We start from the raw sequence: 56,269 nt of genomic DNA, 5'->3' as shown, positions 1-56,269 counted from the left end.
GAAGGCGCCGGAAGGTTTCACCGTTGAGCCTTTCGCCCAGGGTCTCGGAAACAGCCGCATCATCGCCGTGTCGGATAAGGGCTATATCTATGTCAGCCGCCGCGAGGAAGGCGACGTGCTGCTGCTGAAGGACGAGAACGGCGACGGCAAGGCCGACGGCGCTCCGGTGAAAGTGGCAGCGCGTGCGCAGGCCCACGGTCTGGCAATCAAGGATAACAGGCTGTATCTCGTCACGGTCAAAGAGGTGTTCGTCGCGGACATCAAGGACGACGGCACGCTCGGGCCACTTGAAATGATCATTGGCGATCTGCCGGATTCCGGACAGCATCCCAACCGCGTCATGGAGTTCGGTCCTGATGGCATGCTCTACATAAGCGTCGGTTCCACCTGTAACGCCTGCAACGAAAGCAATGCCGAAAACGCAACGGTGCTCCGGGCGACCCCTGATGGCAAGAGCCGCACCATCTTCGCGTCCGGCCTTCGCAACACGATCGGCTACGACTGGAACCGCGAGACCGGTGAACTTTGGGGGCTCGACCATGGCATCGATCTCCTCGGTGATGAGGTGCAGGCAGAAGAGCTCAACCTCATCGAACAGGGAAAGCAATATGGCTGGCCGCATGTTTACGGAGCAGGCGACATCTATCCGCAGTCGACACCGGTCGGCGGCGTGACCAAGGAGGAGTGGAAGGCGCAGAGCGATCCGATGAAACTCGGCTACACGGCACACGCAGCCCCCATGCAGATGAAGTTCTACAGCGGAACGTCGTTTCCGGCCGAGTTCTCGGGCGATGCGTTTGCGACCATGCGCGGATCCTGGAACCGTAACCCGGCATCCGGATACGAGATTGTTCGCATTCACTTCGAAAATGGCAAGCCGAAATCCTTCGAACCTTTCGTCACCGGCTTCCTCAGCGATGGTGGCAAGACGCATTTCGCACGACCGGTCGGACTGGCCGTCGCCAAGGATGGCGCCTTGCTGATGGCCGACGATGCAAACGGTGTCATCTACAGGGTGGCTTACACCGGCGACGCGCAAAAGGCACAAGCGCAGCCCGCTGCGCCCGCTGAACCTATGAAGGCGCAGGCCGCCAAAGGTATCGATGTGCCACTTGCCATGGATCGCCCGGAGACCAAGACGGAAGGCAGCGTATCCGTCTCGTCCTCGTCTTTTGACAACGACGACCTCATGCCGCAGCGTCATAGCGAATATGCCGAGAGTGTCTCACCGGCGATCAGCTGGAAGACCGTCCCGAAGGCTGCCTCCTACGCGATCATCGTGGAGGATCCAGGCTCCTCACCGACCAAGCCGTTTGTTCACTGGCTGGCGTGGAATATCCCGGCAACGGTGACGTCGCTGCCGGAAGGGTTGCAGGAACAGCTCCGACTCGTTGAACCGGAAGGCGTCCTTCAGGGCCGCAACACATCCGGCAGTCACGGCTATTTCGGACCGAAGCCGCCGGCCGGCGACCCGGCGCATCACTATCACTTCCAGGTGCTTGCGCTCGACAAGATGCTGGATCTTCCCCCGACATCCGACCGGGATGCTCTTCTCGCCGCAGTGGCCGGTCATGTGATCGGCAAGGGTGAGATCGTGGGTCGCTACCAGCAGAAGGTCGATCCTCCGAAGAAGTAAGGCTTCGTCCGATCACGCCCCACTGCAACGCTCAGCAGGAAGCGATTGTCTTGGAAGAGGAGGCCGTACTGGTATCAGGCCGCCTCTTCTTCGATTGCGAGGTCTCGCAACAGGGTGTGGATCTGCTCGCCGCTCAGCCGCGACGGATCGAAACCGCTTGACGAGCCGACGTCGGCGAAGCGCTTTGCGTGGGCTTCGGATGTCCCGATAAAACCCATTGCCCAGTTCGGGAAATACCGATGGCTGATCGGGTCCACGGCCAGCAGCGAAACTTCGCCGTGGCGTTCGTCCTGCTGGATGCGCTCGAATGCGGCTTCCACCCGCTCGAGCGGACCTTCCAGAACCTGGGCGAAGCAGCCCGCGTTGAACAGAAGCGCCCCGGTGATCTCGTCACGGAGATTGTTCACCCGACTTTTCGCCAGGATCTCGTCGACGTTTGAGCTAAACGCCGCACCATCGTCGCCGATCTGGTTGCGGCTGTAGTAGACCAGGCGATACAAGCTGTTATCCATTATCAGTTCCCCTCTATAAAACGTGTTGTGCCAGGAACGCCGGAATCTGATCCGTGCCCATGGGCCGTCCCGTCAGATAGCCCTGCACATGGGTGCAGCGTTCGCCACGAATGCGCGCCAACTGTTCCGCCGTCTCAACGCCTTCAGCCGTGATCGACATCCCGAGGCTCGTCCCGAGATTTGCGATTGATCGCAGGATCGCCTCGCTGTCTGCGTCTTCACAGGCGACAAACGAGCGATCGATCTTCAGTTTGTTGAATGGAAACTTCTGCAGGTAGCTCAAGGACGAATAGCCAGTGCCGAAATCGTCCATGGAGATTCTGACGCCAAGCGCGCGCATGGCATTCAGCGTCTGGATGACGTTATCCGTGTCATCGAGCAGGGCGCCCTCGGTAATTTCGATTTCCAGGCGATGGGCTGGCAATCCCGAGTGCCTTAGCGCCGATGCGACCGTTTCCAGCAGTGTGTCCGCCTTGAACTGAAGCGGCGAGACGTTGACGGCGACAATCATATCATTCGGCCAGGACATTGCCTCCAGGCAGGCTGTACGCAAAACCCATTCGCCGATCTTGACGATCAGGCCGTTTTCCTCCGCAAGCGAGATAAAGGAAAGAGGCGGGATGTTGCCTTTGACAGGATGTTCCCACCGGAGCAGGGCCTCGAAGCCATCCACGCGTTTGGTCGAGACATCGAGGAACGGCTGATAGTTCAGCTTGAACTGCTTCAGGGCCAGCGCGCGGCGGAGATCTATCTCCATTTCCCGACGTCCGAGGAGTAGAGCGTCCATCCCGCTTTCGAACATGCGGTAACGTCCGCGCCCGGCCTTCTTTGCCTCGTAGAGAGCAAGATCACCGTTGCGGAGCAGGTCGTCCGGCTGGAGCGCATCAGCGCCAAAGGCGACGCCGACGCTTGCGCCGATATTGATTGTATGACCGTTCAGAACATAGGTGCGGCCGACAAGGTCCACGATCCGCGAACCGAGTTTCTCGGCCGCAGCAAGATCGTCGACATCATGTTGGAGGATCACGAACTCGTCCCCGCCAAGACGCGCAACGACATCGCTTTTCCGGCACGCGGCCTTGAGGCGGTCGGCCACCTTTTTCAAAAGAAGGTCGCCTGTTGCATGTCCCAGCGTGTCGTTGACCATCTTGAAGCGGTCAAGATCGAGGCAGTGGACGGCGATCGATGAAGAGTTAGAACCGTTGCTCAAAGCGGACGACAGGTGCGACAGCAAGGCGTTCCGCTTGGCAAGGCCCGTCAGTTCGTCGACATCGGTCTTGATGGCGATGCCCTGGTTCTGCGATGCAGGTCGCAAGTCAACGAGATACTGCCCGTCGTCGAAGGATACGAACGCGGCATCGAAGCTCTCACCGCTATGGATGGACGTGACTAAAAGCGGGGCGGAGCTGGTGTCGGGCAGGTCTGTGCCCAAGCCCGTAAAAAGCGCGTGGACGGCGCCCCCGGGAAATGCGCCGAATGAGACTTCGCTCGCCTTGTTGGCGTAGACGACGAGACCATCGGATCCGACGACCAAGACCGGGCGCGGCAGCAACTCAAGTATTTTCTCGGTGTTGAGAAGCTGAAACGGATGAGGTTCCAATGCGTGGAGGATAGACGTCACAGCGTTCATGGTCGGTTACCGTTCGGAGTTGACCGAGAGGTAATCCGCAAACGTTTCCAGGCAATGGATGCCAAGCCCCGGAACGTGACTGTTTGTCGAGAGAGGGTTATCGATTGCTAAAGATGGACTGATGGCGGCAGGAACGGCACGCCGCGCAGGATGCTCGCCTCCACTTCCGGCAACCTGAACGCGAGACTACCCAACCTAGATTAGGTAATAGGAATATATTATTGAGCAACGCTTGAATGTATTATTACAAAGGCTTATTCTTGTTTTTTGCCAAGTCTTAATTACTAATTTAACAATTGTTTGCGATGAAGGTTGACCAATCACCTGTATCGCAAGGCTTCGTGATGTTCGATTTTTTCGGCGCAAACTCTAATCAAATCCTTTCAGCTTTAGACCTGTCCTTCGCGATCATCGAGTTCGATACCGAAGGACGCATATTGCGAGCCAATACAAACTTCTGCGATCTGATGGGATATAGCGAGCAGGAGATTATCGGTCAGCATCACCGGATTTTTGTCGACGGAGATTACGCTGCAACGCCTGAATACAAAGCCTTCTGGAGCAAGCTTCAGGGCGGCACGTTCGAGTGCAGCGAATTCAAGCGCATTGCGAAAAACGGCCAGGAAATCTGGATCCGCGGCAATTACAATCCGGTGAAGAATGGCAGCGGCAAGGTCTTGAAGATCATCAAGTTTGCCAACGACATCAGCGAAACAAAGATGAATGGGCTCGACAGCGCAGCCAAACTTTCAGCTGTTTCCCGCGCGCAGGCAACCATCGAATTCACGCCCCAGGGTGAAATCCTTACCGCCAACGACAACTTCCTGTCGGCGCTCGGATATTCCTTGAACGAGATCGTGGGTAAGCATCACCGGATCTTTATGGACCCGACCGAAGCGGCATCCCCGCAATACACGCAGTTGTGGGAGCGCCTTCGCGGCGGCGAATATGTTGCCGACGAGTTCCGCCGCATCAGCAAGGACGGCCGTAGCGTTTACATCCAGGCTTCCTACAACCCCGTTTTCGATCCCAGTGGCAAGGTCATCAAGGTCGCCAAGTTTGCCACCGATGTTACCGGCCGGGTCGAGAACGTCGAGCGCCTCGCGGAAGGCCTGACGCGTTTCGCCGATGGTGACCTTTCGCAGCAAATTGCAAAGCCGTTTATTCCATCACTGGAGCGCCTGCGGACCGACTTCAATGCGGCGTCGCAGAAGCTGAAGCAGGCCATGGTGATGGTTGCCGAAAACGCGAAGGCTATTTCGGCCGGTTCCAATGAGGTTCGCACATCGGCGGACGATCTGGCGAAGCGGACCGAACAGCAAGCCGCATCGGTCGAGCAGACCGCAGCTGCTCTGGAAGAGATCACCACGACCGTGAAGGATTCCAGCCGACGTGCCGAGGAAGCCGGCCAACTGGTTGCCCGCACGAAGGAGCATGCCAATCATTCCGGTGACGTGGTGCGTGAAGCGATTGGTGCCATGGACCAGATCGAAGCGTCGTCGAAGGCAATCTCGAACATCATCGGTGTGATCGACGAAATCGCCTTCCAGACAAACCTATTGGCGCTGAACGCCGGTGTTGAAGCGGCGCGCGCAGGGGAGGCCGGAAAAGGCTTTGCCGTCGTTGCGCAGGAGGTGCGGGAACTCGCGCAGCGCTCTGCGACAGCGGCCAAGGAAATCAAGACACTCATCACGGCCTCCAGCACGCATGTCGGAAACGGCGTCTCGCTTGTCACGAAGGCAGGCGCCGCCCTTCGCGAGATCGCAACCCATGTCGAAGGTATCAACGGCGACATCACCGCGATCGTCGAAACCTCACGCGAACAGTCCACCGCGCTGACCGAAATCAACCGTGCGATCAACACGGTCGATCAGGGCACACAGCAAAACGCCGCCATGGTCGAGCAGCAGACAGCTGCGAGCCATGAAATGGCAAGGGAAGCGGCCGCGCTGTTCCAGTTGCTCGAACAGTTCAATTTCGACAACGATCGGGCCCCGGGCCAGACACTGCAGAAGCGCAATCCGATCGCCCATCGCCCCGTCCCTTCAAGACCGGTCGCACAGCCCATTTCGGATCGCCCGGTAGCCGTCGCAATGCCGCGCAAGATCGCTAACGCCTCGTCTTCCGCTGCCCTGGCGGTTGCGGACTGGGAAGAATTCTGAGTTAACAATAGGCTCCAAGCCGTTGAAAATAGGCTGTTACCGCCGCGAGCCTGTATCACGCTCGCGGCGGTTTCGCCATCTCGTTTTGGTTTGCTAGACGTTGCGCTAATGTAGCAAAGCTCATCGCGTCAGATGCTTCAGCGTTGAAGCTTGATCGCGCGCTTACTGTATCTCGTTGACGTAGCGGTGGTCCGCAGTCGTCGCCCGGTGCGCAGAGATGAGCACCGGCACGGCCATCTGGTCGTAGGCCACTTCGTCGATCGTCATGACTGCGGCTGGAAGCGTCAGGTTCAGCCAGCGTGCATCATCCTCCGATGCCAGGTCCGCGCCGATCTGTTCACGGATCGCCGAAATCCGGATCCCGTAGTTTTCCAGGAGATGCAGATAGAAGAGCGGCGGGATGTCCTCCTGCTTCTGCGGAAAGCCGGGGACGCGCTCGCGCGGCAGCGTCAACGTTTCGTGCATGATTGGCCGGGCGTCAATATAGCGGACGCGGTGGAAATGCACGATCGGCCGGCCCGTTTCAATCTGCAGCTTCGCCGCTGTTTCGTCCGAAGCCTCGCCGAATTCCAGCGACGTGACCTTCGTAACGGATTTGCTCAGCGAGCCGTCCAGCCCGTGAAGACGAAAATACTGGAAGAACAGGCGCAATCCGTGCTGCGGTTTGCGTCCGGTCACGACGGTCCCGGTCTTGCGGCGTCGGCTCAAAAGTCCGTCGTTGGTGAGATCCATCAGCGCGCGTCGAATCGTTCCGACAGCAACGCCATAGGTTTGCGCCAGGGCAATCTCGCTCGGCAGCACGGAGCCGGGCTCCAGGGCGCCGATCATGATCGCCTCGGTGATCTGTCGTTTCACGACCTCATAGAGAGGCAGAGACAGGTCGCTCAGTCGGGCGGCATTTGCTGAATTATCAGGCAATGAATTGCCTCTTCTTTGGAGTTGACACGTGATGCCGATCTACGCTGTATTACTATATAGTTTATATTAATGAGCCGAGTTGTGAAGGCTGCCGGAATGCGGAGGACGACCGAGATGAGCCTACAGCAACCAGGCACCACTTCTGAGCCCCTGACGTCTGCCATGGCAGCGATTGACCGCGATGTCGAGATGGCCGTGCAGGATCTTGCACGGATGGTTGCGGTCGACACCACCTTTCCGCCGGGCGAAGGCTATGGCGCGTTTGCCGATTTGATGACCGAGTTGCTGATGCCGTTCGGCTTCGAATTCGAGCGTGTGACGGTGCCTCACGACCTCTGGTATGTCGAGGGCGGACCGGCGTCGGGCGAACGCATCAATCTCGTTGCGAGGCGCGAAACGGACCTGCCTGTCTGCGGTCTCTACTATCATGTCGATACGGTGCCTGTCGCTCCCGGCTGGAGCCGCGATCCGCTGAAGCTGACGGTCGAAGGCGATGACCTTTTCGGGCTTGGTGCTGCCGACATGAAGGGCACAATCGCTGCGACGCTTCTGGCGCTTCGGGCGGCACGCGAATGCGGCGTTTCTCTCGCTTACGATCCGATGCTGCTCCTGTGCACGGATGAAGAAGGCGGTCTGTATCCCGGCATTCGCTATCTCGCGGAACAGGGCATGCTCAAGGGGCATATCCTCAATTTCAACGGAACGGCCGCACCACGCATCTGGGCGGGCTGCTTCGGGATCTTCAACCTGCAGGTCACGATTACCGGCCATGCGGTCCATGCCGGCGAGGGCAATCGCACCGGCGCGGGTGTGAATGCCATCGAGGGCGCCTTGCCGGTTCTGAATGCGCTCGCAGCGCTGAAGCCTGACGTGGCCAAACGCGCATCCAAGCTCGCGCCGCCGCCGCATGCAACCGGGCCGCTGCGGCCACAGCTGACCATATCCGCGGTGAACGGTGGCACGGCGGGCGGGCAGGTTCCGGCCGAGGTGAAGATCCTCGTCAGCCGTCGATATGCCCCGGAGGAAAGCTATGAGGACGCGCGCGCCGAGATCGAAGCGACGATCCGAAATTGCATCGAAGGGACAGAGCTCGGGCTCAAAGTCGATCTTGTCGGTCATCTGATCCCGACCGACGATCCCGATGGCCCGCACTGGCCGCGCTGGCAACAGGCGCTTTCGCTCGGCTTCGGATACAAGCCGAACGATTTTCAGAAATGGGGCGCCGCCAGCTGTTCGGACTTCGGCTATGTCCAGAAGGCCGGCTTTGGCCCTGAAGTATTGCTCGGTGGCCTCGGCCGCCCGGAAAGCTGCATCCACAGCCCGGAAGAGCACACGACCCGACAGGACATCATCGCACTCGCAAAAAGCATTCTCGCCTATCTCGCGGCGGATTTCGCTGCCGAGGCCATGCCCGAAAGTCGCATATAACCATACCAAGCAGCATCGAAGCATAAAGGGAACGATAAACATGCTGGAAATGAAACGCCGCTTCTTCCTGGCCGGCACCGCCGCCATTCTCGCAACGCCATCGCTGGGCTTTGCCCAGGCCGCAGCACCGGCCAAGGGCGGTACGCTGAAGATCTCCGTCGACCAGGCCGTCAGCGTCATCCACCCGCTTCTGACCCGCGTCAACCCGGAATACCTGGTGACCGAGCTGCTCTACAGCAACCTCACCCGTCTCAAGGTCGACATGTCGGTCGAGCCGGATCTGGCCGAAAGCTGGACACCGAACGAGGCGCTCACCGAGTGGACGTTCAAGCTGCGCACCGGCGTTACCTTCCATGATGGCTCGCCGTTCACGGCCAAGGACGTCGTCGCAACCTTCAAGGCAATCCTTGATCCGGCGACAGCATCCCCCGGCCGCAACAATGTTGGCCCGATCGCCGATATCGTCGCCGTCGACGACGCGACCGTCATGTTCAAGCTGACCGGCGCCTATGCCGACCTTCCCGTCTCCATGGCCTATACAAGCGCCCGCATCATTCCGGCTTCTATCGCCACCGGCGACCTGAAGAGCCTGTCGACCAAGGCCGTCGGTACGGGTCCGTTCAAGCTGGTCTCCTATGAGCCCGATCGCCTGATCGTCGTCGAGCGCAACGAGAAATACTACGATCCGGCTCGCCCCTATCTCGACCGTGTCGAGGTGCAGGTCTTCCCGGACATTTCCGCTGAAGGTTCCGCGATGATGTCGGGCGATATCGACATCGTCTCGACCATCCAGCCGACCGAATATCTGCGCCTTGACGGCAGCGATGGCGTCGACGTGCTGCGCACGCCGTCCGGTCAGTTCTGCAACATCAACTTCGGTTGCGATACGGCGCCCTTCAACGATCCTCGCGTTCGCCGCGCCATCGCACTGACTGTCGACCGGGAAGCAATGGTCGGTTTCGTCACCGAAGGTTTCGGAACAGAGGGTAACGATACCCCGCTCAACGGCTCCTACCAGTTCTTCAAGGGCGTCAAGCAGCGCGAGCAGAACATCGAGGAAGCCAAGAAGCTGCTTGCAGAAGCCGGGTTCCCGAACGGTTTCGAAGCCACCCTTGTCGCCTCCGACCGCCCCGCGGTCCGCACCCAGCTTGCCGTCGCGCTGAAGGAAATGGCCAAGGAAGTCGGCATCACCATCAACGTGCAGACGATGCCGCATGCGACCTACCTCGAGCAGGTCTGGAAGAAGGGCTCGTTCTACGTCGGCTTCTACAACATGCAGCCGACACCTGATGGCATCTTCAAGCTGCTCTACACGTCGGACGCATCCTGGAACGAGACGCGCTGGAACAACAAGGCGTTCGATGCCTTGGTGAACGAAGCGCGCGGAACGATCGACACCGACAAGCGGACCGAGCTCTACACCAAGGCGCAAGAGATCATGAACGAGGAGGTTCCCTCGATCATCCCGTCCTTCTTCGACGTCCTCTCGGCCAAGCGCAGCTGGGTTTCCGGTTACGAGGCGCATCCGCGCGCATCCGTGTTTCGTCTCGACTATGTCTCGCTGACAGCAGACGCACCGAAGCGCGGCTGATCTCAAAACCTGCCGGACGCCACCGGGCGTCCGGCTCTCTTGTACGAGGAACACAACCCTGTCCCCGAATTACATAGCCAAGCGGCTGGTGATGATCGTCTACACGCTGTTCGTCGTGTCGCTGATCGTCTTTGCCATAACCCAGGTCCTGCCGGCCGATGCGGCCGTCATGATGTTGGGCGAAAACGCGACCCAGGAAGCGCTCGACGCACTGCGCGCAACCATGGGCTTGAATGCGCCGATCTGGCAGCAGTATCTGACCTGGCTGTGGCATGTGGTTCAGGGTGATCTCGGAACATCTCTGCGCACCGGCCAACCGGTCGGCCCTGTCATGTTCGAGGCGCTCGGTCGTTCGCTGCTTCTGGCCTTCCTGTCGATCGGCCTGATGCTGGTTCTCGCCATTCCGCTCGGCATCATCGCCGCCATCCGTCGCGGCAAGGTCGCCGACATGGTGGTGAGCCTGATCTCCTATGCGGGCGTCGCACTTCCGGAATTCGTGACGGCGACGGTGGCCGTGCTGTTCTTCGCCGACTGGCTGAAGTGGCTGCCGCCAACCGGTTACGTGCCGCTGACCGAAGACTTTTCCCGCGGGATCACCCATCTCGTCCTGCCCGTCTGCGTCATCTCGATCATCCTGATTGCCCATGTCTCGCGCATGGTGCGATCCGAACTGGTGGACGTGCTGCATACCGATTACATTCGCGCTGCACGGCTCAAGGGGATTTCTCGCGGACAGGTTCTGCGCCGCCATGCGCTGCGCAACGCGCTTCTTCCCACCATCACCATTGTCGCGCTCGATGTGGGTTATCTTCTGGGTGGCGTCATCGTCGTCGAAGAGATCTTTGCTATTCCCGGTATCGGACGCCAGTTGATCGTCGCCATCCAGGCCCGCGACCTGCCGGCGATCCAGGCCGGCGTGCTGATCATGGCTGCTACCTATTCAGTCGTCAATTTCATCGCCGACATCCTCTATGCCTGGCTCGACAAGAGGATCCAGTATGATTGATTTCACGAAACGTCTGTTGAAGACGCCGCAGGGCGCGATCGGAATTTTCCTCGTCGTGTTCGTGCTTCTAGTCGTCGTCTTCGGTCCTCTGGTCGCGCCGCACGATCCGGAAAAGCTGTCACCTCTTGCACGCTATAAAGGTCCGAGCCTCACCTACTGGCTCGGCACCGACCAGTATGGTCGCGATATTTTCAGCCGGCTTCTGATCGGAGCGCGGGCCACCGTCGTCATGGCGGTTCTCGCCACCATCGTCGGCACCCTGATCGGGGCTCTGATCGGAACCGCCTCCGCCTTTCTCGGCGGTCGTGCGGACGAGTTGATCATGCGCACCATCGATGCCGTCATGTCGATACCGAGCCTGCTGTTTGCACTTCTGGTGGTCAACCTTCTCGGCTCCAGCACCGTCAATGCGCTGGTCGCCGTCGCCATCGCTTTTGCGCCGGGCATGGCCCGCATCACCCGCAGCGTTGCGCTGTCGGTGCGAAAGCAGGACTACGTCAACGCGGCCGTCGCACGGGGCGAAAGTGCCGGCTACATCATCCGTCGCGAAATGCTGCCGAACGTGATTGCACCGATCATCGTCGAGATGACCATTCGCGTGTCCTTCGCGGTGATGCTGTTTGCGACCTTGAGCTTTCTCGGTCTCGGCGCCCAGCCACCGGCTGCCGAATGGGGACTGATGGTATCGGAAGCGCGCCGCTACATGCATCTTTCCGCCGGCATCCTGATCTGGCCGAGCGTGGCGATCGCCATCGTCGCCGTCGGTTTCAACCTCCTGGGCGACGGTCTCCGCGATGCCCTAAATCCGCGGGCCTGAGGTGAAAATAATGACCAATACTGAACACCCTTCGCCCGATACGCCAGTTCTCACAATCGAGAACTATTCGCTCGATTACGAGACCGCGAACGGCCCGTTTCACGCGCTGAAGAACATCGATCTTGCCATCAACCGCGGCGAGATCCTGGGCCTCGTCGGCGAGTCCGGATCCGGCAAGACGTCGCTTGCATGGTCGATCATGCGCTACCTGCCCAAGAACGCCCGCGAGCCCGGGGGACGTATCTTGCTGGGCTCCGACAATCTGATGGAAAAGGCGGAGCGTGAAATGGAAACGTTTCGCGGACGCCGTATCAGCATGGTGTTCCAGGATCCGAGCACGTCGCTCAATCCGACCCTCTCGCTCGGCAAACAGTTGGCCGAGGTTCTCGTTCGCCACCGCGGCCTGTCATGGCAGCAGGCGTGGACGGAAGGAGAGGCGCGGCTTGCCCATGTCGGCCTCAAGACGCCGGCACAGATGATGCACCGCATGCCGCATGAGGCATCGGGTGGCGAAAAGCAGCGTGTCGTCATCGCGTCGGCGTTTGCCTGCAATCCCGAATGCATCATCTTCGACGAGCCGACCACGGCACTCGACGTGATCACCTCGCGTCAGATCCTCGACCTCTTCGTCGAGCTGCAGGCTGAAACAGGCGTCGCCTCGCTCTACATCTCCCACGACCTTGCACTGGTCGCCCGCACCGCCGGCCGCGTCGCCGTCATCAAACGCGGCGAGATCGTCGAGCAGGGCACGGTGCGTGACATCTTCACCAATCCGCAGCAGGACTATACCCGCGAGCTGATCAACGCGGTTCCCGATCCGGCCCGCCGGCTGGTAAACGATGATGTCGCTCCGACGGAGAAGCCGCTGGTCGAGGTCGAGAATGTCAGCGTCCATTTCGGTCGCAAGCCGTTTCTCTCGGCACTGACCGGCCGGAAGACCGAGCGCGTGACCGGCAACAATGCGATCAGCCTCAGCATCAGTCCGGGAGAAATCCTCGGCATTGTCGGAGAATCCGGCTCGGGCAAATCGACGCTCGCCAAGGCGATGACCGGTCTCAACCGGTTCGAGGGCAAGATCCGGTTCGAAGGACGCGAGATCCGCAATCTCGGCGATATGGACAACGCCTATCGCAAGGACGTGCAGATCATCTTCCAGCACCCGGATGCCTCGCTCAATCCGCGTCAGAAGATATTCGAGATCCTCTCGCGCCCGCTAAAACTGTTCGGCGATGCCAGCGATCTCGAGCGGCAGGTCGGTGACATGCTGGAGCAAGTGCGCTTGCCGCGCACCCACGCAAACCGCTATCCGCATCAGCTCTCGGGCGGCGAGAAACAGCGCGTGGCGATTGCCCGTGCCTTCGCCTCCAAACCGAAGCTGGTCATCTGCGACGAGATCACCTCTGCGCTCGACGTCTCGGTGCAGGCCTCGGTCGTGGAGCTGCTGCTCGAACTGCAGAAGGCCAGCGGCACGGCATACCTGTTCATCACCCACGACCTCAACCTGATCCGCCAGATCGCCCACCGGATCGCCGTCATGTATCGCGGCGATCTGATCGAGGTGGTGAAGGCGTCCGAGATCGATAGTCCCGACCGGGCGGAATACACCCGCCGCCTGATCGAGGCGGTGCCACGCGCCGCCGCTCAATACCAGTAATACCGCATCAAGGAGCATGACAATGGACCCGAAGTCCCTCGTGGATCGGATCGACGACAAGGCCTGCCTCGATTTTCTGTCGAAGATGGTTCAGCACAAGAGCCATTCGGAGACGGAGGGCGAGAAGGTTCTGGCACGCTGGATGGCGGCTGAGCTTACAAAAATCGGCGTCGAAGCCGAGTTGAAGCCCTTCGACGATGGGCGGCGGTTCAATACGATCGGTCGCCTGAAAGGCCAAGGCGGCGGCAAGAGCCTGCTGTTCAACGGCCATCTCGATACCAATCCGGTCACCGAAGGCTGGACGGTCGATCCCTATGCCGGTCTCATCGACGACAAATTCATCTACGGTATCGGCGTTTCCAACATGAAGGCCGGCGATGCCGCCTATTTCTGCGCGGTGAAGACGCTGCTTGAAGCGGGCGTCAAGCTCAAGGGCGACGTGATCCTGACCTTCGTCGTCGGCGAATTGCAGGGCGGCGTTGGCACACTTGCGGCCATCAAAAGCGGCGTGAAGGCCGACTATTTCATCAACAGCGAACCGAGCGATCTCGTTGCCGTCACCATGCATGCGGCAGCACTGAGCTATGTCATCGAGCTGACCGGCGACACCCGCCACCTGTCGAAGCGCGAGGAATCCGTCGATGCGATTGCCGCGGCCTGCGATATCATCCCGCGCATCAACGCGATGACCTTCAGCGGTGCCAGAAGCGATGTCCACCGCTCGATCAACCGTGGCCATGTCGGCGTCGTCCACGGCGCGCTCGGCCGCGACCTCGAGGAATGGCGTCCGCCGCAAGTGGCCGACTTCGTTCGCCTCAAAGGATCGTGCCGCTATGCGCCCGGCCAGACGCAGGAAGGCGTTCTCGCCGATCTCGACAAGGAGTTGCGGGCACTTGAGGGCCGGTTCCCGGGCCTGAAGGCAAAGCTGGTTCCCGAGATGATCGAAGGCCGTCCGTTGATGCCGCCCTTCGAAGTATCGCCGGATAGCCGCATCGTGACCTCGATCAATGCGGCCTATGAGGCCGTCCGCGGTGAAAAGCAGCCGACCGGCGCGATCACGCCGACGCGCTTCTATGGCACCGATGCCGGGCATCTCTACCATGAGCTCGGTATGGAAGGCATCGTCTGCGGTCCGGGTGGTCGTTACAACACCATGCCGGACGAGCGTGTCGACATCGTCGATTTCCTCGACATGATCCGCGTCTACATGCTGACCATCCTCGATATCTGCGAAGTGGCCTGAAACCTGGTCTCCCGGGTGAAACGATCGCAATATCGCCTTCTCCCGGGAGGCCATCTTCCCATCTGATACGGACTTTCGATGCATGGCTTCATCGCGCACGGGGCAGCAACGATTTTGCCGGCAATCGACCCCGAGCGACGCAGGGGCCGGGCGAGCCCGTCGAGACTTACTTTAGCTCAACGACGCCGTCAGCGATATCGGGCACCGCCGGAATGATACCGCTTGTTACGTACCACTCAGCCACGGCATTGATCTGCTTCACGTCCGTTTCGGAAACGCCGGTCGTCGGCACCGCGTTGTTCTCGCCGATCTTTGCCCCGAGATCGGCGGGTACGTTCATTTCCTTCGCCCAGATCGCCCCGGCCTCCGGCTTGTTGGCGACTGCCCAGGCGTTTTCCGCTTTGATGACATCGAAGACGAGCTGCAGCTGATCGGCCTTGTCCATGGCGAATTCGCGGCTCGCGACAAGAACGACAGCGTTGTCGGACCTGATGGCGGCGCCATCGGCGATGACCGTGCCGTCATAGGCCTTTTCCGCGATGGTCAGGAACGGATCCCAGGTCGCCCAGGCGTCGACATGGCCCTGGCTGAAGCTTGGGCCACTGTCGCTGGGGCTGAGATAGACGCGTTCCACGCTTGCAGGATCGATGCCGTTCGTCTCCAGACCGCGCATCAGCAGATACTCTCCCGTCCCCCCGCGGTTCACGGCCACCTTCTTGCCCGCGAGGTCCCTGATCGTGGCGATGCCGGAACCCTTCGTCGCCACGATACCCTCAGACCCTGACGCCATCTTCTGATAGGCAAAGATCACCAGCGGGATCCTGGCCGAGAGGGCTGCGATCGCCGAGGTCGAACTGCCGGCGGTGATATCGATGCTGCCGGCGTTGAGTGCTTCGAACGCAGGTGCGGCCGCCGGGAAGGGACCCGCCCACTCGACCTTGATGCCTTTTTCGGACAGCGCCTTTTCCAGCGTTCCGCCGGATTTGACGAGCGTGATGTCGTTGGGTCCCCTCAACCAGCCGATCCGCACCACCTGATCGGCTGCCTGGACAGGAGGGGCAAACACGGCGGCGGCACTGAAGAGGGTGACGGCGGCAAGGAATGTACGCTTGGAAATCATAGCTCAGTCCAATCTGCGGTTTTCACATGGAAGTCAGTCTTGCGTGGGGAGGACGCCGAGCTCTTCCAGCAGCGCCGCTTCGATGCGGCCCGTTCTGGGGTCGTCGCGGCGACGGGGGCGGTCGATATCGACATTGATTTCGCGGATGAAATGTCCCTGATCGAGCACCAGGATTCGGTCTGCAAGCGCCACGGCCTCCCAGACATAATGGGTGACGAGTAGCACCGCCGGGCTATGTTTGCGCCACAGCGCGAGGACGAGCTCATGCATCCGCAACCGCGTCAGCGCGTCGAGCGAGGCAAAGGGTTCGTCCAGCAGCAGCAATTCGGGTTCACGCACGAGAGCCCGCGCAAGCGCCGATCGCTGCGCCTCGCCGCCCGAGAGCGTCAGTGGCCAGGCGTCGATCCTGTGCGACAGGCCGACTTCCTCCAGTGCATGTGTGGCGAGCGTCCGGGCATCCGGGTGTCGCAGACCGAGCGCGACGTTGTCGATGACGCTTTTCCATGGAAGCAGGCGCGGTTCCTGGAAAACCACCGAACGCCGGGTGGTCAGCTGCAGCCTTTCGGCCGCGGCGGTATCGAGACCGGCGAGAATGCGCAACAGCGTGGTTTTTCCGGAACCACTGCGGCCGAGCAGGGCGACGAATTCGCCGGGCGCCATGGCGAGGTCGATGCCGTCGAGAACGGCCGCGCCGCCAAACGAGCGGGTGAGTTGCCTGATGTCGACGAGGGGAATCAACCGAACACCTCCGGACGCCAGCGCAGCGCATAAGCCTCGATCATGCGTACGAGACCATCGGTCAGCAGGCCTAAGATGGCGTAGACTAGAAGGCAGACGACGATGACATCTGTCTGCATAAAGTCGCGGGCATAGGAAATCGTGTATCCGATACCACTGGAGGCATTGATCTGTTCGCCGACGACGAGGCTGAGCCAGGCGACGCTGAGGCCGTATCGGACGCCCACGAGCAGCGAGGGCAGGGCGCCAGGAATGACGATATGGCGAATGATGCTTGTCGTGCCGAGGTCCATCGTCTGCCCCGCCTCGATCAGCTTCCTGTCAATGCCGCGAATGCCGCCATAATGGGTGAGGTAGATCGGAAAGATGGCGCCGAAGGCGACGAGCCCGATCTTCGGCATCTCGCCGATCCCGAACCAGAGGATGAACAGTGGCAGAAGACCCAGGAACGGCATGGCCTTCAGCATCTGGATCGGCGGGTCTATCACCGCTTCTCCGAACCGAGACAGGCCGGAGATCAGAGCCAGAACAATCCCGGCGACGAGCGCAATCGAAAAGCCTGCAAGCACCCGCAGGAACGATACGATCAGCCCGTTGATCAGTTCACCGGACGCGATGAGGCGGCTGGCTGTCGCGACGATGTCGCCCGGTCCGGCCAGAATGCGCGGCGACAGCAGTCCCGTCATGCTGGCGATCTGCCAAATGACAAGGAGGGCAACCGGCGAGGCAAGCCGCGACGCGAACTGCGCCAGGCGTCCGGCCCTTGCAGGACCCTCGATAGCTCGGCTCATGCTGGCCACCATTTGTGGAAGTGGTGGACCGGGCCATGCCCGCCGCCGATCGAGAGGTTTCTTCCGGCAATGAGAGCGTCCTGAAGATAGGTCTTCGCAGCTCCAACGGACTCGTGCAGCGACAGGCCGCGGGCGAGGCCGGCGGTGATGGCCGCCGCAAGCGTGCAACCGGTGCCATGGTCGTTTTTCGTATCGACACGGGGAGAAGAAAACTCCGTCACGCTCGACTGATCGAACAGGAGATCGATGCTGTCGCGGCCGCACCCGTGACCGCCCTTCATCAGCACGGCACGGGCTCCGGCGTTGAGGATGATCTCCGCCTGACGGGTCATGTCGGACCGGGTTTCGGCGACCGGCATGCCGGTCAGCAGTGCAGCTTCCGGCAGGTTCGGCGTCACGATCGTCGCTTTCGGCACGAGGCTGGCGATGAGGGCGGAGATCGCATCTTCGCGCAGCAGCCGATCGCCCGAGGTCGCGACCATGACGGGATCGAGGACGACGGGACCGCTAAAGTGTGTCAGCCCCCCGGCAACCGCGTGGATTGTTTCGCAGCGGGACACCATGCCGATCTTGATCGCATGGACCTCAATATCGGCGAGCACGGCGCGCATCTGCTCTCGGATCATCGTCGCCGAGATGTCTTCGACGGCGCTCACGCCCCGCGTGTTCTGGGCGGTCACGGCGGTGATGACGCTGGTCGCGAACACACCGTGTGCGGAAAATGTCTTGATATCGGCCTGAATGCCGGCGCCTCCGCCACTGTCGGAACCGGCGATTGTCATGGCAACGGATGTCATCGTTTCACCTCGCTCAGAGCATCATCCACCCGGCGCCGAAAACTGCGGCAGGCGTCTGCAGGGTCCGGTGCGCGGAAGATTGCCGAAATGACCGTGACACCGTCGGCCCTCGCGTCGATGACGCTCCGCACCTGCTCCAGCCCGATGCCCGCGATCGCGCCGACCGGGAGGGTCGGATCCAATTGTCGCAATCGTTCGCGCAGATCCCGAAAACCGTCGAGGCCGACCGGTGGATCGGGGTTCTGTTTCGACAAGGTCTCGAATACCCCGCCGATACAGGCGTAGCTCGCCTGCGCCCGGCCGGCGCGTTCCGCATCGGCACGTGTCTTGACGGTGAGGCCGATGATGGCGTCGGGGCCGAGCAGCCGGCGTGCGGTCCCGGCATCCATGTCGTCAGCACCCAGATGCACGCCGTCGGCGCCTGAAGCGAGCGCCACATCGACACGATCGTTGATCACAAGCGGCACGCCGGTGCCATCAAGGGCCGCCTTGATGCTTTTGGCCATGGCGATCATCTGCCGGGTGGAGCCGTTCTTGTCGCGGTACTGGATCAGCGTCGCGCCATTTCGGGCGGCGATCGCGGCGAGGTCCACGAGATCGCCGATATCGGAAAGACCCGCATCGACGATCGGGTTCAGTCGGAAATCAAATCTCATGGTCGATCCTTCCGTGCAGACTGAGCTCTTCGGCCGTGAGCGATGACAGCGCATCCAGGAAGGCAACGGCGAAACTACCGGGGCCGCGCGCGTGCCCGGCGGCCTGTTCGGCGGCGACGCCGGTCGTCGCTAGTGCCGCAGCCGCCGCAGCCATGGCTTCCGGTTCGACGGCCAGATACGCTGCGATGATGCCACCTGACAGGCAACCGGTCCCGGTAACATCCGCCATCCATCGGTGGCCGTTACGAACAGTGCCGGTTCGCGCGCCATCCGTCAGGCGATCGTGAGCGCCGGTCTCGATTTTCAGTGTTTCGCCAATGCCTCCGAACAGCGCCATCTCCGCGCTGTTGCCACGCAGCACTGTTGGGCGGCGGGCGATCAATGTCTTTGCAAACTCCAGCCGCACGGGGGAATAGTCGCTATGCACGGGATCGAGGACCCAGGGTTTTCCGGCCTCTGTGGCGACTTCGACTGCCAGTTCGATGACCTTGCGGCGGTCTGTATCCAGCGTGCCGAGATTGACGACGAGGACATCAGCCTTCGAGACGAAGCCGACGATTTCGTCCGGGGAGGAGGTCATCGAGGGGATGGCGCCGATTGCAGTGATGCCGTCAGCAACGAATTTCTGCACCACCGTGTTCATCAGGCAATGGACGCGTGGGCGCCGGGCCCGCACACGTGCCAGGAGATCGCCGGCCTGTTGCGTCGTCGGGGAATTGTTCATTGTCATCACCGGATTTCGATCGCTAGATCTTCGACCGGCGGCGCCTGCGGAATGAGGCCGCTCGCGGCCATGAACTCACCAAAGCGCTGGTAGCGACCCCGATCCAGCGCTGCAGGCCGTTTGGCGAAACGCGGCAGCGTGTCGGTGAACGCCTGACGATTGAGCGGGTCGTCGAGGTTGGGATAGGCCTTGGTGAACAGCTTCCAGGAATCATCGGGGTGATTGGTCAGGAAGATTGCAGCCTTCTCGACGGCTTCGAGAAAGCGGGGCAGGCGAGGATCTGTCGCCAGCACGTCGCGCGTGATGAAGATCAGCTCGTCGTAAACGGGAACGCCGTGTTCTTCCGGAAAGAAGGAACGGGCCTCGTGCCCTTCGATCCGCATCTGCGTCAGTTCGAAGTTTCTGAAGCCGCCGAGCGTGGCGTCGACCTTGCCGCCGATCAGCGATGGCGAGAGGGCGAAATTGACGTTGATCAGTTCGACCTCGGTAAGCCCAATGCCTTCGCCCTCGAGCATGCGCTTCAGCATCGCGTCTTCGAAACCCGTGACGGAAAAGCCGACCTTCTTGCCGCGCAGATCCTTGAGGCTCTTGATCGGGCCATCGGCGAGAACCGTCACCGTATTCAAGGGCGTTTCGACGAGGGTACCGATCCGCTTGAGCGGCAGGCCGACTGCACGATCGAGATAGAGGTTCGGTTGGTAGTGGATGCCGATATCGGCCTGGCCGGCGGCAACGAGGCGAGGCACCGTCGATGGGTCGGCGGGAGGCACCAGCTCGACATCGAGGCCGGCGGCTTCGAAATAGCCGTTTTCGGCGGCAATCACGAGCGGCGCATGGTCCGGGTTCACAAACCATTCGAGCATGACGGTGAGTTTTTCTGCCGCCTGGCTAGCGGACGCAATCATGCTCACGGATAGGGAAATGGCAAAGGCCAGAAGCATGCGTTTCATGGGTGGTCGTCTCTCCTCACGATGATAACTGTGTCTGTTGTTCGGTCTCGATTGCCCAATGGGGGCGTCCCTTTACGAGACGGTCGAAACCCAGGCGCAGCGCGACGCTGGTCAGGGCCAGGATGGTCATGGCTGCGAAAACGGTGTCGGTCTGCATCCGGGCGTTCGCCTGAACCATGACGAAGCCGAGCCCGGCTGAAGCCCCGACCCATTCGCCGATCACGGCACCCAGCGGCGCGAGCGGCACGGCGACGCGCAGACCGGACACGAGCGCCGGCAGCGCAAGCGGTGTTCTGAGCCTCACAAGGATCTGCCAGGGCGTCGCTCTTGTCAGCGCGGCGGCTTCCAGAATCGCTGGTTCCGTCCGCCTCAGGCCATCTGCGAAGGCGGAGGCGACCGGGAAGAAGATGACGAGCGTCGTCATCATCACTTTCGACGCCATGCCGAAACCGAGCCAGAGCACCAGGATGGGTGCCAGCACGAAGACCGGAAAGGTCTGCAGGATAAGGATGATCGGCCAGGCAAGCCTGCCGGCCCGCGGGAATGCCACAACGAGAAACGCAACCGCCGCACCGAAAATGCTGCCTGCGATGAGACCTGCAAGGATTTCGCTCAGGGTGACGAGCGTGTGGTGGGCGAGGAAGCTGCTCTGACGCACCAATGCCTGCACCACCGCGAGCGGTGACGGCAAAAGATAGCGTGGCGGCGAAAAGACCTGAACGGCTATCTGCCAGCCTACCAGCAGCAGAAAAAGCCCGAGGGCTGCAAACCGGGACTGCATGTCAGCGACGCGGGTTGAAACCGTCGAACCGCATTCGTCCTATTCGGGTATTTCTCGAGAGCGTAAGCATGGCTGATCTCCTGACCTTGACATCATGGAGATCCAGGCGAGCGGAGAATAAGAAAGAGGTGCGGTATTGCGCCGTTTCCGTTCCTACGCCGGTATGACCCGGATCAGGTTCAAGGGTCCGGCTCACCGCCATCTCAGCACCGTTCGATGCTCCCCTCGGAATGACGCTAAGGTTGGACAAAGAAACGGCCTTTGTCAATCGCTTGCGATCGCTGTCCGGCAGAGCCTGCGCGGCGAGCTGACAAAAATTTTATTCTATGTCATCCGCCTCCCGGAAACCCGGGGCCCGTCCGCTGGTTATGTCTTCGCAACTTAGGAGGAGCAACCATGACCGATAGAGAACAGGAACAGCGCGAACGGGCCTACAGACTGTGGGAGGAAGAAGGCCGTCCTGAAGGGTCCCATGACGATCACTGGAAGCGTTCCGAGCATCCAGCCGACATGTCGGATCAGGAAAGCGACGATGTGACCAAGGTCAACCAGCAGGCTGATGCGGCGTTTGGTGGAGAGAACGATGCAGCGGCCGACGATGCCGCCACAATCCGGCCTCCGTCGTCAGTCGCGCCGGACTGACGACGACCGCGGTAGTCTGGATAGGTATCAGACCTGCCCTGCATGAAAGGGGTTGGCACAACACCTCGAAATATCGGCTGCCGATAGTTCGGCCGTCGACACACTTCAGCCGTCACAAAACCCGTTCGTCCGGTCCACTTTATGCGTCGTCGGGCGATCGAGAACCTGACCGAAACACACGACGGCCACCCGTTTTCCGGTGGCTTTCGCCAGATACATATAGTCGTCAGCGCGTTTGACATAGGTTTGCGGCGTGTCTTCGGCCTTTAGGAACGTAACGCCGACCGCGGCACCCGTGAATGTCACCTGGCCATCGATGGGGATCGGCTTGAACACCCTTTCCATCGTTTCCTGAATATGGGTCTGCATATCGCCCGCAAACTTGCGATCCATGTCGAGAAGAATAGCAAACTCGTCTCCTCCGACCCTGGCGATGAAATCCGTCGCTCGGAAACTTTCGCGAAGTCTCGCCGAGATCGTTCGCAGGACTTCGTCGCCTGCGGAATGCCCCAGACTGTCGTTGACGATCTTGAAGCCGTTGAGATCGATGTAGGCGATGGCGAGCTTTCTGTCATTGAGCAGGTTGCGGGCAACCTCTCCGGCAACAACCTCATCGAAACAGGCTCGGTTTGGGAGACCTGACAGGGCATCGGTCTGCGCGGAGGTTTTCAGAGCGCTTTCTATAGCGCGCTGCTGCCTGACGCGGGCAGACACATCGACAATGACCTCCACATCGAATGAAACGCCATCGACGATCGTGCGTTGCGCAGAAATCAGGGTTGGGATGATCGTACCATCCGAATGAGCAATCTCAACATCTTCGAGCTCGTAGGCGCCGTCCTCGCGCAATAGCCGGTGACGTCTGTCGCGGGCGGGATTGTCGATCGCGGCACCCTCGGAAATCAGCTTCTTTCCGTTGATCTCGTCCCATTTCAGGCCGGTGAGCTTCAGATAGGCATCGTTGACTTTGACGTAGCTCGAGGTTTTCGTGTCGCTCGTCGTGATGGCCATGGCAATGGGCGCGGACTCAAACATCCTCATCAGCATTGAGATCAAGTGTTGCGTCGGCAGGACATCAGCCTGGTCCGGATCATGCCAGACATGAGGAGCCTTCACGGATACTTTCCCGTCCAGCGGGACCTCCGTGGGCACGATCTCGGTGATGGTGCCGTACCATTTCGCGATCTTGCCGGTCGCATCGCGATGAGGCTTTGCCCGACTGACCATCCATCGCCAGCTGTCGTCGTGCAGACGCATGCGAAACCTGGTTTCGAATGGGTCGCCGGATGGCAGCCATCCAAGCCATTCCCGCCGAACCCGCAAACTGTCGTCCGGATGCATCCGACCGTACCAGTCCGCGATCCGGTCACGCATCCTGGACATCGTCGGGTCTGGCGTTGGCCCCATGAAATTGACAATGCCTTCGGCATCGCTCGACCAGGGAATGTTCGGGCTGAGTTCGATCGACCATCGTGCGTGGTCTTCCGTCTCGGTCAGCGCCTTTTCCATCGACTTGTGACCGGTAACATCGATCGCCGTGACCGAAATGCCGATCGGCTCGCCCGCGTCGTCATCGACCCGCTGGTTCACCACGAGGAGAATGTTCTCACTTCCGGGCGGACGATATTCGTCCACAATCAAAGGCTCGCCCGCAAGGACTCGCTGAAGATCTTTGGTGACCCGGCGCGCCTCTCGTGCCGGCATGAAACTGTGAACGGTGAGCCCGATCATCTGCTCGGGCGTTAATCCCAGCATTGCAGCGAACCGATTGTTTACACTGACATGGCGCAAGTCTGAATCGAGAAAGCAGAGACCGACCGGTGCCGCCTCATAGAGCGTTTCCAGTTGATGGACCCGCTGGAACAGCGAGCCGGTTCCGCGGCGTTCCGTGAGTGGCTTCTGCTTGCTGACAGCGAGATGCCGTTCTGTCGCATCACCGTCGACAGGTCTGCCAAACAGCCACCCCTGTCCAACGTCGCAACCAAGGCGCTTCAGCATTTCTGCCTGTTCTTCGGTTTCAACGCCTTCGGCAACAACCGTCATGCCAAGGCTTTGCCCCAGCCCAATGACCGAGGCGACGATTTTCCGGCTGCCGCTGTCATGCTGCATAGAGCGCACGAAGCTTGTGTCGATCTTCAGTTTGTCGAAGGGGAACGCGTGAAGCCGCGTCAGGCTGGCAAAGCCGGTCCCGAAGTCGTCGAGGGAGATGCCCATTCCGGCAGACTTGAGCGATGCTATGTTTTCCCTGACGACTGTATCGTCATCGAGCAGTGCGCTTTCCGTCATTTCGATATGGATCCGGTTCATCGGAAACCCGGTGTCCGAGATTATCGAAGCCAGAAAGTGGAAGAGGTCTGGGTCCTGAAACTGCGTCGGCGACAGGTTGATCGCGAGGACAAAGCCTCCCCTCCAGCTTGCAGCTTTGCGACAGGCATCCTGGACGATCTTTTGCGTCAAAGCGCCAATCAGATTGCTGGTTTCGGCGAACGGAATGAAATCTGAAGGTGCGATGGCACCTGCTTCAGAATCGGTCCAACGCGCAAGAACCTCAAAGCCGATGATCGCACCGCTCTGCAGATCGACAAGCGGCTGAAATGCCGGCCAGATCGCATCGGTTGAGAGGGCGTCGGAAAGTCGTCGCTTTGACAAGATGCCGTCTTTGGCGGACGCGGGTCCTTTCGTCAAAACCTGCGGTGCAGATTTCCGATTTGCCGGACCGATATGTCGACCAGAGATCATGGCACTTTCCACACTTGCGGAAAAGCAATGTCAGAGACCGCTTAAGAATAGATTAGCATGGCTTAATTTAAGAAACGATGCGTATCTGTCGGCATCTACATTGGTTCGATGGCCGCCATGAGCTATGACCCCGATCGTGAGACTACAGGAGCGCGCTGCGGATCTTGCTGATGGCGACGTCGGGATCCGAGCCATAGGGAATGAGCCCCTTCAACCGGCCATCCGCACCGATCAGGAACAGGTCCATCGTGTGGCTCATGGAATAGCCGCCACTCTTGTTCGGCTTCTTTTCCGCGAATGCGCGCCATCCGGCGACCACCCGCCGGATCTCTTCAGGCGTTCCGGTCACCCCCGTGATCCGGTCGGAAAAGGCGGTGACATAGCCGTTCATGATGGCAGGAGTGTCCCGTTCCGGATCGACCGTGAACAGGTAGCTTTTGATCGGCAGGCCGTCTTCACCCAGTTCCTTGAGGTATCCAGCAACTTCATAAAGCGTCGTCGGGCAGGCTTCCGGGCAATGCGTGTAGCCGAAATAGACAAGTGACGGGTTGCCCTTGAAGATCGACTGATCGACCGCTTCTCCCCGATCGTTGATCAGAGAAACGCGGTATCGAATGTGGTGTTTCTTGGCTCATCCTTGAACGTGAAGAAGAGGATTCCGACGAGGACAGTGATGAAGATTGCCGAGATTGTCGTTGCAACCAGCATGAACGGGTTCTTCATCATCAGTCGTGACCTTCATGAGCGGCATGAGGCTTTTGCGCACCGGCAAACGGTCCGACGGCAAAATCGACCTCGATCGGCCCGGCCTTTTCAAAAATGAGCGTGACCGCCAGCGTCTCGCCCTCCTTGAAAGGTCTAGAGACATTCGTGAACATGAGATGATAGCCACCGGGTTCCAGCTTGACGGTAGACTTGGCCGGCACGGGGATGCCCTTGTCCAGTTCCCGCATTTCCATCACGGCGCCGGTCATCTTCATCTCGTGGATCTGGACGTCTTCGGCACGATCCGACTTTGCGCCAACCAGCCGGTCGGCCGCACCGGAGTTGTTGATCGTCAGGTACCCCCCGCCGACCTTTGCCACCGGCAGCATGGCGCGGGAATATGCGGACTCGATCGTGATATCGCCGGTCCCGTGTGCATGCATGTGCTGGGAAGATGCGGTGCCAGGCAGCTTCAATGCCACGGCCGCTACAAGAAATTTCGCTCGGATTGTCGACATGGGTATTCGCCTTTGACGTAGCAGGATTGGTTCTTCTTTCTCCATCAGCTACGAAAAGGAGGCCCTCGGGCCGAGGTGCCGGTCAGCAGAACGAACCGGGTAGGGCTTTCGTTGGTTCCGGAATGCGCGTGCACGATCTCGCGAAGGATAGGATAGCCCAACGTATCGGCGGGAAGTGGCAGGATAGACGCCGTCACATGCCGGCAGGCGTCGCAGGAGATCTTGCTATCGCTCTTATGGTGCTGTGTTTTCCCCGCTTCCGAGGGGAGGCAAAGAACAGGCAGACTTCCGTCGGGGAGGATGTAGGACGCAATCTCGATCGTCTCGAACGAGGCCGCGTTGGCGGTCGGATGGGAATTGGCAAATCCGAGCAACAGAAACGCAAGGCTGCAGAGAATGCGCAACCCTACCTGTCTAATCTGCCCAAAACGCCGGATCATCTCGCCTATCAGCTTATCATGCAGCCCAAGGTCATAATGAGTTACGGCAACCCATGCAATGCGTTGCAACCAAGAGGACATTGTGACGCACGTGAGCGGGCGGGCAGACGACCCGCCCGATCGCGTGCAGCGCTGAATTGGCGTCAGAGGCTCACGCCGCTTTCCCGGTCGAAGACGTAGACAAGGTTTTTGTCGATGCCGGCGCGAAACTGCGTTCCGTGTCGCACGGGATGGTCTCCATCGACGATGGCGGTCATCTGCTGGCCGGCAAATTCAAACAGCACATGCGTCTGGGCGCCCGTCGGTTCGACGAGCAGCGTTTCTCCACCGATATTGTCGCCGCCGGCCGTCAGGTGTTCGGGGCGGAGCCCGAGCTTGACGCTCTGGCCGCGACGGACCTTGCGCAGCGGCGAAATGTCGATTGCGGATCCTTCCGCCAGACGAACGACCGGTCTGTCGTTTTCGCCGTCGATCGTGCCGTCGAGCAGGTTCATCGCGGGTGAGCCGATGAAGCCCGCGACGAAGAGGTTGGCAGGCGTCCGGTAGAGTTCCATCGGCGTGCCGACCTGCTCGATGCGGCCGGAATTGAGAACGACGATCCGGTCGGCAAGCGTCATCGCTTCGATCTGGTCATGCGTCACGTAAATGGACGTCGTGCCGACCTTCTGGTGCAGCGCCTTGATCTCGGTGCGCATCTGCACGCGCAGTTTGGCGTCGAGATTGGACAAGGGTTCGTCGAACAGAAAGACTGCCGGATCGCGAACGATCGCCCGTCCCATCGCGACGCGCTGCCGTTGCCCGCCGGAAAGCTGGCTGGGCTTGCGGTCCAGCAGATCCTCGAGCGCCAGCATGCGGGCAGCTTCTCCGACGCGGGTCGCGATGTCAGGCTTGGTGACACCGGCAAGCTTGAGGTTGAAGCCCATGTTCTCGCCGACCGTCATGTGCGGGTAGAGTGCGTAGGACTGGAAGACCATCGCGATGTTGCGTTCCCGCGGCGTCATAGCGTTGACCACAGTTCCACCGATCGTGATTTCGCCCTCGCTGATGTCCTCGAGCCCGGCGATCATGCGAAGCAGCGTCGACTTTCCGCAGCCTGACGGCCCGACCAGGGCGATGAATTCGCCGTCATCGACCGACAGCGAGATATCGTGCACCACTTGAAGCGCGCCGTAGCTCTTGCGAACGTTTGTAAGGCCAACCGATGCCATGATGCTAATCCCTCATTTCAAGACTTTACGGCGCCGGCGGTTAGGCCTGCGATGATGTGTTTCTGGGCCAGGAAGAAGACGATGATCGTCGGCAGGATGGTGAGCGTGATGAAGGCAAGCACCAGCTGCCAATCGGTGCCGAACTCGCCGCGATAGACCATGATGCCGAGAGGCCACGGATATTTGCTTTCGGTATTCAGCATGATCAACGGCAGGATGTAGCTGTTCCAACTGCTGACGAAGGTGACGATGCCAACCGTAGCCACGATCGGCCGCGATAGCGGCAGCGATATGTACCAGAAGAAGCGGATATAGCCGCAGCCATCGACAAAGGCCGCCTGGAACAGCTCTTCCGGCAGGTTGCGGAAATAGTTGCGGAACAGAAGGATGCTCATACCGAGCCCGAATGCGACCTGCGGCAGGATCACGCCCCAATAGGAGTCGAGCAGGCCAAGATCGCGAATACGGATGAACAGCGGGAGAATTGCCGTTGCTGCCGGAAACATCAGCCCGATCAGAAAGTAGTTGAGCAACTGGTTTGAGCCGAAGAAGCGGATATGCGCAAAGCAGAAGGCCGCCATCGACGAGACGACCAATGTGAGGAACACGGTGACACCGGCGATGATCAGCGAGTTCATCATCTGGCGCCAGTAGCGCTCGCCGAACAGGATATCGATGTAGTTGGACCAGACCCATTCGCTGGGCAGCCCGAACGGATTGAGCCGGAGGTCGCCAAGCGTCTTGAAGCCGCCTAGCGCCGTCGTGACCAGCGGAACCAGCACGACGGCAGCGACCAGCGACAGCGAAACATAGACATAGAGGCGCGTGGCCGTGGACACGCGGACTGTGGACGATGTGTCAGTCATTGCGCATGAATATCCTTTTGTAACCGAAGGCGATCGTTACACAAACGACGAACAGGACGACGCCGACGGCGCTTCCCAATCCGACCTGCATGCGCGTGACGCCGTAGGTGTAGAGAAAGGTGACCATGGTCTGCGTCGAGTTCGACGGACCGCCGCCGGTCAGCGGCATGATCAGGTCGAACAACTGCAGCGATCCGATGATGGCAAAGAAGACGGACAGGCGCACGGTCGATCCGAGCAGTGGCAAGGTGACGTAGCGGAATTTCTGCCAGCCGGTCGCACCGTCGATCTCGGCCGCTTCCATCACGCTCTTGTCGATCGACTGGAGGCCTGCGATGAACAGCATCATGTGGAAGCCGAAATATTTCCAGATGACGACGGCGAGCACCGCGTAGATCGCAAGATCCCTGTCGGCCAGAACATAGGGTGTCGCGACGCCGAGAAAGCCGGCGATTGCGGCGAACAATCCGTAGTCGCCGTCATAGACGAAGCGCCAGATGAGGCCGGCGGCCACATCGGCCAGAACATAAGGTAGAAAGAAGATCAGCCGGAATGCGACGACGCCCCTGATTTTCTTGCCGAGCATCACAGCGAGCCAGATTGCCAGCGGCACCTGCAGCAGCAGGGACACGACGATGATCAGGCCATTGTTGATCAAAGCAGTCGAAAAGGCGGCGTTGTTGAACAGCACCTCGAAATTGCGAACGCCCACAAATTCGGTCGGCGTGCCGTAGCCGTTCCAGCGATAGAAACTGTACCACGCGGCTTCGCCCATGGGCAGGATCACAAAGAGCGTGAACAGAAGCAGGGCAGGCGGCAGGAAGATGATCAGCGCCGGCAATCTGCCACGCGCGGTCGGGCTTTTGTAGCGGACCTTTTCCGGCACACCCATGACGGAGGCGCCGCTGATCTTCGCGGTCATGTTGTTCATCCGGTCTATCCTTGTCGCACCAATTCAGAAGTGCCGTTGCCGGTGACGGCGCTGCCGCCACCGGCTCGTCGGCTTACTCCAGTTCGGTCGCGTCCTGGATTGCCTGCGCTCCCTCTTCGGCTGTCATCTGCCCGGCAAGAATTTCCACCGAGACATCATTGACGACGCGGCCAACCGATGGACCGAGATCCTGGTCGAAGAAGTTCTGGTGCCAGGTGGATGCGGCGAGCTGGTCGGCAGATTCCCGCATCAGCGGGTTTTTCAAGCCTTCCTCGGCATCGACAGCCGCAGGAATGATCATCCCTTCGGAGGCCATCTGCCGCTCCATCTCCTGACTGGTCAGGAAGCGGAGGAAATCGACAGCCGCCGGCGAAGCGTTCTTGCTGACGCCCCAGCCGTTGAGCCCGCCCAGCGTATCGGTGGCTTTGCCGGCGCCGCCTTCGACAATCGGGAACCCGAAGCGGCCGATGTTGTCGGCAGCAAGCCCCTTGCCGTCGCCGGCATTCTTGCGCTGGTTTGGCTCGGTATTTTCAAAGCCGAGAAGCATTGCAGCCCGTCCATCGCCGAACGCACCGAGCGTCTGCGGCCAGTTGGCGCCAAGATAGCCGTTCTGGAAAGGCTGAAGCTTCCCGAGCTCTGCCAGTTGCTCGCCGGCCTTGATCACCGCAGGGTGCATGAAGCCTTCGCCTTCTTTATTCTTGGCGGCTTCGAACACTGCTTCGCCGCCATTGCGCATGACGAGGAAGCTCCAGTAGAAATGCAGCGGCCACTTATCACCGCCGCCGCCCGCAATCGGTGCGATGCCGGCACCTTTCAACGTCTTGACCGCTCCCAGGAAATCGTCCCAGGTCTTGATGTCTTCGGCCTTGACGCCTGCCTTGGCGAACAACTCCTTGTTGTAGAAGAAGCTGACGGTCCCCATGCGGTAAGGGACGGCATAGATCTTGTCATCGAATGTCAGGCCGGCGACGGCGGCTGGCTTGTAGGTCTTGGCCCATTCGCCGCCGTTTGCGTTCATGGCCTCTGTCAGGTTCATCAGGGCGCCCGTCTGGGACTGCTGACGAAGAACGCCGCCACCCCAGCTGTAGAAGAAGTCAGGCGCCGCGTCGGACTGCAGAAGCGTCGGCAACTTGGCCTTGAACGCTTCGTTTTCGAGAAACTGCAGCTGGATATCGACATCCGGATGCTGCGTTTCATATTTCTTGGCGATGTCTTCCCACGTCTTGATATAGGCGGGTACGGTTTCGACGTGCATCCACTTGACGACCGTTTGTGCAGCAGTTGCCGTATGGGTCCCGAAAAGCGTCGAAAGTGCAGTGGCTGCGGCGAGCGCAGTGATCCGAACGCCCGTATAGGACGTTGCGTTGTGGTGATAGGTCATTCTTCCTCCTCCAAAGGGAAACAACCATCCTCAATTTTTCCCTTATGCGGATTAATTCAAACGACATTTGCATCATTGTCAACCGCGCTCGCTGAAGTTTTGCTCACATTGGCTTGACAAGAGGCAGTTCGTCGACGCTATTTAATTCGTGATCCGACATAAATATCGGAATCAAACGTCATAGCGATACGGGCATCCGGCTTTCCATGAAGACTGCAGATCCAGAATTGATGCGGGCGATCAATCGTTTCACGGTGCTGGACAAGATCCGCAGGCGCGGCCCGATTTCCCGGGTCGAGATCAGCGAACGTTCGCAGCTGTCGACCACGACCGTCTCGGCTATCACCGCATCGCTGCTCGATGACGGCCTGATCCTGACAAGGCACGAGGGCGATATCCGCAATACGGCGGCACGTGGCAGGCCGCGTGTGATGCTGGAGCTGAACCCGGATGCGGCACGCGTCGTCGGCGCAAAGATCGCCACCAACCGCCTCGTCTTTGCTCTCACGAATTTCTGCGGCGAGGTTCTGTCGCAGCTTACCATTCCGGTCCGCGTCGACAGGTTGCCGATCGCCGTCATCAGCGATCTGGTCGAAGACGGCGTGCGCCGGTGCATCGTCGATGCCGGGATTTCGCTGAGCAACATCGACACAGTGTGCCTAGGTCTGCCGGGTGTTGTCGAACATCGCACCGGAAAGGTGCGCTCCAGCCCGATCTTTCGCGAGACGGATATCAATTTTGCCGAGGAGATGACGAGCCGGCTTGGCCTACCGACGATCGTCGAAAGCGATGCGCACGCGATCGCCTTGTCGCATCACTGGTTCGGTCAGGCTCGAGATCTCGACGATTTCGTCATCGTCTCGCTGGAGCAGACATTAGGCCTTGCCCTTATTCACAACGGCCAGGTTTTCCGTGGCGCTGGCGGTCTCAGTCATAATCTCGGCGATCTCGTGCTCGGGGCGACATGCGAGGAGACGCTCAGGCTTTCGGCGATTGCGGGCGAGACAGCCATTTTCGGTGAGCAGCAAATGGTCGGTCATTTCGCCGAAGCCGTCAGGCTTGGGCGCGGCATGGCGCATGCACAAGCGCTGATCGCCACCGAGAACAACCCATTGTCGGGCGCTGCCGTAAGGGCCGGCGAAGCAGTCGGCTTGGCGATTGCCAACATCGTCACACTGTTCGGTCCGCCCCGCGTCATCATCGTCGGCTCGACGCTGGGGCTCGGCGCTGTGTTTACCGACAGCCTGCAGCAATCCTATTCCCGCGCGATCCCAAGCTCGATCAGCGAGGTCGCCGAACTGGTTTTCGACCAGTCGACAGATGAAGCCTGGGCGCAGGGAGCGGCGGTGGTCGCGTTGCGCGAGCTTTACGAGTCGCCCTGGGGAACGACTGGTCCCGCTTCGAGCCTCTAGCGCAGGCGAATCACATATTTGCAACTTTGGGAGGAGACTATGCAAAAACTCGGCATCGGCATCATCGGATGCGGCAACATATCGTCAGCCTATCTGAAAGCGATGGCATCTTTCCCGGTCCTCGACATCCGCGGCATCGCGGATCTCAATCACGGTCTGGCGGAGCAGCGCGCCGGCGAGTTCAACCTTTCGGCCCGCAGCATCGATGAGTTGCTCGGCGATCCGGAGATCCAGCTGATCGTCAACCTCACCGTGCCCAAGGCGCATGTGGAGGTCGGTCTTCGCGCCCTTGCGCATGGCAAGCATACCTACTCCGAAAAGCCTCTCGGCATTACCTTTGCAGAAGGCAAGAAGCTCGCGGAGACCGCGAATTCGACTGGTCTCCGGATCGGCGCAGCGCCGGATACCTTTCTTGGCGGTTCGCACCAGACAGCCCGGTCGATCATCGATACGGGCGTGCTGGGAACGCCGGTCGGCGGAACCGCCACCTTCATGTGCCCCGGGCACGAACGCTGGCATCCCAATCCGGACTTCTACTACGAAGCCGGCGGCGGGCCGATGCTCGATATGGGCCCTTATTACATCACCGACCTTGTCAATCTTCTGGGGCCGGTTGCCAAAGTCGCAGGCTTTGCGGTCACTCCGCGCGATGAGCGCACGATCACCAGCGAACCCCGCAACGGCCAGAAGATCCCGGTCCATATTCCCACGCATGTTTCGAGCGTCATGGCGTTTGAAAACGGAGCCGTGGTGCAGATCAGCATGAGCTTCGACGTCGCAGGCCACAAGCATGTGCCGCTCGAAGTCTATGGCACCGAGGGAACGCTGATTGTCCCCGATCCGAACCATTTTGGCGGCGACATCCAACTGCTGAAGAAAGGCGGCAGCTTTGAGCTGCAGCCGACGACGGAACCTTATGCGGACGGCAATTACCGGTCGCTCGGCGTCGCCGACATGGCGCATGCCATCCTGTCCGACCGTCCGCACCGGGCGAACGGCGATCTCGCCTTGCATGTCCTTGAAGTCATGGAAGCCTTCGGGACCGCGGCGGACAGCGGGCAGACCGTCGAGATCGCCACCAAGCCGGAGCGGCCGGCGCCGCTTTCGCAATCCTTGATAGACGGGCAGATCGCCCGCTGACACCACACTGGAGGAGACTGATATGCGCGAAGCTTTGATCGTATGGGGTGGCTGGAGCGGGCATGAACCGCAGGAATGCGCTCATGTCATAAGGGACATTCTTCAGGAAGATGGTTTCAAGGTCTATCTTGAAAACACGACGGAAGCGTTTGCAGATCCTTCCATTCACGACCTGTCCCTGATTGTGCCGATCATGACCATGTCGAAGATCGAGAAGGAAGAGGCGAAAAACCTCGCGTCTGCCGTCGAAAACGGCGTCGGCATCGCCGGTTACCACGGTGGCGCCGGTGACGCGTTTCGCGAATGCGTCGAATACCAGTTCATCATTGGCGGCCAGTGGGTGGCCCACCCCGGCAACATCATCGACTACACCGTCAATGTGACCCGCCCGGACGACGAGTTGATGCAGGGCATCAGTGATTTCCCATACACGTCCGAGCAATACTACATGCACGTGGACCCTTCGAACGAGGTGCTTGCGACGACCACGTTCAATGGCGATCACGCCTACTGGATCGACGGCGTTGTCATCCCTGTCGTCTGGAAGCGCAAATACGGCAAAGGGCGCGTCTTCTATTCGTCGCTTGGCCATGTGGCGAAGGAATTCGACGTGCCGCAGATGAAGACGATCTTCAGACGTGGTGCAAACTGGGCGGCGCGCTGATGGTTGCCTGACGCTCAGTCCACCCGATCTCCGACAAGCATGGCTCGGCTCTCATGAAAATCTCGGCGATAAAGCCCTATGTCACCAAACTCGGTGTTCGCAACCAACTGCTTCTCAAGGTGGAAACGGAGGAGGGGATTTATGGTTGGGGCGAGTCGGGCCTGTCATATCGAGAGAAGGCGGTTCTCGGGGCGATCGATCACTACAGCCGGTTTCTGATGGGTCGCGATCCGATGCAGTGCGGCGCGCTGTGGCAGGAGATGTATCGAAGCCAGTATTTTGAGGGCGGCCGGGTGTTGACGGCGGCGATCTCTGCCCTCGACATCGCCTTTCACGATATCAAGGGCAAGGCTCTCGGAGTGCCCGTCTACCAGTTGCTCGGAGGCCGGCAGCGCGACCGGGTGCCGGCCTTCGCGACAACCTCTGCCGAACCGGAACCAGAGATGGTGGAGCAGGCGCTGCTTTTGAAAGACCAGGGATGGCGGTGCATCCGGATGATCGCCACCGGCCAGGAAAATAGCGATCGTTTCGAACCGCGCGAGTCGATCGCGACGACGGCCGAGTGGGTCACGCGGGTGCGCGAGGCCGTGGGTCATGAGATAACGCTTGGCGTCGAGTACCATCATCGCCTCAGCGTCGCCGAGGCCGCCTCGTTTTGTCAAAAGCTGCCGCGGGGCACTCTGGATTTCATCGAGGAACCGATCCGCGACGAGACGCCCGGTGCCTACGAAGCACTGCGCAGAATGACGGAGATACCGTTTGCTATCGGCGAGGAGTTTTCGTCGAAATGGCAATTCCTTCCCTATGTCGAACGTGACCTCCTGCAGTTCTGCCGCATCGACATCTGCAATGTCGGCGGTTTCACCGAAGCGATGAAGATTGCCGGTTGGTGCGAGGCGCATTACGTCGACCTCATGCCGCATGCGCCGCTTGGCGCCGTATGCACGGCGGCCTCCGTCCACCTTGCCGCAGCCGTCGCCAACTTCGCTTGGCTGGAATGCCGCAACTCACCGACAGAGCAGCTGGGTTTCGGTGACCCCGCAACCTACCAGAAACAGATCGGGATGGACGGAGCCTTCTACCGCGTGCCGGACGAGCCGGGTCTCGGTGTCGAGGTCAATGAATCGCTTCTACAGGCGTCGAGCTTCGAATACAGCGAGCCGCCGCACCTGCGCCGCGATGACGGCTCTTTCACCAACTGGTGAGAGCGGGGCCAACCGTGTTCGTATCGTGGGTGAACGCGGATGCGCGTCCTTGCTTGATCCGCCGTGCCTAATCTCAACGGAACAAAATCCGGCTCCGCGGGTTGTCCTCCGCGCATTCGAAAGTGAATGCAGAACTTGGAGGAACACCATGAAAAAACTTAGCTTTGGCCTCGCTGCAGTCCTTCTTTCGGCATCCGCCGTTCTGGCTCAGACAGAGCCTAAGACGACCGAGACGACACCAGCGGTGAGCACCTCCGGCGAAACCAATCCGGCCGCACCGGTTGCTGGCAAGAACAGCTTCACAGAGGCGCAGGCAAAATCGAGAATCGAAGAAGCCGGTTACGCGGAAGTCTCCGGTCTCAAGCTGGACGACCAGGGCATCTGGCGCGCCATGGGTACCAAGGACGGCAAGCACGGCAACGTGGCGCTGGACTTCCAGGGCAATGTGGTGATGGCGAAGTAATCCTGATCGTCCCAACAACAATAACGAATACGAAGAGGAAATTCCCATGCGTACAATTACTGGACTTTACGACAGCTACGATGACGCCCGCGCCGCGGTGAAGGCTCTCGAAGACGCTGGCGTGTCATCCGACGACATCAGCATCGTGTCGCACAAGAACGGCAAAGAAGATATCGAAGGCCAGGGCAGCAACGCTGCTGAAGGCGCGGGCACAGGCGCTGGCATCGGTGCCGTCGCTGGTGGCGCCGGTGGTCTTCTGGCCGGTCTCGGAATGCTCGCAATTCCAGGCGTTGGCCCGGTTGTAGCAGCTGGCTGGCTTGCAGCAACGGCAGCCGGTGCTGTCGCTGGCGCAGTGGCCGGTGGCGCAGCAGGCGGTATCGTCGGTGCGATGATCGAATCCGGTGTGTCGGAGAAGGACGCCCACCTTTATGCCGAAGGCGTACGCCGCGGCGGTTCGCTGGTCGTCGCCAAGGTCGATGACGACAAGGCAGTGGCTTCTGAAGCGATCCTGACCCGTTCGCGTTCTGTCGATCTCAACGAGCGTCGCACAGCATACACCAATGATGGCTGGTCGCAGTTCGACGACAAGGCTGATCCTTACACACAGGACCAGATCGACGCCGAGCGCGGTCGCTACCGCACCAACACTCCGATCTGATCCATATTCTGAAAGGGCGGTCTTCATGGCCGCCCTTTCTTTATGCCGGGCAATTGCCGGCGACTGCGCAAGGCGGCATCGATCTGTCAACTTGTGCTTTGTCAAAACCAACACGCAGCACCGCAAATTTAGGCTGGGCCGCGAACTCGATAGTCGCACTCGGGTACAATTCGCGTGAAAATAGCCAGCTACAACGTCAACGGCATCAACGGGCGGATCGATATCCTCCTCCAGTGGCTGGAGGAATCGCAGCCTGATGTCGTGTGTCTGCAGGAGCTCAAAGCGCCTGATCAAAAGTTTCCAATCAAAGCCATTGAAGCAGCCGGTTACGGCGCCGTGTGGCACGGGCAGAAATCCTGGAATGGCGTGGCGATTCTAGCGCGCGGCGAAGAGCCGCTGCTGACTCGAAAGGGCCTCCCTGGCGATCCTGACGATGTCCAAAGCCGATATATCGAAGCCCTTGTGAACGGTATCCTCGTCGGCAACGTCTATCTTCCGAATGGTAATCCTTCACCCGGCCCGAAATTCGATTACAAGCTCGCGTGGCTTTCGCGACTGCAGGACTATGCCGCCGAGCTGATAGAATTAGACGTTCCGGTCGTCATCGCGGGTGATTACAACATCATACCGACCGAACTCGACGTCTATAAGCCTGAGCGATGGACAGATGATGCGTTGTTCCGGGCCGAAGTTCGCGATGAATTCAGGGAGCTTCTCGCGCAGGGCTGGACGGATGCCATTCGCAGGTTACATGCCGACGAGCGCATCTACACCTTCTGGGACTACATCCGGAATGCGTATGGGCGAAACGCAGGACTTCGCCTCGACCATTTCCTGTTGAGCCCAGGTCTCGCAGACGACCTCTCGCGAGCCGAGGTCGACACGCATGTTCGGGGCTGGGCCCACACGAGCGACCATGCACCTGTATGGATAGAGTTGTTAGACGATCTTAAAAAAGGAGCTGAGTGATGGAAGGCCATTGGACAAACGAACTTCGCCAGAAGGTTGAGGCACTCGTCGACGAATACGTTGCAGCTGGAGCATCCCAGAGCGATGTGCTCGATGTCATAGCAAAGACAGGGGTCGATCTGCGGTTTCCGAAAACCGAAGATCCTGATCGCGCCAGCGACAAGGCTGTTGTCGAGGAACCCGCCAACGATTGGCCGGCTGCGACGTAAGGCTGCGCGGAGGGGCGTGACGATCACGTTGCCGCGGACTACCATAACCGCCCGGCATGGCGGTTATGGCTCACATATGGGAAGGGAACAGAAACATGACAAAGCGGATCGTTTTCACTGGCGGCACCGGAAAAGCCGGCAAGCATGCGGTATCGTATCTTCTGGCGAAGGGATACTCGGTCCTGAATGTCGATCTGAAACCGCTCGATATGCCCGGCGTGAATACGCTGATCACGGATATCACCGACAGCGGCCAGGTCTTCAATGCGTTGACGACGCATTTCGGGTTCTCCGGCTTCGAAGACGGCGCACCGCCATCGGCACCCGATGCGGTCGTCCATTTCGCAGCGGTTCCACGCGTGCTGATCGAGCCTGATAACAAAACATTCGAAGCCAATGTCATGGGCACCTATAACGTGCTGGAAGCCGCCATGAAGCTCGGCGTACGCAAAGTCGTGATTGCTTCAAGCGAGACGACCTACGGCGTCTGCTTTGCCGAAGGTGACAAGAATTTCCACGCGTTTCCGCTGGAAGAAGATTACGACAGCGATCCGATGGACAGCTACGGATTGTCGAAAGTCGTCAACGAAAAGACCGCTCGCGCTTTTGCCATGCGCTACGGGGCCGACGTCTATGCTCTGCGCATCGGAAATGTGATCGAGCCTGACGAATACGACAATTTCGCAGATTTTCTTGAACAGCCGATGTCGCGAAAACGCAATGCGTGGAGCTACATCGACGCGCGCGACCTTGGTCAGATCGTCCATCTCTGCGTGGAGAAAGACGGGCTTGGCTATCAGGTCTTCAACGCAGTCAACGACACGATCACCGCCGAGCTGCCAACCGCCGAATTCCTCGCAAAATATTGTCCGGATACGCCGGTCTGGCGCGAGATGGGTCGGGATGAAGCGCCGCTCTCGAACCGCAAGGCCCGCGAAGTTTTAGGCTTCCGCGAAGAGCATCCCTGGCGGCGATATATGCTTCGCTGAGCTGCCAGATTGTCCGCTTCCGCGAGGGCGGGGGAGCTTGAAATGGATGCGGACGTCAGCCTATCGGAGGGGCTGGCGTCATCTCCGGCAAGCGGTTAGCAATAGTTCTAGACGAAGCCGCAGCTTCATCTTTGATCGCGAAGGCATAAGGCGCGCCGCTGTCGCATCAGCCTTAGCTGGGGCACGGGGACGAGGGGATGGGAGACGACAACGCATGCTGCAGATAATCGAACAGCTGGAACAACGCAGGGCTGAGGCGCGTCTTGGAGGGGGACAAAGACGGATCGACGCCCAGCACGCGAAGGGCAAGCTGACGGCGCGCGAGCGGATAGAGGTCCTGCTGGACGAGGGCTCCTTCGAGGAGTTCGACATGTATGTCACCCATCGCTGTACGGATTTCGGCATGGAGACACAGAAGGTGGCCGGCGACGGTGTCGTGACCGGCTGGGGCACCATCAACGGGCGCCAGGTCTATGTCTTCAGCCAGGATTTCACAGTGCTCGGCGGGTCTCTGTCCGAAACCCATGCCCAGAAGATCTGCAAGATCATGGATATGGCGGTAAAGGTCGGAGCTCCGGTCATAGGCCTCAACGATTCCGGCGGCGCTCGCATCCAGGAAGGCGTCGCCTCGCTCGGCGGCTATGCGGAAGTGTTTCGCCGCAATGCCGAGGTTTCCGGCGTCATCCCGCAGATTTCGGTGATCATGGGACCATGCGCCGGCGGCGCCGTCTATTCGCCTGCCATGACCGACTTCATCTTCATGGTGCGCGACACGTCCTATATGTTCGTGACGGGCCCGGACGTGGTGAAGACCGTGACGAACGAGATCGTGACAGCCGAAGAACTGGGGGGCGCCACGACCCATACCCAGAAATCCTCGGTCGCGGATGCCGCCTTCGAAAACGACGTGGAAGCGCTGGAAGCGGTCAGACAGCTGTTCGACTTTCTGCCTCTCAACAATCGCCAGAAGCCCCCGGTTCGCCCTGTCCATGACGACCCGTCGCGGCTGGAGATGCGGCTCGATACGCTGATCCCAGATAGCGCGGCCAAGCCCTATGACATGAAGGAACTGATCACGGCACTTGCCGATGAAGGCGACTTCTTCGAGATCCAGGAAGCCTTTGCGAAAAACATCATCACCGGTTTCATTCGCATGGAGGGACAGACGATCGGCATCGTTGCTAACCAGCCGATGGTGCTGGCCGGCTGCCTCGATATCGATTCGTCGCGCAAGGCGGCGCGGTTTGTGCGGTTCTGCGATGCGTTTTCCATTCCGCTGCTTACGCTGGTCGATGTGCCGGGCTTCCTTCCGGGCACGGCGCAGGAATATGGCGGCGTCATCAAGCACGGCGCAAAGCTGCTGTTTGCCTATTCGCAGGCCACCGTGCCGATGGTGACGCTGATAACCCGCAAGGCATATGGGGGCGCGTATGACGTGATGGCGTCCAAACATATCGGCGCCGATATCAACTATGCCTGGCCGACGGCTGAAATCGCCGTTATGGGCGCTAAAGGTGCGACCGAGATCCTGTATAGGTCGGAGCTTGACGATCCGGACAAGATCGCAGCCCGCACCCGGGAATACGAGGAGCGGTTCGCCAATCCGTTTATCGCGGCAGAGCGTGGCTTTATCGACGATGTGATCATGCCGCATTCGTCGCGCCGTCGTATCGCAAGGGCATTTGCCTCGTTGCGCGACAAGCAGGTGCAGACCCATTGGAAAAAGCACGACACAATCCCGCTGTGAGGCTCTAAGCATGATCAAGAAAATCCTGATCGCCAATCGCGGCGAAATTGCCTGCCGGGTCATCCGGACCGCCAAGCGGATGGGTATCGCAACCGTCGCCGTCTACTCGGACGCCGATCGTGATGCGCTGCATGTGAGGATGGCGGATGAGGCGGTTCATATCGGTCCAGCACCTTCCGACCAGTCCTATATCGTCATCGACCGTATTCTCGATGCCGTCGCGAAAACAGGCGCAGATGCCGTCCACCCTGGATACGGGTTTCTGTCGGAAAACCCCCTGTTCGCAGCAGCGCTCGAGAAAGCCGGCATCATCTTCATCGGTCCGCCGGTCAGGGCGATCGAAGCGATGGGCGACAAGATCACGTCCAAGAAGATCGCCGCCGAAGCGGGCGTTTCGACCGTGCCGGGTCACATGGATCTCATTGCGGATGCCGATGAGGCCGTAAAGATTTCCTCCTCGATCGGCTATCCGGTCATGATCAAGGCGTCTGCCGGCGGTGGCGGCAAGGGCATGCGGATCGCCTGGAACGATGCCGAGGCCCGGGAAGGTTTCCAGTCATCCAAAAACGAGGCGAAGTCTTCCTTTGGCGACGATCGCATCTTCATCGAAAAATTCGTGACGCAACCGCGTCACATCGAGATCCAGGTACTCGGCGACCAGCACGGGACCACGCTCTATCTCGGGGAGCGCGAATGCTCGATCCAGAGGCGAAACCAGAAGGTTATCGAGGAAGCGCCGTCTCCCTTCCTCGATGAGCAGACCCGGAAAGCGATGGGCGAGCAGGCCGTCTTGCTCGCAAAGGCCGTTGGTTATTTCTCCGCAGGAACAGTCGAATTCATCGTTGACGGCAACAGGAATTTCTACTTCCTCGAAATGAACACCCGGCTGCAGGTCGAGCATCCCGTGACGGAGCTAATTACCGGCGTCGATCTCGTCGAACAGATGATCCGGATCGCGGCCGGTGAAAAGCTGGCTTTCGGACAGGATGACGTGAAGCTCGAGGGCTGGGCGATCGAAAGCCGGCTCTATGCCGAAGATCCCTATCGCAATTTCCTGCCGTCGATCGGCAGGCTCAGCCGCTATCGTCCGCCAGTCGAGGGCGTCAAGCAAGATGGCACGATCGTGCGCAACGATACCGGCGTCTTCGAGGGTGGCGAGATCTCGATGTACTACGACCCGATGGTCGCCAAGCTCTGCACCTGGGCGAAAGACAGGACGGCTGCGATCGATGCGATGGCGACAGCGCTCGACGGTTTTGAGGTCGAGGGCATCGGCCACAACCTACCCTTCCTCTCGGCGGTCATGAGCCAGGAGCGTTTTCGCTCCGGCAACTTGACGACGGCCTATATCGCCGAGGAGTTTCCCGATGGCTTTTCCGGTGTGCATCCCGATGCGGATGCGTTGCGGACGCTGGCAGTGATTGCGGCGTTTGCGCATCAGATGATCAGGCAGCGGGCGCTGCAGATCTCAGGAACGCTTGCGACCGCTGGCCGCGTGACGGCAAAGGACTGGATCGTGGCACTGGCAGACGCTGAGGAAACGGTCACGATCGAGACCGGATCGGCAGAAAGCGCCGTCGTATTTGCAGATGGCAGTCGCTTCGCGATCTCTTCGGACTGGCTGCCCGGCAAGCGACTTGCCAGTTTTACCATCGGTGACAGAGTTGCCGAAGTGAAAATCGATCTGATCGGATCGGCCATCCGGCTACGTGGGCGCGGTATGGATGTCAGGGCGCGGGTGCGTTCACCGCGTGTTGCGCAGCTTGCACGCCTGATGCCGGTCAAGGTCCCGCCGGATATGTCGCGAATGCTGCTCTGCCCGATGCCCGGTGTCATCACCTCGGTCACGGTCGGCGTGGGCGATCAGGTCGAAGCAGGTCAGACGCTGGCGACTGTCGAGGCGATGAAGATGGAAAATGTCCTGAAGGCGGAACGTCGTGGCGTGGTGAAGCGGGTGACAGCATTGCCCGGCCAGAGCCTCGCGGTTGATGAACTGATCATGGAATTCGAGTAAGGCCCGCCGACGATTTCTCAGGAAACGGTGTCGACGTCCACATACAGGGTCAACGGTTCAGCGGTTCTTGAGAACCGTGCAGGAAACGCCGTGGGCTTTGATTTCATTGCAAAGCTTGACTGCAGCGGCCCGGCTTTCCTCACCGATGCGGGCTGCGTATCGCGGACGACGACCGAAATTTCCGCCGCGCTGGCGCACGATAAGTGCGCGTTCGGCATTAAGCGGCGAGGGCAGTTTCGCAGCCGAGGCCGCAAACAGCCGGCCGGCAACGCCAGGGTTATAATGCGCGGCGAGCTGGACACCCCAGGGCGCCCAGTCGGCTGACGCACCGAGAACCGGATCGTTGATGCGACGAGTGTCCGCCAGCGCGACGCAGGCGTCCTTAAACGGTTTTTGAGGGTCCAGATCGGGTGCGGCAACCGCCGGAGCATTGTCTCTCCAGACTTCCGCGGGATAGCCTGTAATCGCGAAGACGTAGTCCCGCGTCTCCATCGGCAGGCTTCCCGAGGTGAGGAACCTCTGCAGCCGTGCTTCGCCGGCATTGTAAGCGGCCGCCGAGAGACCGAAATTGCCGAACTTACCTCTCATTTCAGCGAGATATGTCGCGGAGGCATCAAGCGCTTCGAGAACGTTGAAGCTGTTGTTCAAACCGCGTAGACGGGCCGTATCCGGCATGAACTGCGCGATACCCTGCGCGCCCTTCGGGCTGACTGCTTCAGGCCGAAACAGGCTTTCACGCCATATCAGGCGGGCGAAAAAGGCGGGCGGGATCTTCTGTTCTGTCGCGAAATGTTCGATCGCGTGACAGAGATCGACGTTGAACGTCTCCTTGGCGATGCAGAGCGCTTCGTCGCCGTCGCGCCGCTCGTAGAGGCACTCCGTCTCTTTGGTTGGTTCCGGAAGTGAGGTCTCGGCAGCGACAGGGTCGGCAAAGGCAGCCGCGACCATCAAAGCGCCAGCGCCCAGAAGTTGGAATTCCCTCTTCAACAAAAACCGCTCTCTTCTATCCGCTTGCATGTCCGCCGCCCAGTGTCACGACAGAGGCGATCTTTGGCGCAGCCTTCTTCTTGACGACATCCTCCAGCGTTACCGGCCGAAGCCCCTGCGCATCGACGCCAACATCAAACTGCCGTGGCAGCGGTTTGAGCCGGCCATGCGAGTGGCCGTGGAGGTTGATCGATTTCTTGCCCATCTTGTTCCAGGTGCGAAACGCGTAGTGGCAGAGGATCAGATGGACATCGTCGATATGAAGCTCATGATAGTGCTGCACGGACGTCCAGCCACTGGCCGACGTCGTGGTCTCCGGGTCGTTATTGCCGATGATCAGGTGTTTGCGGCCGTTGAGCTTCGCCAGTAGCCCATCGCAATCGCCACCGCGTACCGACATGAAATCGCCGAGATGCCAGACATCGTCGTCAGCGCCGACTATATCATTCCAGTATTGAATGAGTGCCTCGTCGTGCGCGACCATGTCCGGGAACGGTCGCCGGTCGATGCGCAACACGCGGGGATCGCCAAAATGAGTGTCGCTGGTGAAGTAGATCATGAGGTTTTAACCGGACCGCGCGAAAAAAACAGCAACATCTATAACGGACATGCTGGTGCTATGCGGTCTCTGTCTTGGCCTCCAGATTTTCTGCCTTAGCTTTGCGACCGCTGAAGATGCGCCGTACGAGCACGAAAAACAGCGGGACGTAAAGCGTTGCAAGGATCGTCGCCGTGATCATGCCGCCGATGACCGCCGTACCGATCGCGATGCGGCTCTGTGCACCCGCGCCGGACGAAATTGCAAGCGGCAAAACGCCGAAGATGAAGGCAAGACTGGTCATCAGGATCGGTCTTAGCCGCAGGCGGGCGGCTTCCATGGCCGAATCGTAAGCGCTCTTGCCGGCCCGTTCCGCCTGTTCCGCGAACTCGACGATCAGGATCGCATTCTTTGCGGAAAGGCCCATCGTGGTCAGAAGGCCGATCTGGAAGTAAACGTCGTTCTCCAGTCCGCGCAACGTGACAGCACAGACCGCTCCGATGATGCCAAGCGGGATGATGAGCATGACCGAGAACGGGATCGACCAGCTTTCGTAAAGTGCTGCAAGGCATAAGAAGATGACGAGAAGCGACAGCCCGTAGAGGATGGGCGCTTGTCCGGCGGACAGTCTTTCCTGGTACGAGAGACTGCTCCAGGCCACCGACGTCCCCGGCAGGTCCGCGGCCAGTTCCGTCATACGGTCCATTGCCTGACCGGAGCTTAGGCCCGGTCCCGCTTGTCCCTGGATTTCGTAGGACTGCAACCCGTTGAACCGCGTCAGCGTTGTCGGCGCCTGGGACCAGCTCGTCTTGGCAAACGAAGAGAAAGGTGCCATTTCGCCGCTTGCCGTGCGCACATACCAGCCGTCGAGATCCTCGACAGCGCCGCGGTGGGCGGCATCACCCTGGACGTAGACCCGCTTCACGCGCCCACGGTCCACGAAATCGTTGACGTAGACGCCACCCCAGGCTGCGCTCAGGGTTGCATCGACATCGGACTGCTGGATCCCGAGTGCGCCGACCTTTTCGTCGTCTATGTCGATCTGTAACGTCGGGACGTCTTCAAGTCCGCTCGGACGTACGCGCGCAAGTGTCGGATCCGCAGTCGCCGCAGCGAGAAGCTGGTCGCGCCGCTGCTTGAATTCCGTCAGGCTGAGATCGCCATTGTTCAAAAGTTGCATGGTGAAGCCGTTGGACTGACCCAGTCCCTGCACCGATGGCGGTGTCAGCGCAAAGAACTGGGCGTCGCGCAAGGAGCGCCCGAGCGCGGCTGTGGCACGCGCCACAATCGAGGCGGCCGCGTTCTCTTCGCCCACTCGTTCGTCCCATGGCTTGAACTGCACAAAACCCTGACCGACGTTCTGGCCGGAGCCGCTGAAACGGAAACCCGAAATCGTAAACAGGCCAGCAATATTCGCCTGCTCCGGTCCGAGGAAGTGGTCTTCGATCGCGGCTGCCGTTTCGACCGTGCGAACACGGGTTGCGCCGGGAGGAAGGGTGTACTGAACCACGCCGTAACCCTGATCCTCGACCGGAAGAAAGCCGCCGGGAAGTTGGAGGAAGAGAAACACGACGGCGCCGACCAGCGCACAAAAGGCGATGATCGAAAGCCAGATCCTGCGGATGGCGATCGTGACGGCCGCGAGATATGTCTTTTGAACCCAGCCGTAACCGCGGTCGAACATCGTCCCAAACCGCCGGATCAGGCCGCCAGTTCGCTTTGGCGCATCCTCTTTACCGCGTGGTTTCATCAGCGTTGCGGTCAGGGCTGGAGTCAGCACCAGCGCCACCACGACCGACAGAACCATTGCGGAGATAACAGTAACCGAGAACTGCCGGTAAATGACCCCGGTTGAGCCGCCGAAGAATGCCATCGGAACAAACACCGCCGACAGGACCAGCGCGATCGCAATCAACGCCGTCTGGATTTCACCCATCGAGCGAAGCGTCGCGTCTCGGGGGCTTAAGTCCGGCTCCTCCTCCATGACTCGTTCGACATTCTCGACGACGACGATCGCGTCATCGACCAGAAGACCGATCGAAAGGACCAGTCCGAATAGGGTGAGCGTGTTGATCGAATATCCGAACAGTGCGAGCACGCCGAACGTGCCGAGCACGACGACCGGGACGGCAAGTGCTGGAATAAGCGTCGCGCGCCAGCTGCGCAGGAAGACGAACATGACGATGACGACGAGAACAATCGCCTCGATCAGTGTCTTCACCACTTCCTCGATCGAAAGCCGGATGAACTCGGTGGAGTCACGCGGGTAGGTGACGCGGTAGCCATCCGGCATGTTTGCCGCTTCGCCATCGATAGCCGCTTTCACCAGCTCGGCCGTTTCAAGCGCGTCCGCGCCGGGGGCAAGCTGAACGGCGATGCCGGATGCCGGATGACGGTTGAAACGGGTGAAGCGCGTATAGCTTTCCTGTCCGAGTTCGACGCGGGCGACATCCGCCAAGGTGACACGTGCGCCGCTTTCGTCCGTGCGGATGACGATCCGCTGGAACTCCTCCGGTGTCGTCAGGCGCGAACGGGCGGTCACGATCGCATTCAGCATCTGCGTGTCGGGGGAGGGTTGGGCGCCGATCTGGCCGGCCGCAACCTGCGTATTCTGCGCCTCGATCGCGGTGATGACGTCCGACGGCATCATCCCGTATGAAAACAAACGACCCGGGTCGAGCCAGATGCGCATCGCGTATTGCGAGCCGAAAAGGTTGGTATCGCCGACGCCGGGAAGGCGACCGATCCGCTCCTGGAGATTGGCGGCAATGTAGTCCGAAATGTCGGAATCCTTCGCCTTATCGGTTTCGTCGTAAACTGCGGCGACAAGCAAAAAGTCACTGTTAGACTTCGTAACGGTGAGACCTTGCTGCTGCACCTGCTGGGGCAGGCGAGAGAGAGCCTGCTGCACTCTGTTCTGAACCTGAACCTGCGCGATATCAGGATCGGTACCCTTGTCGAATGTCACCGCGATCGTGACCTGGCCTTCGGCGCTGGAGGTCGACGTGAAGTAGATGAGGCCGTCGATGCCGGTAAGCTGCTGCTCGATCACCTGTGTCACGCTGGTTTCAAGCGTTGCAGCAGAAGCCCCAGTGTAATTGGCGCGGATGTTCACCTGCGGCGGCGCGATATCCGGATACTGCTCGACCGGAAGCGTCAGGATGGAGCCGATACCACCCAACATGATCACGATCGCGATCACCCAGGCAAAGATTGGACGATCGACAAAGATACGGCTGATCATAGCGCGGGGACCGCCTTGTTCTCTGTTGCTTCTGCGGTCTGCTTCTTACCCACGTCGACAATCTTGACCTTGTCGTCGGGTTTGACCTTGGAGACGCCTTCAACGATGACCCGGTCTCCGGGAGCAAGGCCTTCGGTCACAAGCCAGCGATTGCCGACAGCCTGAGCGACCTGGAGCGCACGCCGCTGGACGGTATCTCCGTCGCCGACCACAAGCGCGCTTGCCTCTCCTGTGGGGCTCCTCGTCACGCTCTGCTGCGGCACAAGGATCGCGTCCTTCGCCTGAGTCTGTGAGAGAACTGCGCGGACATACATGCCTGGCAGGAGGATGGCGTCGGGGTTCGGAAACTCGGCGCGAAGTGTGACGGACCCGGTCGACGGATTGACGGTGACATCGGTAAACTGGAGTTTGCCCGGAAGCGGATATTCCTGCCCGTCTTCCAGTTTCAAACGCACCTCGGCCGTGTCCTTGGACAATTCGCTCGAGGCCATCGCATCTCGCAGCTTTAAAAGCGCGGTCGAGGATTGCTGAATATCCACGAAGATCGGGTCGAGGCGCTGGATGGTCGCCAAGGCCTGCGTCTGCTGTGCCGACACGAGCGCACCTGTCGTTACCAGCGAACGGCCGATCCTGCCGCTGATCGGCGCGGTCACCTTGCTGTAGCGCAGGTTGATCTCCGCGGTCTGAAGCTTCGCATTGTTCTGCGCGACGGCCGCAGTGGCAGACCGGAGTGCTGCAGTGGCATCCGTAAACGCCTGCTCGCTAACCGCTCCCTTTTGCGCCAGGGGCTTTAAACGTTCGAATTCGATCCGCGCGTTGTCTTCGCCGGCCCTTGCGCTTTCGAGATTGGCGCGCGCCTCCGCAACCGAGGCTTCGAACAGGCTTGCATCGATCTGGTAGAGCGTGTCGCCCTTCTTGACGAAAGCACCCTCGGTAAACGAGCGAGCCTCGATGATCCCTGACACCTGGGGCCTGACCTCAGAAGTCTCGAACGGGGATGTGCGACCTGCAAGCTCGTTCACGAGCGGCACGTCTTCTGTCATCGCCGTCACAATCCCGACTTCCGTTGGCTGGCGCGGTGGCTTTGCTTCCTCCTCTGCCTGCAGATTGCAGCCGGCAAGTGCAACGGCACAGCCGATGGCTGCAAGCCGCGGCAGCAACCCCTTCTTCGGGTAGGAGAACTGTGTGGGGATCATCGTAATTTGGCCTGTTCCGTCGCTGCCGAGATGAGTTGCTCGGCAGGTAACGCGGAAGGCGGCAAATCGTACGGTGCTGTTTCATCACGATGTTGCGATGCAATCGCGAGCCGGACATTTTGCGTCCGAGAGGCCTGAGAAAGCTGGCCCATGAGAGCTGGCCTGTCCGCAGTTTCTGCAAACAGTTTCAGAGTAGCTGTATGGTGACTGCTTCGACGAGAATATGATAGATATTCTCTATGACCGTCTGGGAATCCGTTTTGAACGGTGCCGACAGGTTTTTAGAATGTTCCTAAAGTGTTCAAATTATCGGTATCTAATATTATCGTTTGCTAATTTTGCAACGCGGTCGCGATCCCGCCGCCCCCTTAAATCTAGGGGTGTGTCGATTGATATTTTCTATCAGGTCATTTGTTTCGTGCCTCAATGTCATTCGGGCACGAACCGCTTGATGGATAGTGGCGATATCTGCGGCGGCGGGCTTTGCAAAGGTCGTGCCTTGTGAGATGGCTCGCGAGCAAGGATGGAGGCGGAACGAGCTCATGCAAGCGAAATCAACCAGCCAAGATGGTGAACGCAAAAGCGGTATGCAGGCGGATCCGGTCGGGGTTTTGCAGAAGGTTTACGGCTACCCTTCCTTTCGCGGCGACCAGGAGGCTGTCGTTCGCCATGTTGTTTCGGGCGGAGACGCGGTTGTGCTGTTTCCGACGGGCGCAGGAAAATCCCTGTGCTTTCAGATCCCGGCTCTCTGCCGCGACGGCGTCGGCATCGTTGTTTCGCCGCTGATTGCGCTGATGCGCGATCAGGTCGAGGCGTTGAAGCAGATCGGAGTCCGTGCCGCCTCGATCAATTCCTCCATGCCGCGGGAAACGTTCGGCGAGGTCAAACGCGCGCTGGCGGCTGGCAGGCTCGACATGCTGTACGTGACCCCCGAGAGGATCGTGACGTCAGGGTTTCGTGAGTTGATCGGAGACGCCAAGGTCGCGCTGTTTGCAATCGATGAAGCCCATTGCGTCTCGCAATGGGGGCATGATTTTCGCCCGGAGTATCGGCAGCTCGGTGAACTCGCCGACCTTTACCCGGGCGTGCCGCGTATGGCGCTGACCGCGACCGCCGACCCGCATACGCGGGAAGATCTTATCGACAGGCTCACCCTGCGCAATGCCCGGGTCTTCACCGCATCGTTCGATCGCCCGAACATTGCCTACGAGATCGTTGAACGGGATCAACCGCGCCAGCAGTTGCTGCGCTTCCTGGAGAATCACAAGGGATCGAGCGGTATCGTCTACTGCCTGTCGCGCGCGAAGGTCGAGGAGACCGCGAAGTGGCTGAGTGCGCAAGGCATCCGCGCGTTGCCCTACCATGCGGGTATGGACCGGGAGGTTCGCGATGCCAATCAGGACGCCTTCTTGAAAGAGGAAGACCTCTGCCTCGTCGCGACCGTCGCGTTCGGGATGGGCATCGACAAACCCGATGTACGCTACGTCGCGCACCTGGATTTGCCGAGCTCAGTCGAAGCCTATTATCAGGAGACGGGCCGTGCCGGTCGTGACGGTCTGCCGTCCGAAGTTTGGATGGCCTACGGGATGGCCGACGTCATTCAGCGCGGCAGGATGATCGACAACGGCACGTCCGGCGACGACGTCAAGCGGGTCGAGCGCGCCAAGCTCAATGCGTTGCTTGCTATCTGCGAGACGGCCGGCTGCCGACGACAGGCGATCCTCGCACATTTTGGAGAAAAGCATGCGGGGCATTGCGGAAACTGCGATACCTGCATCAAGCCCGTGGACACCTGGGACGGAACCGAGGCCGCCATCAAGGCGCTCGCTGCTGTGTATCGAACAGAGGAACGGTTCGGTACCGGCCATTTGATCGATGTCCTGCTCGGCAATGACAACGAAAAGACACGTCGCTTTGGCCATGTGGACATGCCGGTCTTCGGTGCGGGAAAGGATCTGGCACAAAAGACGTGGCAGTCCGTCTATCGCCAGCTTTTGGCCGCAGGCCTTGTGCGCGTCGATCACCAGGCTTTCGGAGCTTTGAAACTGGAGCCTTCGGCACGCGATGTCTTCCGCCACGAGCGGACCGTCCGTTTCCGCAAGGACCCGGTGACCGGCCGCAGGACGGCACGAGGGCAAACGGCAGGCTCGAAAAACCCAAGGTCGCAGTTGGGAGAGACCGATGCGGTCTTGTTTGAGGCATTGCGCAAGATGAGAATGACGATTGCGAAGGATCTGGCGATCCCTCCCTACGTCGTATTCGCCGACGCGACGCTGATCGCGTTTGCAACGCAGCGGCCGACAACCCACGACGCGCTCCTCGGTGTATCCGGCGTCGGGCAAGCGAAGCTTGAGCGCTATGGCGACGCGTTCCTCGATATTATTCGGGCACACGACGGATAATCGAGAGACGACTGGTCGATTGAAAGGTGGAAGCGCGTTGCGAGCGGCTAATGGTCGCCCCGACACTATATCGGGACGACGCCAGTCTTACTGCTTTGTGACTGGAAACGTTCTGAGGCGGTCCGGCGGGCACGTGCCCTCGATCCCGGCGCGTCTGTCCGCTACGTACTGGATTGCTTTCACGACTTCGAGATCGAGGATCGGCTTCTCCATCACGCCAAGCGTTCCCTTCACGCCCGCCCCCAGCGCGCCCGGATCGCTCGTCATGAACAAGACGGTGATGTCGGCGATTGCGAGGTCGCGCCCGATGCCCGGCCCGGTTGGACCGTCATCGAGGTTGACATCGACCAAAGCCATATCCGCTGTGGCCGCAAGCAACGTGGCTTCCGCTCTGTTTCTCGCCACACCGATTGAATGGTGCCCCAACGCTTCGACAGCGTCTTCCAGACCCATTGCAATAATCGGCTGATCTTCGACAATCAGAACATTGAAAGCCATTTCCATTCTCCGTTCATGAACACTTTTGCGTAATCTCTTAGTGAGCGAACGGGCGGAAATGCAGGGTGTTCCAGTTTTCGTCACAAATACTTATGGTTGAGCGTGGTTATCGCGTGATGCCCCACAGAAATCCGATAGCCGCCGCAAGCCCAACGGCTCCGATTGGAGATCTTTGGATACCGCGCTTGATGTCGTCCACAATAAGGCGGGGTTCGTTCGCGTACTCGCGGTAGGTTGCCGGCTCTACGGCTCTGTCCTTCAAACTTTCGAGCTCGGCACGCAGGGCTGTCAGCGTATCTCGTGCTTTGGCAGTTGCCGAGTTGTCGCGGTCGTGGACCGATGCCAGAGCTTCATCGACAAGCGGTTCGTCTGAACTCGTGCTCGGGCCGCCAAAGCCTGTGGCAGTGGACGACGATGAAACAGGATCGGAACCCGGGAAGGTCTCCTCGAGGCCCTGTTGCAGGACTTCGTCTGGAGTGCGGGCGCGTTGTGCTGCCTGTTCGCGAAGAAGAGACGCGGCAGCAGGCGACTGGGAATGATCGGCCATTGGGTTTTCCTTGCTTGTTTGTTTGGGGATCGAGACATCCTCTGATCCGGCTCGTGTTTCTTTGGGTACCGAAACTCGCTCTTCGAGAGCGGTTTCGGGATAGGAGCGAGCCTTCCCGAAACCGAACGACAATGAACGGATCAGATCATGATCTCGCCGCCGGTCACTGGAATGACGGCGCCAGTCATGTAGCTGCCAAGGTCGGACGCCAAGAGAACATAGGCACCTGCCAATTCGGCTGGCTGGCCCGCACGACCGAGCAGGGTCTGCTCGCCGAACTTCGCCGCCTTTTCAGCCGGCATGGTCGAGGGAATGAGAGGCGTCCAGATCGGGCCCGGCGCGACGGCATTCACCCGGATCCCATGTTCTGCCACCATTTCGGCAAGACCAGCCGTGAAGTTGGAGATGGCACCCTTGGTCGAGGCGTAGGCGAGAAGCTGTGGCGAAGGTTGACGCGACTGGATCGACGTCGTGTTGATGATCGAGCTACCCGGCTTCATCAGAGGGACAGCCGCCTTCGATAGGAAGAATGGTGCGTAGATGTTGGTCCGGAACGTCTCGTCCCACTCTTCCGCAGTGATATCGGTAATGGTGGCATAGGTGCGCTGGAAGGCGGCATTGTTGACGAGGATGTCAATTTTTCCGAGCTCATCGGCCGTGCGCTTCACGAGCGCGTTGCAATGCTCTTCCGACTTGATGTCGCCGGGAACGACCACTGCCTTGCGGCCTGCTTCGCGCACCCACTTCGCCGTGTCTTCAGCGTCTTCGTGTTCGCTGAGGTACGAAATCAGGATATCTGCGCCTTCGCGGGCGAATGCGATCGCCACAGCTTTGCCGATGCCTGAGTCAGCACCGGTGATAAGCGCGACCTTGCCCTCAAGACGACCATTGCCCTTGTAGGAGTGTTCGCCATGATCCGGCGCCGGATCCATCAATGCGGTCTGGCCTGGCGGATCCTGATGCTGGGCGGGATGGGGAGGTGTCGGGCGACGTGTTTCTTGCATGGTTTGATCTCCAGTCTAGCGTTCTGAGCAGAAACAAGCTGATCCACAATCGGTTCCGTTGTCGCTCACTCAGCCTCTTCGAAAGCGCTCCAGTCGGGCCGGGGAAACTAAAAGTTGACTTTCGGGAGCGTAGCCGCTATTTGTGGTTTATCGATATTTTGCTTGCTGATCTTTGGTTATTGCGCTTCGAACGAAGCGCCTGAGCGAACTTCCTCTTCAAAACAAATCGCTATCACCTTCTGCAAGATCTCGTTTTGCAGATATCTTCTCTATGCTTTGAAAGGGTTCACTATGACCACCGGCACAGTAAAATGGTTTAATTCCACTAAGGGCTTCGGCTTCATTCAGCCTGACGATGGCGGCGCTGATGCGTTCGTTCACATCTCCGCAGTCGAGCGCGCCGGAATGCGCGAAATCGTTGAAGGCCAGAAGCTGGGCTACGAACTTGAGCGCGACGCAAAGTCGGGCAAGATGTCGGCCTGCAACCTTCAGGCTGCTTAATTCGATTTTTGCTTCGCTTTGACCACGGATGTACTGGCACTGTCGAAGTAGCAGTTGGTGAGGGCCGAGCATACGTGCTCGGCCTTCTTATTTGGCGTCTACCGCCAGGATTGGATAAGAAATGACGGAAACAATGTCGAAGTCGCGCGAGCGTGCGGAAGCCGCATTTGCTCAGACCCAGACCCAGTTTTTCTCCCGCGTCGAAGCGGTCGCAGAATTAAACGCACACGTCGCCGAACGTGACTCAAAGACGGCTCGGCTCAAGGCTGCGCGCCTTGCAAAAGAAATTGAAGACCGCGCCTCGGCGACTGCTGCCCTGATTGCCAAGCGCGCCAAGAAGGCCTGACACCAGCCCGACTTCGAATGAACTCGGCCCGCAGCCTGCGCGGCCGATCTTGTTTCATGCCCGTGGCTCCGACTACCGCTATAGTCGACCAGAGATCACGGACCTCCGATCGTGGGCAGATACGTCTCGACTTCACGCCTTCCCACGGTGTCGAGCACAGCGATATTCTCGTTCCAGAAATCTTCAGCTTCTTTGGTATCGGTTCCCCATGCACGCGTAGCGCTGCGACGGCCACCGAGACGCATATACTGATGGGCCAGCATCGACAGGCCGGACGCAGTCCCAGTCTCAATCGTGGAGTTTCTAACGGGAAGTGCAGATAGCATCCGCTCAAGCGCGTCGTGCTCGGGGCCACGTGGGTGTTGACCCAGGAACACGTCCACTGGAATCCGCGTTTCGTGGCCACCGGACGGCAAGTTGCCACGGTGCGTGACCGTTGCGCGATGGTTCTCGGAAGCAGGATCGATAAACCACCGATCTCCATTGGTGCTGTGCGCAAACTCCTGCGGTTCGTTCATGCTGCCGATCCTTACGAGTTTTCGAGGGGGAGACGCTATCCGGCTTGTGTTCTTGCCGTGCGCCTCGCTTATCAACAGTCACCGCCGCCAATGGTTGCCGGAGGCGTCGAATTGTCTTCGAGCTCCGGCTGCAATCCCCCTAAACTCGTTCCAAAGCCAGAGCTATCCCCTGGCCAACGCCGATGCACATCGTGGCAAGCGCGTATCGCGTACTCCCCAGCGATAGCTCCAGTGCCGCGGTTCCGGCAATGCGTGCTCCGGACATGCCGAGCGGGTGACCCAGCGCGATGGCACCGCCATTCGCGTTGACATGCTCTGCATCATCGGGGATTTCGAGCTCGCGCAAAACGGCGATGCCCTGAGAGGCGAAGGCTTCGTTCAGCTCGACAATCCCGAAATCCTGCGGCGACAGGCCGAGGCGTGCGCAGAGTTTCTGCGTCGCTGGCGCAGGCCCGATGCCCATCACCCGTGGCGGAACGCCAGCCGCAGCGCCGCCGATGATGCGTGCAATCGGCGTCAGGCCATATTTCCGGGCCGCCTCCTGCGAGGCGATGATGAGTGCCGCTGCCCCGTCATTGACGCCGGATGCGTTGCCGGCCGTGACCGTGCCGCCTTCGATCTTGTTCACCGGCCTGAGCTTGGCCAATGCCTCCAGGCTGGTCGCACGGGGATGCTCGTCCTTGTCGACAATGATGCTGTCGCCCTTGCGTTGCGGGACGCTGACAGCGGTGATTTCGCGCGCTAGACGGCCGTTCTGCTGAGCTGCCGAGGCTTTCTCCTGGCTGCGCAATGCAAAAGCGTCCTGATCCTCGCGAGAGACGTGATAATCGATCGCGACGTTGTCGCCGGTTTCCGGCATGGAATCGACGCCATACTGCTTTTTCATCAGCGGATTGACGAAACGCCACCCAATGGTGGTTTCATAGATCTCGGCGTTGCGCGAAAACGCAGTCTCGGCCTTCGGCATCACAAATGGCGCACGGCTCATGCTTTCGACGCCACCGGCAATCATAATGTCGGCTTCGCCGGCCTTGATGGCGCGGGCAGCGGTGATCACGGCATCCATGCCCGATCCGCAGAGACGGTTGATCGTCGTGCCGGATACGGAAACAGGCAGGCCGGCGAGGAGCAGCGACATGCGCGCGACATTCCGGTTATCTTCGCCCGCCTGGTTGGCGCAGCCAAAGACCACGTCGCCGACCGCTTCCCAGTCGACGGCAGCGTTTCGCTCCATCAGTGCCCTAAGAGGTACAGCGCCCAGATCGTCCGCACGGACCGATGACAGCGCGCCGCCGAAACGACCGATCGGGGTACGGATATAGTCGCAGATAAATGCTTCGGTCATCGATCTCTCCTCAAAGCGCCGGTACGACAAGATCGGCAACAGCGCCGTCCACATGGAGCTGCGCGCCGGTCATCGCCTGCAATTCCTCGATGGTCATTGCGGCGAGCTTTTCACGCAGGACAAAACGGCCGTCAGCGATATCGATCACCGCATGGCTCGTATAGACCCTCGTGATGCAGCCGACGCCAGTCAGGGGAAATGTGCATTTGGAGACAAGTTTCGGCTTGCCGTCCTTCGTCACATGCTCGGTGATGACGAAAACCTGCTTAGCACCATGCACCAGATCCATCGCGCCGCCGACCGCCGGCACCCCTTTGGAGCCGACGCGCCAGTTGGCGAGGTCGCCATTTTCGGCCACCTGATAGGCGCCGAGGATTGCAACGTCGAGATGGCCGCCCCGCACCATGGCGAAGCTGTCCGCATGATGAAAGAAAGCCGCGCCGGGCTTGACCGTGACGGCCTTTTTGCCCGCGTTGATCAGATCCCAGTCTTCCTCACCGGCTGCCGGAGGCTCGCCGAAATCGAGGATGCCGTTTTCCGTATGGAAGATCGCCTGTCTGCCGGGCGGCTGATAGCGGGCGACCATTTCCGGAAAACCGATCCCGAGATTGATATAGGCGCCATCTTCGATATCCTGCGCGGCACGCCAAGCGATCTGCGTGTTCGACAGTTTGATGTCTTCGCGGGTGTCCAGTGTCTGAGTTTCGCCGCTCATGCGCTCATTCCTCCGGCATAGGCCACTCCGGCCCGGATGAGTTCTTCTTCTTGCTGAGGGTTTGAAACCTCGACCACCGCATCGACAAAGATGCCGGGCGTGATCACGTGTTCGGGGTCGATGTCGCCGGGTTCAACGATCTGCGAGACCTGGGCGATGGTCGTGGTCGCCGCCATGCACATCAGAGGATTGAAGTTCCGGCCGGCCTTGCGATAGGTGAGGTTGCCATGGGTGTCGCCCAGATGCGCCTTGACGATGGCAAAGTCGGCCTTGAGCCAGCGCTCCTGCACATAATGTCGTCCATCAAATTCGGCGACCGGTTTGCCCTCGGCCAGTTCCGTTCCATAACCCGTCGGCGTGTAGAAGGCCGGTAT

General features: G+C 59.9%; 54 protein-coding genes and 1 riboswitch (2 of these 55 only partly in view). Of the genes, 23 read left to right on the top strand and 31 right to left on the bottom strand.

What is annotated here, in order from left to right; translation table 11 throughout:
• Nucleotides 1–1,636, top strand: partial view of a YbhB/YbcL family Raf kinase inhibitor-like protein gene (locus tag ASF70_RS05500; protein ID WP_062578084.1) — the 3' portion only. 158 nt of this gene lie to the left of the window's left edge; only the last 1,636 of its 1,794 coding nucleotides appear in the window; the start codon falls outside the window, past its left edge; the stop codon is at nt 1,634–1,636.
• A gap of 74 nt (nt 1,637–1,710) precedes the next feature.
• On the opposite strand, the gene ASF70_RS05495 is transcribed toward ASF70_RS05500, so the two are convergent.
• Both ASF70_RS05495 and ASF70_RS05490 read right to left on the bottom strand, forming a co-directional pair.
• Nucleotides 1,711–2,148, bottom strand: coding sequence for a BLUF domain-containing protein (locus ASF70_RS05495; protein WP_062459555.1), 438 nt, complete (start codon nt 2,146–2,148; stop codon nt 1,711–1,713).
• A gap of 13 nt (nt 2,149–2,161) precedes the next feature.
• Nucleotides 2,162–3,778, bottom strand: a complete 1,617-nt coding sequence (locus tag ASF70_RS05490) for an EAL domain-containing protein (RefSeq protein ID WP_082471783.1) — start codon at nt 3,776–3,778, stop codon at nt 2,162–2,164.
• A 344-nt stretch (nt 3,779–4,122) separates the two neighbouring features.
• Here ASF70_RS05490 and ASF70_RS05485 point away from each other — a divergent pair, with 344 nt between their 5' ends.
• Nucleotides 4,123–5,940, top strand: coding sequence for a PAS domain-containing methyl-accepting chemotaxis protein (locus ASF70_RS05485; RefSeq protein ID WP_062578080.1), 1,818 nt, complete (start codon nt 4,123–4,125; stop codon nt 5,938–5,940).
• Nucleotides 5,941–6,102: 162 nt separating this feature from the next.
• On the opposite strand, the gene ASF70_RS05480 is transcribed toward ASF70_RS05485, so the two are convergent.
• A complete protein-coding gene (locus ASF70_RS05480; protein WP_062578077.1) occupies nt 6,103–6,858 on the bottom strand; it encodes a GntR family transcriptional regulator in 756 nt (251 codons plus the stop codon).
• Between the two features lie 162 nt (nt 6,859–7,020).
• Between ASF70_RS05480 and ASF70_RS05475 the strand changes: the two genes are divergently transcribed.
• Genes ASF70_RS05475 through ASF70_RS05450 form a run of 6 tightly spaced genes read left to right on the top strand, consistent with a single transcriptional unit; the run spans nt 7,021 to nt 14,597 of the window.
• Nucleotides 7,021–8,286 carry a M20/M25/M40 family metallo-hydrolase gene (locus ASF70_RS05475; protein WP_244473969.1) on the top strand — a complete coding sequence of 422 codons (1,266 nt, stop codon included), beginning with the start codon at nt 7,021–7,023 and terminating at the stop codon, nt 8,284–8,286.
• 40 nt (nt 8,287–8,326) lie between these two features.
• A complete protein-coding gene (locus ASF70_RS05470) occupies nt 8,327–9,877 on the top strand; it encodes an ABC transporter substrate-binding protein (protein WP_062459571.1) in 1,551 nt (516 codons plus the stop codon).
• A gap of 58 nt (nt 9,878–9,935) precedes the next feature.
• Nucleotides 9,936–10,883 (top strand): ABC transporter permease, encoded by a 948-nt coding sequence (locus tag ASF70_RS05465; protein ID WP_062578073.1) that lies wholly within the window; start codon nt 9,936–9,938, stop codon nt 10,881–10,883.
• Nucleotides 10,876–11,700 (top strand): ABC transporter permease, encoded by an 825-nt coding sequence (locus ASF70_RS05460; RefSeq protein WP_062459577.1) that lies wholly within the window; start codon nt 10,876–10,878, stop codon nt 11,698–11,700. Before ASF70_RS05465 ends, ASF70_RS05460 begins: the two co-directional genes overlap by 8 nt.
• 10 nt (nt 11,701–11,710) lie before the next feature.
• The gene (locus tag ASF70_RS05455) at nt 11,711–13,354 is read left to right on the top strand and encodes an ABC transporter ATP-binding protein (RefSeq protein ID WP_062578070.1); all 1,644 of its coding nucleotides are present in this window, start codon (nt 11,711–11,713) and stop codon (nt 13,352–13,354) included.
• A 22-nt stretch (nt 13,355–13,376) separates the two neighbouring features.
• Complete coding sequence (locus tag ASF70_RS05450) at nt 13,377–14,597, top strand: M20/M25/M40 family metallo-hydrolase (protein WP_062578068.1); 1,221 nt, start codon at nt 13,377–13,379, stop codon at nt 14,595–14,597.
• Between the two features lie 166 nt (nt 14,598–14,763).
• Here the strand turns inward: ASF70_RS05450 and ASF70_RS05445 are convergent, their stop codons facing one another.
• From ASF70_RS05445 to ASF70_RS05410, 8 genes are read right to left on the bottom strand one after another with little or no spacing between them, the layout of a single operon-like run.
• The gene (locus ASF70_RS05445) at nt 14,764–15,717 is read right to left on the bottom strand and encodes an aliphatic sulfonate ABC transporter substrate-binding protein (RefSeq protein ID WP_156461772.1); all 954 of its coding nucleotides are present in this window, start codon (nt 15,715–15,717) and stop codon (nt 14,764–14,766) included.
• A 33-nt stretch (nt 15,718–15,750) separates the two neighbouring features.
• Nucleotides 15,751–16,455: an ABC transporter ATP-binding protein gene (locus tag ASF70_RS05440; RefSeq protein ID WP_156461771.1), complete on the bottom strand. Its 705-nt coding sequence runs from the start codon at nt 16,453–16,455 to the stop codon at nt 15,751–15,753.
• On the bottom strand, nt 16,452–17,246 hold the full coding sequence (locus ASF70_RS05435; RefSeq protein WP_244473968.1) for an ABC transporter permease subunit: 795 nt from the start codon (nt 17,244–17,246) through the stop codon (nt 16,452–16,454). The genes ASF70_RS05440 and ASF70_RS05435 overlap by 4 nt, the downstream gene beginning before the upstream one ends.
• Nucleotides 17,243–18,043 (bottom strand): bifunctional hydroxymethylpyrimidine kinase/phosphomethylpyrimidine kinase, encoded by an 801-nt coding sequence (thiD, locus tag ASF70_RS05430; RefSeq protein ID WP_062578062.1) that lies wholly within the window; start codon nt 18,041–18,043, stop codon nt 17,243–17,245. The genes ASF70_RS05435 and thiD overlap by 4 nt, the downstream gene beginning before the upstream one ends.
• Entirely contained in the window at nt 18,040–18,699 is a 660-nt protein-coding gene (gene thiE, locus ASF70_RS05425; protein WP_062578061.1) for a thiamine phosphate synthase, read from the bottom strand. The genes thiD and thiE overlap by 4 nt, the downstream gene beginning before the upstream one ends.
• On the bottom strand, nt 18,689–19,429 hold the full coding sequence (locus tag ASF70_RS05420; protein WP_062578059.1) for a hydroxyethylthiazole kinase: 741 nt from the start codon (nt 19,427–19,429) through the stop codon (nt 18,689–18,691). The genes thiE and ASF70_RS05420 overlap by 11 nt, the downstream gene beginning before the upstream one ends.
• Nucleotides 19,429–20,373 (bottom strand): ABC transporter substrate-binding protein, encoded by a 945-nt coding sequence (locus tag ASF70_RS05415; protein ID WP_062578058.1) that lies wholly within the window; start codon nt 20,371–20,373, stop codon nt 19,429–19,431. The genes ASF70_RS05420 and ASF70_RS05415 overlap by 1 nt, the downstream gene beginning before the upstream one ends.
• A gap of 16 nt (nt 20,374–20,389) precedes the next feature.
• Entirely contained in the window at nt 20,390–21,154 is a 765-nt protein-coding gene (locus tag ASF70_RS05410) for an ABC transporter permease (protein ID WP_082471781.1), read from the bottom strand.
• A 133-nt stretch (nt 21,155–21,287) separates the two neighbouring features.
• Nucleotides 21,288–21,390: riboswitch (TPP riboswitch) on the bottom strand.
• Nucleotides 21,391–21,550: 160 nt separating this feature from the next.
• Here ASF70_RS05410 and ASF70_RS05405 point away from each other — a divergent pair.
• Nucleotides 21,551–21,796 (top strand): DUF2934 domain-containing protein, encoded by a 246-nt coding sequence (locus ASF70_RS05405; protein ID WP_062459613.1) that lies wholly within the window; start codon nt 21,551–21,553, stop codon nt 21,794–21,796.
• Between the two features lie 105 nt (nt 21,797–21,901).
• Here the strand turns inward: ASF70_RS05405 and ASF70_RS23535 are convergent, their stop codons facing one another.
• The 9 genes from ASF70_RS23535 to ASF70_RS05365 all read right to left on the bottom strand — a co-directional run bounded on the left by ASF70_RS23535 (nt 21,902) and on the right by ASF70_RS05365 (nt 30,584).
• Nucleotides 21,902–24,445, bottom strand: coding sequence for an EAL domain-containing protein (locus ASF70_RS23535; RefSeq protein ID WP_162237952.1), 2,544 nt, complete (start codon nt 24,443–24,445; stop codon nt 21,902–21,904).
• Nucleotides 24,446–24,677: 232 nt separating this feature from the next.
• The gene (locus ASF70_RS05395; protein ID WP_244473983.1) at nt 24,678–25,097 is read right to left on the bottom strand and encodes an SCO family protein; all 420 of its coding nucleotides are present in this window, start codon (nt 25,095–25,097) and stop codon (nt 24,678–24,680) included.
• Between the two features lie 32 nt (nt 25,098–25,129).
• Entirely contained in the window at nt 25,130–25,261 is a 132-nt protein-coding gene (locus ASF70_RS24715; protein WP_280136585.1) for a hypothetical protein, read from the bottom strand.
• Nucleotides 25,261–25,758 carry a copper chaperone PCu(A)C gene (locus ASF70_RS05390; RefSeq protein ID WP_062578053.1) on the bottom strand — a complete coding sequence of 166 codons (498 nt, stop codon included), beginning with the start codon at nt 25,756–25,758 and terminating at the stop codon, nt 25,261–25,263. The genes ASF70_RS24715 and ASF70_RS05390 overlap by 1 nt, the downstream gene beginning before the upstream one ends.
• A 44-nt stretch (nt 25,759–25,802) precedes the next feature.
• Complete coding sequence (locus ASF70_RS05385) at nt 25,803–26,198, bottom strand: hypothetical protein (RefSeq protein WP_156461770.1); 396 nt, start codon at nt 26,196–26,198, stop codon at nt 25,803–25,805.
• Between the two features lie 143 nt (nt 26,199–26,341).
• Nucleotides 26,342–27,406: a sn-glycerol-3-phosphate ABC transporter ATP-binding protein UgpC gene (gene ugpC, locus ASF70_RS05380; RefSeq protein ID WP_062578050.1), complete on the bottom strand. Its 1,065-nt coding sequence runs from the start codon at nt 27,404–27,406 to the stop codon at nt 26,342–26,344.
• A 17-nt stretch (nt 27,407–27,423) separates the two neighbouring features.
• A complete protein-coding gene (locus ASF70_RS05375; RefSeq protein ID WP_062578048.1) occupies nt 27,424–28,272 on the bottom strand; it encodes a carbohydrate ABC transporter permease in 849 nt (282 codons plus the stop codon).
• The gene (locus ASF70_RS05370) at nt 28,265–29,164 is read right to left on the bottom strand and encodes a sugar ABC transporter permease (RefSeq protein ID WP_156461787.1); all 900 of its coding nucleotides are present in this window, start codon (nt 29,162–29,164) and stop codon (nt 28,265–28,267) included. The genes ASF70_RS05375 and ASF70_RS05370 overlap by 8 nt, the downstream gene beginning before the upstream one ends.
• Nucleotides 29,165–29,276: 112 nt before the next feature.
• Nucleotides 29,277–30,584 carry an ABC transporter substrate-binding protein gene (locus ASF70_RS05365; RefSeq protein WP_062578044.1) on the bottom strand — a complete coding sequence of 436 codons (1,308 nt, stop codon included), beginning with the start codon at nt 30,582–30,584 and terminating at the stop codon, nt 29,277–29,279.
• A 206-nt stretch (nt 30,585–30,790) separates the two neighbouring features.
• On the opposite strand from ASF70_RS05365, the gene ASF70_RS05360 reads away from it, so the two are divergent.
• The 11 genes from ASF70_RS05360 to ASF70_RS05310 all read left to right on the top strand — a co-directional run bounded on the left by ASF70_RS05360 (nt 30,791) and on the right by ASF70_RS05310 (nt 42,054).
• A complete protein-coding gene (locus ASF70_RS05360; protein ID WP_062578042.1) occupies nt 30,791–31,996 on the top strand; it encodes an ROK family transcriptional regulator in 1,206 nt (401 codons plus the stop codon).
• Between the two features lie 39 nt (nt 31,997–32,035).
• Entirely contained in the window at nt 32,036–33,136 is a 1,101-nt protein-coding gene (locus tag ASF70_RS05355) for a Gfo/Idh/MocA family oxidoreductase (protein WP_062578040.1), read from the top strand.
• A gap of 22 nt (nt 33,137–33,158) precedes the next feature.
• Nucleotides 33,159–33,800 (top strand): ThuA domain-containing protein, encoded by a 642-nt coding sequence (locus ASF70_RS05350; protein ID WP_062578038.1) that lies wholly within the window; start codon nt 33,159–33,161, stop codon nt 33,798–33,800.
• 53 nt (nt 33,801–33,853) lie between these two features.
• Complete coding sequence (locus tag ASF70_RS05345) at nt 33,854–35,005, top strand: mandelate racemase/muconate lactonizing enzyme family protein (protein ID WP_062578036.1); 1,152 nt, start codon at nt 33,854–33,856, stop codon at nt 35,003–35,005.
• A 148-nt stretch (nt 35,006–35,153) separates the two neighbouring features.
• A complete protein-coding gene (locus ASF70_RS05340; protein WP_062459650.1) occupies nt 35,154–35,468 on the top strand; it encodes a hypothetical protein in 315 nt (104 codons plus the stop codon).
• Nucleotides 35,469–35,514: 46 nt separating this feature from the next.
• Nucleotides 35,515–36,126 (top strand): general stress protein, encoded by a 612-nt coding sequence (locus tag ASF70_RS05335; RefSeq protein WP_062459654.1) that lies wholly within the window; start codon nt 35,515–35,517, stop codon nt 36,124–36,126.
• A gap of 174 nt (nt 36,127–36,300) precedes the next feature.
• Complete coding sequence (gene xth / locus ASF70_RS05330; RefSeq protein WP_062578035.1) at nt 36,301–37,095, top strand: exodeoxyribonuclease III; 795 nt, start codon at nt 36,301–36,303, stop codon at nt 37,093–37,095.
• A complete protein-coding gene (locus ASF70_RS05325) occupies nt 37,095–37,304 on the top strand; it encodes a hypothetical protein (RefSeq protein WP_156461769.1) in 210 nt (69 codons plus the stop codon). Before xth ends, ASF70_RS05325 begins: the two co-directional genes overlap by 1 nt.
• A 95-nt stretch (nt 37,305–37,399) precedes the next feature.
• Nucleotides 37,400–38,293 (top strand): NAD(P)-dependent oxidoreductase, encoded by an 894-nt coding sequence (locus ASF70_RS05320; protein WP_062578031.1) that lies wholly within the window; start codon nt 37,400–37,402, stop codon nt 38,291–38,293.
• Nucleotides 38,294–38,507: 214 nt separating this feature from the next.
• Entirely contained in the window at nt 38,508–40,040 is a 1,533-nt protein-coding gene (locus ASF70_RS05315; protein WP_062459666.1) for an acyl-CoA carboxylase subunit beta, read from the top strand.
• A gap of 10 nt (nt 40,041–40,050) precedes the next feature.
• Nucleotides 40,051–42,054, top strand: coding sequence for an acetyl/propionyl/methylcrotonyl-CoA carboxylase subunit alpha (locus tag ASF70_RS05310; protein WP_062578030.1), 2,004 nt, complete (start codon nt 40,051–40,053; stop codon nt 42,052–42,054).
• Between the two features lie 57 nt (nt 42,055–42,111).
• On the opposite strand, the gene ASF70_RS05305 is transcribed toward ASF70_RS05310, so the two are convergent.
• The 4 genes from ASF70_RS05305 to ASF70_RS05290 are packed head-to-tail and all read right to left on the bottom strand — an operon-like array spanning nt 42,112 to nt 48,019.
• On the bottom strand, nt 42,112–43,041 hold the full coding sequence (locus ASF70_RS05305; RefSeq protein WP_244473967.1) for a lytic transglycosylase domain-containing protein: 930 nt from the start codon (nt 43,039–43,041) through the stop codon (nt 42,112–42,114).
• A 16-nt stretch (nt 43,042–43,057) separates the two neighbouring features.
• A complete protein-coding gene (locus tag ASF70_RS05300) occupies nt 43,058–43,600 on the bottom strand; it encodes a metallophosphoesterase family protein (protein WP_062578026.1) in 543 nt (180 codons plus the stop codon).
• 58 nt (nt 43,601–43,658) lie between these two features.
• A complete protein-coding gene (locus ASF70_RS05295) occupies nt 43,659–46,823 on the bottom strand; it encodes an efflux RND transporter permease subunit (protein WP_062578024.1) in 3,165 nt (1,054 codons plus the stop codon).
• Complete coding sequence (locus ASF70_RS05290) at nt 46,820–48,019, bottom strand: efflux RND transporter periplasmic adaptor subunit (protein WP_082471778.1); 1,200 nt, start codon at nt 48,017–48,019, stop codon at nt 46,820–46,822. Before ASF70_RS05290 ends, ASF70_RS05295 begins: the two co-directional genes overlap by 4 nt.
• Nucleotides 48,020–48,561: 542 nt before the next feature.
• On the opposite strand from ASF70_RS05290, the gene recQ reads away from it, so the two are divergent.
• Nucleotides 48,562–50,421 carry a DNA helicase RecQ gene (recQ, locus tag ASF70_RS05285; RefSeq protein WP_062578022.1) on the top strand — a complete coding sequence of 620 codons (1,860 nt, stop codon included), beginning with the start codon at nt 48,562–48,564 and terminating at the stop codon, nt 50,419–50,421.
• An 87-nt stretch (nt 50,422–50,508) separates the two neighbouring features.
• Here recQ and ASF70_RS05280 read toward each other — a convergent pair whose 3' ends face one another.
• From ASF70_RS05280 to ASF70_RS05270, 3 genes are all read right to left on the bottom strand, one after another.
• On the bottom strand, nt 50,509–50,919 hold the full coding sequence (locus ASF70_RS05280) for a response regulator (protein ID WP_082471777.1): 411 nt from the start codon (nt 50,917–50,919) through the stop codon (nt 50,509–50,511).
• A 106-nt stretch (nt 50,920–51,025) separates the two neighbouring features.
• Nucleotides 51,026–51,466 (bottom strand): hypothetical protein, encoded by a 441-nt coding sequence (locus ASF70_RS05275; protein WP_062459686.1) that lies wholly within the window; start codon nt 51,464–51,466, stop codon nt 51,026–51,028.
• A gap of 140 nt (nt 51,467–51,606) precedes the next feature.
• Nucleotides 51,607–52,470 carry an SDR family oxidoreductase gene (locus ASF70_RS05270; protein ID WP_082471776.1) on the bottom strand — a complete coding sequence of 288 codons (864 nt, stop codon included), beginning with the start codon at nt 52,468–52,470 and terminating at the stop codon, nt 51,607–51,609.
• A gap of 291 nt (nt 52,471–52,761) precedes the next feature.
• Between ASF70_RS05270 and ASF70_RS05260 the strand changes: the two genes are divergently transcribed.
• Both ASF70_RS05260 and ASF70_RS05255 read left to right on the top strand, forming a co-directional pair.
• Entirely contained in the window at nt 52,762–52,971 is a 210-nt protein-coding gene (locus ASF70_RS05260) for a cold-shock protein (RefSeq protein ID WP_062459695.1), read from the top strand.
• Nucleotides 52,972–53,092: 121 nt separating this feature from the next.
• Nucleotides 53,093–53,317, top strand: a complete 225-nt coding sequence (locus tag ASF70_RS05255; protein ID WP_062459699.1) for a hypothetical protein — start codon at nt 53,093–53,095, stop codon at nt 53,315–53,317.
• Between the two features lie 95 nt (nt 53,318–53,412).
• Here the strand turns inward: ASF70_RS05255 and ASF70_RS05250 are convergent, their stop codons facing one another.
• From ASF70_RS05250 to ASF70_RS05235, 4 genes are all read right to left on the bottom strand, one after another.
• Nucleotides 53,413–53,835 carry a hypothetical protein gene (locus ASF70_RS05250; protein ID WP_062578020.1) on the bottom strand — a complete coding sequence of 141 codons (423 nt, stop codon included), beginning with the start codon at nt 53,833–53,835 and terminating at the stop codon, nt 53,413–53,415.
• A 139-nt stretch (nt 53,836–53,974) separates the two neighbouring features.
• A complete protein-coding gene (pcaF, locus tag ASF70_RS05245; protein ID WP_062578018.1) occupies nt 53,975–55,180 on the bottom strand; it encodes a 3-oxoadipyl-CoA thiolase in 1,206 nt (401 codons plus the stop codon).
• A gap of 10 nt (nt 55,181–55,190) precedes the next feature.
• A complete protein-coding gene (locus ASF70_RS05240) occupies nt 55,191–55,895 on the bottom strand; it encodes a CoA transferase subunit B (RefSeq protein WP_062578016.1) in 705 nt (234 codons plus the stop codon).
• A protein-coding gene (locus ASF70_RS05235) for a 3-oxoacid CoA-transferase subunit A (RefSeq protein ID WP_062578015.1) crosses the window boundary here: on the bottom strand, nt 55,892–56,269 show its 3' portion. The gene runs 345 nt beyond the window's last position; only the last 378 of its 723 coding nucleotides appear in the window; its start codon lies off the right edge, out of view — the gene reads right to left on this strand; its stop codon occupies nt 55,892–55,894. Before ASF70_RS05235 ends, ASF70_RS05240 begins: the two co-directional genes overlap by 4 nt.

The organism is Rhizobium sp. Leaf321, from assembly GCF_001423215.1.
Classification (GTDB): Bacteria; Pseudomonadota; Alphaproteobacteria; order Rhizobiales; family Rhizobiaceae; genus Neorhizobium; species Neorhizobium soli.
Note: the sequence above shows the minus strand (reverse complement) of the source record. Positions and strands in the feature narration are given on the sequence as shown.

What these genes read in the sequence shown, in the direction of transcription:
- ASF70_RS05495 (WP_062459555.1), bottom strand. Translation starts at nt 2,148, where the DNA reads ATGGATAACAGCTTGTATCGCCTGGTCTACTACAGCCGCAACCAGATC.
- ASF70_RS05490 (WP_082471783.1), bottom strand. Translation starts at nt 3,778, where the DNA reads ATGAACGCTGTGACGTCTATCCTCCACGCATTGGAACCTCATCCGTTT.
- ASF70_RS05485 (WP_062578080.1), top strand. Translation starts at nt 4,123, where the DNA reads ATGTTCGATTTTTTCGGCGCAAACTCTAATCAAATCCTTTCAGCTTTA.
- ASF70_RS05475 (WP_244473969.1), top strand. Translation starts at nt 7,021, where the DNA reads ATGGCAGCGATTGACCGCGATGTCGAGATGGCCGTGCAGGATCTTGCA.
- ASF70_RS05470 (WP_062459571.1), top strand. Translation starts at nt 8,327, where the DNA reads ATGCTGGAAATGAAACGCCGCTTCTTCCTGGCCGGCACCGCCGCCATT.
- ASF70_RS05460 (WP_062459577.1), top strand. Translation starts at nt 10,876, where the DNA reads ATGATTGATTTCACGAAACGTCTGTTGAAGACGCCGCAGGGCGCGATC.
- ASF70_RS05455 (WP_062578070.1), top strand. Translation starts at nt 11,711, where the DNA reads ATGACCAATACTGAACACCCTTCGCCCGATACGCCAGTTCTCACAATC.
- ASF70_RS05450 (WP_062578068.1), top strand. Translation starts at nt 13,377, where the DNA reads ATGGACCCGAAGTCCCTCGTGGATCGGATCGACGACAAGGCCTGCCTC.
- ASF70_RS05445 (WP_156461772.1), bottom strand. Translation starts at nt 15,717, where the DNA reads ATGATTTCCAAGCGTACATTCCTTGCCGCCGTCACCCTCTTCAGTGCC.
- ASF70_RS05435 (WP_244473968.1), bottom strand. Translation starts at nt 17,246, where the DNA reads ATGAGCCGAGCTATCGAGGGTCCTGCAAGGGCCGGACGCCTGGCGCAG.
- thiD (WP_062578062.1), bottom strand. Translation starts at nt 18,043, where the DNA reads ATGACATCCGTTGCCATGACAATCGCCGGTTCCGACAGTGGCGGAGGC.
- thiE (WP_062578061.1), bottom strand. Translation starts at nt 18,699, where the DNA reads ATGAGATTTGATTTCCGACTGAACCCGATCGTCGATGCGGGTCTTTCC.
- ASF70_RS05420 (WP_062578059.1), bottom strand. Translation starts at nt 19,429, where the DNA reads ATGACAATGAACAATTCCCCGACGACGCAACAGGCCGGCGATCTCCTG.
- ASF70_RS05415 (WP_062578058.1), bottom strand. Translation starts at nt 20,373, where the DNA reads ATGAAACGCATGCTTCTGGCCTTTGCCATTTCCCTATCCGTGAGCATG.
- ASF70_RS05410 (WP_082471781.1), bottom strand. Translation starts at nt 21,154, where the DNA reads ATGCAGTCCCGGTTTGCAGCCCTCGGGCTTTTTCTGCTGCTGGTAGGC.
- ASF70_RS05405 (WP_062459613.1), top strand. Translation starts at nt 21,551, where the DNA reads ATGACCGATAGAGAACAGGAACAGCGCGAACGGGCCTACAGACTGTGG.
- ASF70_RS24715 (WP_280136585.1), bottom strand. Translation starts at nt 25,261, where the DNA reads ATGATGAAGAACCCGTTCATGCTGGTTGCAACGACAATCTCGGCAATC.
- ASF70_RS05390 (WP_062578053.1), bottom strand. Translation starts at nt 25,758, where the DNA reads ATGTCGACAATCCGAGCGAAATTTCTTGTAGCGGCCGTGGCATTGAAG.
- ASF70_RS05385 (WP_156461770.1), bottom strand. Translation starts at nt 26,198, where the DNA reads ATGATCCGGCGTTTTGGGCAGATTAGACAGGTAGGGTTGCGCATTCTC.
- ugpC (WP_062578050.1), bottom strand. Translation starts at nt 27,406, where the DNA reads ATGGCATCGGTTGGCCTTACAAACGTTCGCAAGAGCTACGGCGCGCTT.
- ASF70_RS05375 (WP_062578048.1), bottom strand. Translation starts at nt 28,272, where the DNA reads ATGACTGACACATCGTCCACAGTCCGCGTGTCCACGGCCACGCGCCTC.
- ASF70_RS05370 (WP_156461787.1), bottom strand. Translation starts at nt 29,164, where the DNA reads ATGGGTGTGCCGGAAAAGGTCCGCTACAAAAGCCCGACCGCGCGTGGC.
- ASF70_RS05365 (WP_062578044.1), bottom strand. Translation starts at nt 30,584, where the DNA reads ATGACCTATCACCACAACGCAACGTCCTATACGGGCGTTCGGATCACT.
- ASF70_RS05360 (WP_062578042.1), top strand. Translation starts at nt 30,791, where the DNA reads ATGAAGACTGCAGATCCAGAATTGATGCGGGCGATCAATCGTTTCACG.
- ASF70_RS05355 (WP_062578040.1), top strand. Translation starts at nt 32,036, where the DNA reads ATGCAAAAACTCGGCATCGGCATCATCGGATGCGGCAACATATCGTCA.
- ASF70_RS05350 (WP_062578038.1), top strand. Translation starts at nt 33,159, where the DNA reads ATGCGCGAAGCTTTGATCGTATGGGGTGGCTGGAGCGGGCATGAACCG.
- ASF70_RS05345 (WP_062578036.1), top strand. Translation starts at nt 33,854, where the DNA reads ATGAAAATCTCGGCGATAAAGCCCTATGTCACCAAACTCGGTGTTCGC.
- ASF70_RS05340 (WP_062459650.1), top strand. Translation starts at nt 35,154, where the DNA reads ATGAAAAAACTTAGCTTTGGCCTCGCTGCAGTCCTTCTTTCGGCATCC.
- ASF70_RS05335 (WP_062459654.1), top strand. Translation starts at nt 35,515, where the DNA reads ATGCGTACAATTACTGGACTTTACGACAGCTACGATGACGCCCGCGCC.
- ASF70_RS05325 (WP_156461769.1), top strand. Translation starts at nt 37,095, where the DNA reads ATGGAAGGCCATTGGACAAACGAACTTCGCCAGAAGGTTGAGGCACTC.
- ASF70_RS05320 (WP_062578031.1), top strand. Translation starts at nt 37,400, where the DNA reads ATGACAAAGCGGATCGTTTTCACTGGCGGCACCGGAAAAGCCGGCAAG.
- ASF70_RS05315 (WP_062459666.1), top strand. Translation starts at nt 38,508, where the DNA reads ATGCTGCAGATAATCGAACAGCTGGAACAACGCAGGGCTGAGGCGCGT.
- ASF70_RS05310 (WP_062578030.1), top strand. Translation starts at nt 40,051, where the DNA reads ATGATCAAGAAAATCCTGATCGCCAATCGCGGCGAAATTGCCTGCCGG.
- ASF70_RS05300 (WP_062578026.1), bottom strand. Translation starts at nt 43,600, where the DNA reads ATGATCTACTTCACCAGCGACACTCATTTTGGCGATCCCCGCGTGTTG.
- ASF70_RS05295 (WP_062578024.1), bottom strand. Translation starts at nt 46,823, where the DNA reads ATGATCAGCCGTATCTTTGTCGATCGTCCAATCTTTGCCTGGGTGATC.
- ASF70_RS05290 (WP_082471778.1), bottom strand. Translation starts at nt 48,019, where the DNA reads ATGATCCCCACACAGTTCTCCTACCCGAAGAAGGGGTTGCTGCCGCGG.
- recQ (WP_062578022.1), top strand. Translation starts at nt 48,562, where the DNA reads ATGCAAGCGAAATCAACCAGCCAAGATGGTGAACGCAAAAGCGGTATG.
- ASF70_RS05280 (WP_082471777.1), bottom strand. Translation starts at nt 50,919, where the DNA reads ATGGCTTTCAATGTTCTGATTGTCGAAGATCAGCCGATTATTGCAATG.
- ASF70_RS05275 (WP_062459686.1), bottom strand. Translation starts at nt 51,466, where the DNA reads ATGGCCGATCATTCCCAGTCGCCTGCTGCCGCGTCTCTTCTTCGCGAA.
- ASF70_RS05270 (WP_082471776.1), bottom strand. Translation starts at nt 52,470, where the DNA reads ATGCAAGAAACACGTCGCCCGACACCTCCCCATCCCGCCCAGCATCAG.
- ASF70_RS05260 (WP_062459695.1), top strand. Translation starts at nt 52,762, where the DNA reads ATGACCACCGGCACAGTAAAATGGTTTAATTCCACTAAGGGCTTCGGC.
- ASF70_RS05255 (WP_062459699.1), top strand. Translation starts at nt 53,093, where the DNA reads ATGACGGAAACAATGTCGAAGTCGCGCGAGCGTGCGGAAGCCGCATTT.
- ASF70_RS05250 (WP_062578020.1), bottom strand. Translation starts at nt 53,835, where the DNA reads ATGAACGAACCGCAGGAGTTTGCGCACAGCACCAATGGAGATCGGTGG.
- pcaF (WP_062578018.1), bottom strand. Translation starts at nt 55,180, where the DNA reads ATGACCGAAGCATTTATCTGCGACTATATCCGTACCCCGATCGGTCGT.
- ASF70_RS05240 (WP_062578016.1), bottom strand. Translation starts at nt 55,895, where the DNA reads ATGAGCGGCGAAACTCAGACACTGGACACCCGCGAAGACATCAAACTG.